Origin of the sequence: Paenibacillus apis, from assembly GCF_018333295.1 — a bacterium.
GTDB lineage: Bacteria > Bacillota > Bacilli > Paenibacillales > Paenibacillaceae > Fontibacillus > Fontibacillus antibioticophila.
Genome location: NZ_BORS01000025.1, coordinates 1 through 57,427, shown reverse-complemented (window position 1 = coordinate 57,427; position 57,427 = coordinate 1). Strand labels below are relative to the sequence as shown.

Annotated in this window: 46 protein-coding genes, 11 tRNA genes, 1 rRNA gene and 2 pseudogenes; 49 read left to right on the top strand and 11 right to left on the bottom strand. The window is 51.2% G+C overall.

Features of this window, described 5'->3' with window-relative positions; all coding sequences use genetic code 11:
* The first annotated feature begins 9 nt into the window (after positions 1 to 9).
* The 20 genes and pseudogenes from rrf to KI362_RS25595 form a co-directional block, all read left to right on the top strand.
* Positions 10 to 126: ribosomal RNA gene (gene rrf / locus KI362_RS23745) — 5S ribosomal RNA — on the top strand.
* A gap of 7 nt (positions 127 to 133) precedes the next feature.
* Positions 134 to 209 (top strand) — tRNA-Asn (locus KI362_RS23740).
* 3 nt (positions 210 to 212) lie between these two features.
* Positions 213 to 285, top strand: a tRNA-Thr gene (locus KI362_RS23735).
* Between the two features lie 5 nt (positions 286 to 290).
* A tRNA-Glu gene (locus KI362_RS23730) sits at positions 291 to 365 on the top strand.
* 48 nt (positions 366 to 413) lie between these two features.
* Positions 414 to 489 (top strand) — tRNA-Val (locus KI362_RS23725).
* Positions 490 to 499: 10 nt separating this feature from the next.
* Positions 500 to 574, top strand: a tRNA-Gln gene (locus tag KI362_RS23720).
* 9 nt (positions 575 to 583) lie between these two features.
* A tRNA-Lys gene (locus KI362_RS23715) sits at positions 584 to 656 on the top strand.
* Positions 657 to 667: 11 nt separating this feature from the next.
* Positions 668 to 751 (top strand) — tRNA-Leu (locus KI362_RS23710).
* 3 nt (positions 752 to 754) lie between these two features.
* Positions 755 to 829 (top strand) — tRNA-Gly (locus tag KI362_RS23705).
* 6 nt (positions 830 to 835) lie between these two features.
* Positions 836 to 912, top strand: a tRNA-Arg gene (locus KI362_RS23700).
* Between the two features lie 34 nt (positions 913 to 946).
* Positions 947 to 1,023: transfer RNA gene (locus KI362_RS23695), tRNA-Pro, on the top strand.
* Positions 1,024 to 1,032: 9 nt separating this feature from the next.
* Positions 1,033 to 1,106, top strand: a tRNA-Gly gene (locus KI362_RS23690).
* Positions 1,107 to 1,311: 205 nt separating this feature from the next.
* Entirely contained in the window at positions 1,312 to 4,110 is a 2,799-nt protein-coding gene (ppc, locus tag KI362_RS23685; RefSeq protein WP_301630774.1) for a phosphoenolpyruvate carboxylase, read from the top strand.
* Between the two features lie 245 nt (positions 4,111 to 4,355).
* Positions 4,356 to 4,943, top strand: a complete 588-nt coding sequence (sigW, locus tag KI362_RS23680) for an RNA polymerase sigma factor SigW (RefSeq protein ID WP_301630772.1) — start codon at positions 4,356 to 4,358, stop codon at positions 4,941 to 4,943.
* A 99-nt stretch (positions 4,944 to 5,042) separates the two neighbouring features.
* The gene (locus KI362_RS23675; protein WP_301630771.1) at positions 5,043 to 5,666 is read left to right on the top strand and encodes a zf-HC2 domain-containing protein; all 624 of its coding nucleotides are present in this window, start codon (positions 5,043 to 5,045) and stop codon (positions 5,664 to 5,666) included.
* Positions 5,667 to 5,907: 241 nt separating this feature from the next.
* Positions 5,908 to 6,729, top strand: coding sequence for a diadenylate cyclase CdaA (cdaA, locus tag KI362_RS23670; RefSeq protein WP_044482451.1), 822 nt, complete (start codon positions 5,908 to 5,910; stop codon positions 6,727 to 6,729).
* Positions 6,729 to 8,126, top strand: coding sequence for a CdaR family protein (locus tag KI362_RS23665; protein WP_301630770.1), 1,398 nt, complete (start codon positions 6,729 to 6,731; stop codon positions 8,124 to 8,126). Before cdaA ends, KI362_RS23665 begins: the two co-directional genes overlap by 1 nt.
* Before the next feature lie 24 nt (positions 8,127 to 8,150).
* Positions 8,151 to 9,491 (top strand): phosphoglucosamine mutase, encoded by a 1,341-nt coding sequence (gene glmM, locus KI362_RS23660; protein WP_301630769.1) that lies wholly within the window; start codon positions 8,151 to 8,153, stop codon positions 9,489 to 9,491.
* 842 nt (positions 9,492 to 10,333) lie between these two features.
* Positions 10,334 to 12,166 carry a glutamine--fructose-6-phosphate transaminase (isomerizing) gene (glmS, locus tag KI362_RS23655; RefSeq protein ID WP_212939997.1) on the top strand — a complete coding sequence of 611 codons (1,833 nt, stop codon included), beginning with the start codon at positions 10,334 to 10,336 and terminating at the stop codon, positions 12,164 to 12,166.
* A 75-nt stretch (positions 12,167 to 12,241) separates the two neighbouring features.
* Positions 12,242 to 12,469, top strand: a pseudogene (locus KI362_RS25595) (GNAT family N-acetyltransferase); the annotation flags it as partial.
* Positions 12,470 to 12,703: 234 nt separating this feature from the next.
* Here the strand turns inward: KI362_RS25595 and KI362_RS23650 are convergent.
* Entirely contained in the window at positions 12,704 to 13,213 is a 510-nt protein-coding gene (locus KI362_RS23650) for an SRPBCC family protein (RefSeq protein ID WP_044482446.1), read from the bottom strand.
* 28 nt (positions 13,214 to 13,241) lie between these two features.
* Positions 13,242 to 13,571, bottom strand: a complete 330-nt coding sequence (locus KI362_RS23645) for an ArsR/SmtB family transcription factor (RefSeq protein ID WP_044482444.1) — start codon at positions 13,569 to 13,571, stop codon at positions 13,242 to 13,244.
* Between the two features lie 474 nt (positions 13,572 to 14,045).
* On the opposite strand from KI362_RS23645, the gene KI362_RS23640 reads away from it, so the two are divergent.
* The 8 genes from KI362_RS23640 to sstT all read left to right on the top strand — a co-directional run bounded on the left by KI362_RS23640 (position 14,046) and on the right by sstT (position 19,909).
* Positions 14,046 to 14,435, top strand: coding sequence for a VOC family protein (locus tag KI362_RS23640; RefSeq protein WP_044482443.1), 390 nt, complete (start codon positions 14,046 to 14,048; stop codon positions 14,433 to 14,435).
* A 139-nt stretch (positions 14,436 to 14,574) separates the two neighbouring features.
* On the top strand, positions 14,575 to 15,054 hold the full coding sequence (locus tag KI362_RS23635) for an SRPBCC family protein (protein WP_212939996.1): 480 nt from the start codon (positions 14,575 to 14,577) through the stop codon (positions 15,052 to 15,054).
* Between the two features lie 162 nt (positions 15,055 to 15,216).
* Positions 15,217 to 15,618, top strand: a complete 402-nt coding sequence (gene arr / locus KI362_RS23630) for an NAD(+)--rifampin ADP-ribosyltransferase (RefSeq protein WP_212939995.1) — start codon at positions 15,217 to 15,219, stop codon at positions 15,616 to 15,618.
* 285 nt (positions 15,619 to 15,903) lie between these two features.
* The gene (locus KI362_RS23625) at positions 15,904 to 16,386 is read left to right on the top strand and encodes an SRPBCC family protein (RefSeq protein ID WP_044482439.1); all 483 of its coding nucleotides are present in this window, start codon (positions 15,904 to 15,906) and stop codon (positions 16,384 to 16,386) included.
* Between the two features lie 72 nt (positions 16,387 to 16,458).
* On the top strand, positions 16,459 to 17,139 hold the full coding sequence (locus tag KI362_RS23620) for a hypothetical protein (RefSeq protein ID WP_212939994.1): 681 nt from the start codon (positions 16,459 to 16,461) through the stop codon (positions 17,137 to 17,139).
* A gap of 112 nt (positions 17,140 to 17,251) precedes the next feature.
* The gene (locus KI362_RS23615; RefSeq protein WP_301630768.1) at positions 17,252 to 18,175 is read left to right on the top strand and encodes a ketopantoate reductase family protein; all 924 of its coding nucleotides are present in this window, start codon (positions 17,252 to 17,254) and stop codon (positions 18,173 to 18,175) included.
* 264 nt (positions 18,176 to 18,439) lie between these two features.
* The gene (locus KI362_RS23610) at positions 18,440 to 18,565 is read left to right on the top strand and encodes a hypothetical protein (RefSeq protein WP_301630767.1); all 126 of its coding nucleotides are present in this window, start codon (positions 18,440 to 18,442) and stop codon (positions 18,563 to 18,565) included.
* 102 nt (positions 18,566 to 18,667) lie between these two features.
* A complete protein-coding gene (gene sstT, locus KI362_RS23605) occupies positions 18,668 to 19,909 on the top strand; it encodes a serine/threonine transporter SstT (protein WP_301630766.1) in 1,242 nt (413 codons plus the stop codon).
* Between the two features lie 72 nt (positions 19,910 to 19,981).
* Here sstT and KI362_RS23600 read toward each other — a convergent pair whose 3' ends face one another.
* Positions 19,982 to 20,707 carry a type II toxin-antitoxin system prevent-host-death family antitoxin gene (locus tag KI362_RS23600; protein WP_044482425.1) on the bottom strand — a complete coding sequence of 242 codons (726 nt, stop codon included), beginning with the start codon at positions 20,705 to 20,707 and terminating at the stop codon, positions 19,982 to 19,984.
* Between the two features lie 319 nt (positions 20,708 to 21,026).
* Between KI362_RS23600 and KI362_RS23595 the strand changes: the two genes are divergently transcribed.
* From KI362_RS23595 to KI362_RS23535, 13 genes are all read left to right on the top strand, one after another.
* Positions 21,027 to 21,584 (top strand): RNA polymerase sigma factor, encoded by a 558-nt coding sequence (locus KI362_RS23595; RefSeq protein ID WP_306432858.1) that lies wholly within the window; start codon positions 21,027 to 21,029, stop codon positions 21,582 to 21,584.
* A complete protein-coding gene (locus tag KI362_RS23590) occupies positions 21,577 to 22,896 on the top strand; it encodes a hypothetical protein (RefSeq protein WP_301630764.1) in 1,320 nt (439 codons plus the stop codon). Before KI362_RS23595 ends, KI362_RS23590 begins: the two co-directional genes overlap by 8 nt.
* Positions 22,897 to 23,396: 500 nt before the next feature.
* Positions 23,397 to 24,365, top strand: a complete 969-nt coding sequence (locus KI362_RS23585; protein WP_301630763.1) for a LacI family DNA-binding transcriptional regulator — start codon at positions 23,397 to 23,399, stop codon at positions 24,363 to 24,365.
* A 156-nt stretch (positions 24,366 to 24,521) separates the two neighbouring features.
* A complete protein-coding gene (locus tag KI362_RS23580) occupies positions 24,522 to 25,475 on the top strand; it encodes an ABC transporter permease (RefSeq protein ID WP_374705710.1) in 954 nt (317 codons plus the stop codon).
* 12 nt (positions 25,476 to 25,487) lie between these two features.
* Entirely contained in the window at positions 25,488 to 26,384 is an 897-nt protein-coding gene (locus tag KI362_RS23575; RefSeq protein WP_301630762.1) for a carbohydrate ABC transporter permease, read from the top strand.
* 132 nt (positions 26,385 to 26,516) lie between these two features.
* The gene (locus KI362_RS23570; RefSeq protein ID WP_301630761.1) at positions 26,517 to 28,139 is read left to right on the top strand and encodes an ABC transporter substrate-binding protein; all 1,623 of its coding nucleotides are present in this window, start codon (positions 26,517 to 26,519) and stop codon (positions 28,137 to 28,139) included.
* Between the two features lie 27 nt (positions 28,140 to 28,166).
* Positions 28,167 to 30,632: a PfkB family carbohydrate kinase gene (locus tag KI362_RS23565; protein WP_301630760.1), complete on the top strand. Its 2,466-nt coding sequence runs from the start codon at positions 28,167 to 28,169 to the stop codon at positions 30,630 to 30,632.
* A complete protein-coding gene (locus KI362_RS23560) occupies positions 30,629 to 32,923 on the top strand; it encodes a GH32 C-terminal domain-containing protein (RefSeq protein WP_301630759.1) in 2,295 nt (764 codons plus the stop codon). The genes KI362_RS23565 and KI362_RS23560 overlap by 4 nt, the downstream gene beginning before the upstream one ends.
* 1 nt (position 32,924) lies before the next feature.
* Entirely contained in the window at positions 32,925 to 34,589 is a 1,665-nt protein-coding gene (locus KI362_RS23555; protein ID WP_301630758.1) for a glycoside hydrolase family 172 protein, read from the top strand.
* The gene (locus KI362_RS23550; protein ID WP_301630757.1) at positions 34,586 to 36,016 is read left to right on the top strand and encodes a glycoside hydrolase family 32 protein; all 1,431 of its coding nucleotides are present in this window, start codon (positions 34,586 to 34,588) and stop codon (positions 36,014 to 36,016) included. Before KI362_RS23555 ends, KI362_RS23550 begins: the two co-directional genes overlap by 4 nt.
* Positions 36,017 to 36,190: 174 nt before the next feature.
* Positions 36,191 to 36,757, top strand: coding sequence for a TetR/AcrR family transcriptional regulator (locus KI362_RS23545; RefSeq protein ID WP_301630756.1), 567 nt, complete (start codon positions 36,191 to 36,193; stop codon positions 36,755 to 36,757).
* Between the two features lie 179 nt (positions 36,758 to 36,936).
* Positions 36,937 to 37,263 (top strand): Asp23/Gls24 family envelope stress response protein, encoded by a 327-nt coding sequence (locus KI362_RS23540; protein ID WP_301630755.1) that lies wholly within the window; start codon positions 36,937 to 36,939, stop codon positions 37,261 to 37,263.
* Positions 37,260 to 37,880: a GNAT family N-acetyltransferase gene (locus tag KI362_RS23535; protein WP_301630754.1), complete on the top strand. Its 621-nt coding sequence runs from the start codon at positions 37,260 to 37,262 to the stop codon at positions 37,878 to 37,880. The genes KI362_RS23540 and KI362_RS23535 overlap by 4 nt, the downstream gene beginning before the upstream one ends.
* 118 nt (positions 37,881 to 37,998) lie before the next feature.
* On the opposite strand, the gene KI362_RS23530 is transcribed toward KI362_RS23535, so the two are convergent.
* The 6 genes from KI362_RS23530 to KI362_RS23505 form a co-directional block, all read right to left on the bottom strand.
* Positions 37,999 to 38,997, bottom strand: a complete 999-nt coding sequence (locus tag KI362_RS23530) for a LacI family DNA-binding transcriptional regulator (RefSeq protein ID WP_301630753.1) — start codon at positions 38,995 to 38,997, stop codon at positions 37,999 to 38,001.
* A gap of 44 nt (positions 38,998 to 39,041) precedes the next feature.
* Entirely contained in the window at positions 39,042 to 40,130 is a 1,089-nt protein-coding gene (locus tag KI362_RS23525) for a glycoside hydrolase family 172 protein (protein WP_301630752.1), read from the bottom strand.
* A gap of 21 nt (positions 40,131 to 40,151) precedes the next feature.
* Positions 40,152 to 40,985, bottom strand: a complete 834-nt coding sequence (locus KI362_RS23520; RefSeq protein ID WP_044482410.1) for a carbohydrate ABC transporter permease — start codon at positions 40,983 to 40,985, stop codon at positions 40,152 to 40,154.
* 1 nt (position 40,986) lies between these two features.
* Positions 40,987 to 41,862 carry a carbohydrate ABC transporter permease gene (locus tag KI362_RS23515; RefSeq protein ID WP_301630751.1) on the bottom strand — a complete coding sequence of 292 codons (876 nt, stop codon included), beginning with the start codon at positions 41,860 to 41,862 and terminating at the stop codon, positions 40,987 to 40,989.
* Between the two features lie 107 nt (positions 41,863 to 41,969).
* Positions 41,970 to 43,319 carry an ABC transporter substrate-binding protein gene (locus KI362_RS23510; protein WP_301630750.1) on the bottom strand — a complete coding sequence of 450 codons (1,350 nt, stop codon included), beginning with the start codon at positions 43,317 to 43,319 and terminating at the stop codon, positions 41,970 to 41,972.
* A 66-nt stretch (positions 43,320 to 43,385) separates the two neighbouring features.
* Positions 43,386 to 44,849, bottom strand: a complete 1,464-nt coding sequence (locus KI362_RS23505; RefSeq protein ID WP_301630749.1) for a glycoside hydrolase family 32 protein — start codon at positions 44,847 to 44,849, stop codon at positions 43,386 to 43,388.
* 258 nt (positions 44,850 to 45,107) lie between these two features.
* On the opposite strand from KI362_RS23505, the gene KI362_RS23500 reads away from it, so the two are divergent.
* The 7 genes from KI362_RS23500 to KI362_RS23470 all read left to right on the top strand — a co-directional run bounded on the left by KI362_RS23500 (position 45,108) and on the right by KI362_RS23470 (position 54,084).
* Positions 45,108 to 45,980, top strand: coding sequence for an ROK family protein (locus KI362_RS23500; RefSeq protein WP_301630748.1), 873 nt, complete (start codon positions 45,108 to 45,110; stop codon positions 45,978 to 45,980).
* Between the two features lie 68 nt (positions 45,981 to 46,048).
* Positions 46,049 to 47,656 (top strand): response regulator transcription factor, encoded by a 1,608-nt coding sequence (locus tag KI362_RS23495; protein WP_301630747.1) that lies wholly within the window; start codon positions 46,049 to 46,051, stop codon positions 47,654 to 47,656.
* Positions 47,657 to 47,665: 9 nt separating this feature from the next.
* On the top strand, positions 47,666 to 49,447 hold the full coding sequence (locus KI362_RS23490; protein ID WP_301630746.1) for a sensor histidine kinase: 1,782 nt from the start codon (positions 47,666 to 47,668) through the stop codon (positions 49,445 to 49,447).
* Positions 49,448 to 49,636: 189 nt separating this feature from the next.
* On the top strand, positions 49,637 to 51,043 hold the full coding sequence (locus tag KI362_RS23485) for an ABC transporter substrate-binding protein (protein WP_301630745.1): 1,407 nt from the start codon (positions 49,637 to 49,639) through the stop codon (positions 51,041 to 51,043).
* Positions 51,044 to 51,217: 174 nt separating this feature from the next.
* Complete coding sequence (locus KI362_RS23480) at positions 51,218 to 52,066, top strand: carbohydrate ABC transporter permease (protein ID WP_044482479.1); 849 nt, start codon at positions 51,218 to 51,220, stop codon at positions 52,064 to 52,066.
* Positions 52,063 to 52,896: a carbohydrate ABC transporter permease gene (locus KI362_RS23475; protein ID WP_301630744.1), complete on the top strand. Its 834-nt coding sequence runs from the start codon at positions 52,063 to 52,065 to the stop codon at positions 52,894 to 52,896. The genes KI362_RS23480 and KI362_RS23475 overlap by 4 nt, the downstream gene beginning before the upstream one ends.
* Before the next feature lie 30 nt (positions 52,897 to 52,926).
* Entirely contained in the window at positions 52,927 to 54,084 is a 1,158-nt protein-coding gene (locus KI362_RS23470; protein WP_301630743.1) for a glycoside hydrolase family 172 protein, read from the top strand.
* 160 nt (positions 54,085 to 54,244) lie between these two features.
* Here KI362_RS23470 and KI362_RS23465 read toward each other — a convergent pair whose 3' ends face one another.
* Together KI362_RS23465 and KI362_RS23460 are read right to left on the bottom strand one after the other, a co-directional pair.
* The gene (locus KI362_RS23465; RefSeq protein WP_301630742.1) at positions 54,245 to 56,545 is read right to left on the bottom strand and encodes a hypothetical protein; all 2,301 of its coding nucleotides are present in this window, start codon (positions 56,543 to 56,545) and stop codon (positions 54,245 to 54,247) included.
* Positions 56,546 to 56,672: 127 nt separating this feature from the next.
* Positions 56,673 to 56,798 (bottom strand): helix-turn-helix domain-containing protein, encoded by a 126-nt coding sequence (locus tag KI362_RS23460; protein WP_233500850.1) that lies wholly within the window; start codon positions 56,796 to 56,798, stop codon positions 56,673 to 56,675.
* 140 nt (positions 56,799 to 56,938) lie between these two features.
* Between KI362_RS23460 and KI362_RS23455 the strand changes: the two are divergent.
* Positions 56,939 to 57,082, top strand: a pseudogene (locus KI362_RS23455) (TetR-like C-terminal domain-containing protein); the annotation flags it as partial.
* Between the last annotated feature and the right edge of the window lie 345 nt (positions 57,083 to 57,427).

The window sequence follows — 57,427 nt, the reverse complement described above, 5'->3', positions numbered from 1 at the left end:
AAAATCCTGTTTGGTGGCGATGGCGGAGGGGTTCCACGCGTACCCATCCCGAACACGACCGTTAAGCCCTCCAGCGCCGATGGTACTTGGACCGAAGGGTCCTGGGAGAGTAGGACGCCGCCAAGCGTAATGTTCCCTGATAGCTCAGTTGGTAGAGCACTCGACTGTTAATCGAGTTGTCACAGGTTCGAGTCCTGTTCGGGGAGCCATTTGCTTCCATAGCTCAGTAGGTAGAGTGCATCCATGGTAAGGATGAGGTCACCGGTTCGATCCCGGTTGGAAGCTTTTGAGGCCCGTTGGTCAAGGGGTTAAGACACCTCCCTTTCACGGAGGTAACAGGGGTTCGAATCCCCTACGGGTCACCATGTATATTTTTGCAGGGATGAGAAGCCCTTTAGTAAGCTGGTACATATGGAGGCTTAGCTCAGCTGGGAGAGCATCTGCCTTACAAGCAGAGGGTCGGGGGTTCGATCCCCTCAGCCTCCACCATTTTAATTATTGGGGATTAGCCAAGCGGTAAGGCAACGGACTTTGACTCCGTCATCCATAGGTTCGAATCCTATATCCCCAGCCATTTAGCTATGAGCCATTAGCTCAGTTGGTAGAGCACCTGACTTTTAATCAGGGTGTCGAAGGTTCGAGTCCTTCATGGCTCACTTTTCAAAGTGCGCGTGTGGCGGAATTGGCAGACGCACTAGACTTAGGATCTAGCGTCTTTGACGTGGGGGTTCAAGTCCCTCCACGCGCACCATTTGCGGACGTGGCTCAGCGGTAGAGCATCGCCTTGCCAAGGCGAGGGTCGCGGGTTCGATTCCCGTCGTCCGCTCCATAGTACGCGCCCTTAGCTCAGCTGGATAGAGCGTTTGACTACGAATCAAAAGGTCAGGAGTTCGAATCTCTTAGGGCGCGCCACTTTTAATTTTATAAGTGCTGTATACTTTAATGTCGGGACGTAGCTCAGCTTGGTAGAGCACCTGGTTTGGGACCAGGGGGTCGCATGTTCAAATCGTGTCGTCCCGACCATTATATGCTGCGGGTGTAGTTCAATGGTAGAACTCCAGCCTTCCAAGCTGGTAGCGTGGGTTCGATTCCCATCACCCGCTCCATTAATTCATGCAACATCATCATAAAGATGGTGTTTTTTGTTATAACCAAGCTTTTTTTTATCCTTGCATTTTATTGCTTCACCGTGTTAGGGTGAATAAAGGTGCATAGAAAACTTACAAATAAAGTGAAGATTTTCGGGGAAGTTTATTGTATTATGTTAGGAAGGCATCTTGAGATGGAATAGGGACGAAATGGGGGAGAGCTATGACGGAAGTAGCAGTAGCAGCCGGTAAAACGAACTCAAATAACCTTTTACGACGCGATATACGTTTTTTGGGCAATATTCTGGGAGAGGTCCTTGTTCACCAGGGCGGTAATGAGCTCTTAGATATTGTCGAGAAGATTCGTGAAGCGAGTAAGTCCTTAAGAGCAATGTTTATGCCGGAATTGCATGACGAGTTCAAAAGCATGATCAATTCGCTAGAACCGGATATCCGGCATCAGGTCATCCGTGCATTTGCCATCTATTTTCAACTGGTAAATATTGCTGAGCAAAATCACCGGATTCGCCGTAAAAGAGATTACGAGCGCTCTGCAGGAGACGCTGTACAGTTTGGGTCTATCGAGGCAGCGGTAAGAGATTTGAAGGAGCATGGCTTTAACTTCAGTGAAGCCCAGGAGGTTCTGGAGGGGATGTCACTGGAGCTGGTTATGACAGCCCACCCAACGGAGGCGATGCGCCGCGCCATTCTCGACATCCATAAACGGATTGCCGATGATGTGATGCAGCTGGATAACCCGACACTGACTTACCGCGAGCGGGAGCAGTTGCGGGAGAAGCTGCTGAATGAGGTTATCACGCTTTGGCAGACAGACGAGCTGCGTGACCGCAAGCCTACGGTACTGGATGAAGTCAGAAACGGAATGTACTATTTTCACGAAACCTTATTCCATGTCTTGCCTGAGGTATATCAAGAGCTTGAACGATGTCTGAGCAAATACTATCCGGAGCATTTATGGCATGTTCCTGCTTATCTGCGGTTTGGCTCCTGGATTGGAGGCGACCGGGACGGGAATCCGTCCGTAACCGCTGATGTAACCTGGCAGACGCTGAAGATGCAGCGCAAGCTGGTCATCCGCGAGTATCAGAATCTGTTGTCGGAGCTGTTCAAGTATTTGAGCTTCAGCACCAGCATTGTGGATGTATCGGATGAGCTGATGGCTTCGATTCAGCGCGATCGCCTGCAAGTGAAGCTGCTGAAGACACCGGTATGGAACAATGATAAAGAGCCTTACCGTGTTAAGCTTACGTATATGACGGAGAAGCTGCATATGGTGCTTGATTCCGGGAAAAAGGATAGCCGGGAGAGCTTTTACGATGTGAATGGCTTGATTGAGGACCTTAAGGTCATTGACCGCAGTCTCCGGCATCACTACGCGGATTATGTAGCGGACACTCATCTGAACAAGATTATTCGGCAAGTGGAGCTGTTTGGCTTCCATACGGCGACCCTGGATATCCGGCAGCATAGTAAAGAGCATGAGAACGCCATGACTGAAGTGTTGGCCAATATGAATATTGTCAGCAACTACGCAGAGCTCGAAGAGGAAGCCAAGCTGGAGCTGCTGGAGCGGCTGCTGAATGATCCTAGACCGCTAACCTCTTCTTATCAGGAATACAGTGACAGCACGAAGGAATGTCTGAACGTATACCGTACTATTTTCAATGCGCAGAAGGAATTCGGCACTCAGTGTATCACAAGCTATTTGATCAGTATGACGGAAGCGGCAAGCGATATTCTGGAGGTTATGGTATTTGCCAAAGAGGTTGGACTGTTCAGAAAAGAAGCCGATGGCAAAGTCATTTGTACGCTTCAATCGGTTCCGCTCTTCGAGACGATCGACGATCTGCATGCAGCCCCTGATATTATGCGCAGACTGTTCAGTATGCCGGTCTATCGCCAATCTGTAGCAGCCATGAAGGACCTGCAGGAGATTATGCTGGGGTATTCCGACAGCAACAAGGATGGCGGCGTAGTAACGGCAAACTGGGAGCTTCGTGTGGCGTTGAAGCAGATTACGGCAGCTGGGAAGGAGTTTGGCGTGAAGCTGAAGTTCTTCCATGGCCGTGGAGGAGCGCTCGGGCGCGGTGGAATGCCGCTTAACCGCAGTATTCTTGTTCAGCCGCCGGAGACTATCGGCGGAGGGATCAAAATTACGGAGCAAGGGGAAGTCATCTCCTCCCGCTACTCGCTGCGGGGAATCGCTTATCGTAGCCTGGAGACAGCAACCTCTGCTCTGATTACAGCTGCGATTCAAGCCAAGGTTCATGAGGAGAATGGCACCGAAAAAGAGGATCAATGGGATGAGATCATCGCAGGAATCTCGGAGACTTCCCTGGAGAAGTATCAGGATTTGGTCTTCCGGGAACCGGACTTCCTGAAGTTCTTCAGAGAATCCACTCCATTGATCGAGGTTGGGGAATTGAATATCGGATCGCGTCCATCCAAACGTAAGAATAGTGACCGATTTGAAGACCTGCGGGCAATTCCATGGGTATTCGCCTGGACGCAGAGCCGTTATCTGTTCCCTGCTTGGTACGCGGCAGGTACAGGACTTAATACGTACTATCAAGGGAAGGAAGAGAATCTTAAGGTCCTCCAAGATATGTACAAGAACTCGGTCTTCTTCAAATCCTTGATCGATACCTTGCAATTTGCGGTCATTAAGGCGGACCTTGTCATTGCAGAGGAATATGCTCAGATGTGCGGAGAAGAGGACTATAAGGAACGAATCTTCCGGCAAATCGAGGAGGAGTTCCATCTTACGAAGGATATGATCTTGAAGATTACCGGATTGTCGGATATTCTGGAGAATGCTCCTGACCTTCAGGAGTCGATTCGTCAGCGTAATCCTTATGTAGATCCGCTCAGCTATATGCAGGTGAAGCTGTTAAGCGAGCTGCGCGCAGCTCGGGAGTTGGGTCGCAATGATTCGGTCCTGTTGAGAGAGGTTCTGCTGACCATTAACGGAATTGCAGCCGGCCTTCGCAATACAGGCTGATACCCGAGACAAATCAAAAAGCAATAGCGCATGAAACAAGCATAGCTGAAGCCCGGGCCCGTTCAGGAATGAGCGGGTCTGTTTTTTTTGCGGGACTCCAGAGGGAATGTATGTGAAGGTTATTGCAATTTCGTGACAGTTGAATTAACATTTGAATGAAGTGCCGCAGGCGCAAGGTGCCGCGCAAGGGCTAGGGAAGCGGAGCGCAAGGCAGGTAGGAATCCCGAAAAAGCCCATCCATGGATATGGGGGAAATGATCGTGGTGGAACATTTTGAGGCGAGATTGGTGAAGCTGGCCCGTAAGGGTGAACAGACAGCCTTTGCCGAGCTCGTTGAGTTGTACAAGGACAAGATATTTCACTTGGCCTATCGGATGCTGTCGAATCGACATGAGGCTGAAGATATTGTCCAGGAGACTTTTTTGCGCGTATATAAAAATTTTGACCGATATGATGATAAGCAGAAGTTCTCGACCTGGATCTACCGGATTGCGACAAATCTGTGTATAGACCGGCTGCGAAAGCGCAAGCCCAATTACTATCTTGATGCGGGAATGAATGATCAGGATGGGGTAGACGGATATGCGCTCATTCCTGGAGATGACCGGACGCCGGAGACGGAATACTTGCTCTCGGAGACCCAGCAGACGATTCACAAGGCCATCGAAGGCTTGCCGGCCAAGTATAAATCGGTAATCATCCTGAGGTATTTGCAGGAGCTGTCGCTGCAAGAGATCAGTGATGTGCTGGAGATGCCGGTTACTACGGTGAAGACTAGGGTCCATCGTGGACGGGAATTTTTGCGGAAGAAGCTGGAGCATAAATTTTTATGAAACGCTTAATTTTGTGTTACGTAATGTTAGGTAGGACGACTATGCCAATGGACAGAACGTTGGCTGCCATAGATTGATACTGAGAAAGGATTGGCTAATATGGATTGCAAACAAGCCTCCTCATTGATGCATGATTTTCTGGATGATGATTTGCCGCATGAGCAGGCCTTGGAGCTTAAGCAGCATTTGCAGGCCTGCCCCTCATGCAACGCCCTGTATCGGGAGTTGGAACAGACAGAGATGCTCATGTTCGCCACAATCAAGCACACGGCGGTCAAGACGGATGATGAGCTTGTCGACCGGATTATGGATCAGATTCCAAGGCAGTATGACCGGCAGCCTTTTCCCAAATGGGTGAGACGTCATCCTGCGCTTACAGCGGCCGCGCTATTTCTGGTGGTTATGCTGTTCAGTGCAGTATCCATGTGGGATAGAGCGGAGGATCTGGTGGTCAAGACCGCGGAATCCAATCAGAATCAGCTTATTATTGAGGGGAAGACGGTTACCGTCCCTGAAGGAGCAAGCATTGCCGGGAATCTTACTATAGAGAATGGCGATGTACAGATTTTGGGAGAGGTACAGGGAAATTTGACCGTCATTGATGGTTCCTACTATCAGGCATCCACGGCGCATATCGCCGGAGAGATCAAGAGCATTGATCAGGCGTTGGACTGGATCTGGTACCGGATATCCAACGTGTTTACGGAAGTGGCCTACAGGTAGCACATATGGAGAACATGGCGCCTTCCTCTCAGGAGGAACACGGGCGCCTTTTCTTTGCGTTCTCAGGAAAAAAATACCTCTGATTCCTAAACCTAGAGAGAGAATGGACGCTTGCATCTGCTGCCATTACGTTATAACCTAGAGGTTAGGGAAGACTACACAGAAAGAGACAAGCTAATGAGCTTTACATAAATGTTTCTGGATATGGCGGCTGCCACAGAGACACGTGGGGGTTTCATCTATGAATTATTTTGCGAATTCGACTTGGCAGGACTATCTCAAGGATATTATTGATATTCTTATTGTTACATATATTATCTATCACCTGATTTTGTTGGTCCGGGGTACTCGGGCCATTCAATTGTTAAAAGGGCTCCTGGTGTTGGTGTTAATCTGGGCGGCGAGTACGTGGTTTGATCTGTACACCTTAAAATGGCTCATGAATCAGATGTTTACGTTCGGAGTACTGGCCGTATTTATTATCTTTCAGCCGGAGCTTCGACGGGGATTGGAGCAGTTAGGCCGGGGCAAGCTGTTCGGACGGAATGCTGATGATGAAGAGCTGAGCAAAGAGATCGGAGCTGTTATTAAGGCTGTTAATTATTTATCACGTAGAAAAATCGGCGCCTTGCTCGTCTTTGAACGCAATACGGGGCTGAACGAGTATACTGAATCAGGCATTCCGATGCAGTCGGTGATCTCTTCGGAGCTGCTGATCAATATCTTTATCCCGAATACCCCGCTTCATGATGGCGCGGTCATTGTGCAGAATCGCCGAATTGCGGCGGCTGGCTGTTATTTGCCTTTGTCCGAGAACCCGTTTATCAGTAAAGAGCTTGGGACAAGACACCGCGCAGCCATTGGAATCAGCGAGGTGGGGGATGCGGTCTCGATTGTAGTATCCGAGGAAACGGGACAAATCTCGCTTGCGATCGAGGGTCAGGTCGTCCGGGATATTAATGAAGAGTCTTTGATCTCCAAGCTGTATGAGGAGCTCGGTCCGAAATTCAATCAGATCGAGAAACGGAAGCCTTTCTGGAAACGGATAGGGGGGCGGAAGTAATGGACAAGTGGCTAAGCCAGAACAATGTAGCCAAGATTATCGCCTTGATCATCAGCATCGTCCTTTGGGCTATGGTTCATATTGACAGCGGTACTCCGGTCTCACCGACGACCGTGATGAATTCGAAGGTGATTAACAATATCAAGATTGAGGTTACGGGATTTGATAGTGAAAAGTATGTCCTTTATGACCTAGAGCCGGATAATGTAACCATGGAAGTAAAGGGGAAGCGCACAGATCTGACGATGAGCTTTTCCGATTATCGGGTGAAGCTGGATCTGAAAAATATAGGACCGGGAACAACGACATTGCCGCTTTCGCCGGAGGTTCCTCCCGGAGTCACACTAATCTCCATGTCGCCTTCTTACATCAAGGTAACTATCGAGGCGAAGGAAACGATTGAAATGCCGGTTACCATCGTGACGAAAGGCACGCCTGCAGAGGGCATGCAATTGGGCAGTCCTGTACTGACGGGAGCAGATCATGTGAACGTGACCCTTCCGCAGAGCGAGCTGCAGGAGATCCAGAAGGTGCAAGGAACGGTTGATGTAACGGATCTGACGGAGTCTGTAAAAGGCAAGACGGTAAAGCTAACCGCATATGATAAGCATGGGCAGGAAATGAAGAATGCGGAGATCGAGCCGGTTTCTGTAGAGGTCGATGTTCCGATCAATAAGCTGTATAAAAGCGTACCGCTAGAAGTGAATCATACGGGAAGTCTGCCAACGGGCTATGTTCTCTCAGGGATCAGTACCGATGTGGAAGGGGTGGCTCTATACGGCCCCAAACAAAGCCTGGATGCCATTACCTCTCTTCCGGTGACGGTGGATCTGGGACAGTTCGTCGGGACCAGTGAGACGAACTATACGGTGAATCTCGCGCCTCCCGAGGGGATTGATGCAATTGAGCCCACCACGGCGCAAGTAACGGTGAAGATCGAGCCGGCAGCCAGCAGAACGATTGACAATATTTCGGTGAATCTGCTAAATTTGAGCGAAAGCCTGGAGGCGAAATTCCTCAATGCTGCAGATCAGCACATTTCGTTAACCGTGCTTGGCTCACAGGATCAACTGGGAAGGCTTGGGACAGAGGACATTCTCGCAACTGCTGATCTATCCGGTTTGGTTGCAGGCACACATACTGTCCCCATAGCGATCAAGCTTCCGGATTATATCGATTTGGCTGAGCCGGGCTACAACCATTCTATTCAAATTGAATTGACCGAGATTGCAGATCCGGCCGCGACGGTTCCGGATGACCCGAATGCGGAGACAGGAAATGGCGGTGCCGACAATTCTGTTCCTCCAACGGAGCCTGCGGATAATACTGAGACAGATACTCAGGATGACGGGGGAACTGCGGGAACAAACGGAACGCAATCGGAAAGCAAGCTATAGGAACAACACTGAAGGAGTGTAATTATGGGGAAATATTTTGGAACAGATGGAGTCAGAGGGATTGCAAATCAAGAGCTAACACCAGAAATGGCTTATCAAATTGGCCGCTGCGGAGGGTATGTGCTGGCTGGCCAGGTTCCGAAGCCTAAGGTCGTGATTGGGATGGATACCCGGATCTCCGGCGTTATGCTGGAATCTGCCCTTGTGGCAGGCATGCTCTCGATTGGAGCGGATGTCATCCGGATCGGGGTTGTCTCTACTCCGGCAGTGGCTTATTTGACGCGCTTGCTGAATGCATCGGCGGGAGTCATGATCTCGGCCTCGCATAATCCGGTGGAGGATAACGGAATCAAGTTCTTCGGAAACGACGGCTTCAAGCTGTCGGATGAGACCGAGCTCTTGATCGAAGAGCTGATGGACAAGGAGACAGACGAGCTGCCGCGGCCAATTGGCGCTGATCTGGGCTCAGTTACGGTAGATATCGAATCCAAATTCAGATACCTTGATCATTTGAAGACAACAATCTCCCATTCCTTTGAAGGGCTAAAGATTGTCCTGGACTGCGCGAACGGTGCAGCCTATGAGTTGGCTCCGCAATTATTCAAGGAGCTGGGCGCCGAGGTGTACAGCATTGGCTCTGAGCCGAATGGGCTGAATATTAATGATCAGTGCGGCTCGACCCATCCGGAGAAGCTCAAGGAAGAGGTCAGACGACTTGGTGCCGATATTGGACTGGCATTTGACGGAGATGCGGATCGTCTGATTGCGGTTGATGAGAATGGCGAGGAAGTTGATGGCGACTATATCCTCTGCATTTGCGGCGATGCGATGAACCGCGCAGGCAAGCTGAAGGACAGCACGATCGTCTCGACGGTGATGAGTAATTTCGGCTTCTATAAGGCGACCAAGAAGTTGTCGCTTAACACGCAGCAGACAGCGGTTGGAGACCGTTATGTCATGGCTGAGATGATTCGCGGCGGCTACAATCTGGGCGGAGAGCAGTCGGGCCATGTGATTTTCCTGGATTATAATACGACTGGGGACGGCATTCTGACGGCGATTCAGCTGGTTGATACGATGAAGGCGGCCGGCAAGCCGCTGAGCGAGTTAAAGAAGGTCATGAAGCAATATCCGCAGGTGCTGGTGAATGTGCGGGTTCAGGATAAGAGCAAGTATGTAGGCAATACAGCGATTGAGGAAGCGATTGTGTCCGTGGAGCGTCAGCTTGGCGATAACGGGCGGGTGCTGGTTCGTCCTTCCGGGACAGAATCCCTGATTCGCGTGATGGCTGAAGGACCGGAGCTGGCGGAGCTTGAGCAACTGGTAGCCAGCATCGTTTCGGTTGTAGAGAAGGAACTAGTTTAAGTTGAACTAGTGATTGCGTATGCAGTGGGCAACGTGTAAAGTGTGCCTTCGATCACTGTTGTTCACGGATTTCTTGATTGAATGAAAGTATACACTTATGCCCTATTCTACGCAGCTTCTTTAATTCAACTTATCTAGTTTAATGTTGTATTTGAAAAATTGTGAGCTGCCGTTCTCTGAGGAGAAGTGGCAGTTCTTTTTTTGTGTAAGGTGGAGGCGGGGAAGAAAGGTTGAAGAAGGACGTGCTTTTTAGCTTGGTTTAGGGTAAAATCAGTGAGTATGCATGAAGATGAGAAGAGACGAATTGCCAAACCTTCCTCAAGTGCATATAATAGACATTATTCAAGAAGCGAAAGTGAGGATCGTGAGGTAACTGCAAGGTAAGCGCCAGAGCTTGATTTCGCGCGTGAAGCTGATTCGGAATGCTGTCATAGGCAAATTGTGCGCAACCTCAGGGTTGACGTAAGGTCCGAACGGAGTGAGCGGCAAAGGCAAGCTGACGAGGTGGAGGTGTTCGAATTGTTCGGCGGGGGCCTCCCGGTGATTCATCACATCGTAACTGTAAGGACAAAAGGAATGGGCGACCGTTCTGCCAAACCTTTCAGGCTGATGACCTTATTAAGACGTAATTATTTCATGAGTGTGGACAGGAGTGCGGGAGAACCGCGGTGTACGGAGAAGATGGACATTCATGAGCGATATTTTAGGATTGAGCTATGTTATTTGTGATGAATTCATAACTGAATAGACCTGTCTCTGTGGACCGTGCGAGCGTCTTCCGCTTCTTTCCTCCTGTCCTGAACTTTTAAAATTCGGAGAGAATGAAACGGAGGATATAAATTATGTGCGGTATTGTGGGATATATTGGGGACAGAGATACACAGACGGTATTGCTGGATGGACTTAAAAAGCTGGAGTATCGGGGATATGATTCGGCGGGAATCGCGGTATATACCTCGAAGGGGCTGCAGGTAGCCAAGTCGATCGGACGTTTGGCCAACCTGGAATCCAAGCTGGACGGTGCCCCGTTGGAGGGAACGGCCGGAATCGGTCATACCCGCTGGGCAACCCATGGCAAGCCGTCGGATGTGAACTCCCATCCTCATACGGACCACACCCAGAAATTCTCGGTGGTGCATAACGGTATCATTGAGAATTACCTGGAATTGAAGGAAGAACTGATCGAGCAGGGATATGTATTTGTATCCGAGACAGACACAGAAGTTATTTCCCATTTGGTTGCACGCGAATATAAGGGAGATATTGTTAAGGCTGTCCAAAGGGCGATCAGCTTCATGCGCGGCGCATTTGCGCTTGGCGTATTAACGGAGTATGAACCGGACCGGTTGGTGGCTGTGCGTCAAGCCAGCCCTCTGATCATCGGGATTGGTGAAGGCGAGAACTTCATCGGCTCCGACATTCCGGCGATTTTGAAATATACGCGTAGAGTTTACATTTTGAATGACGGGGAAATGGCGCTTCTGACTAAAGACGCTGTCGAATTGATGACCATCGAAGGGAATTTTATTTCTCGGGAAATGATTTCTGTCGAGTGGGATGAAGTGACTGCGGAAAAAGGCGGATTTGACCATTTCATGCTCAAGGAAATCCATGAGCAGCCGAAGGCATACCGGGATACGATGCTTGGCCGGATTGATGAGAAGACGCATAAGGTGGTCTTCCCGAATCTGAATATGACGCCGGAGTATATCCGCTCGATCCGTCAGATTCACATCGTAGCTTGCGGTACGGCATATCATGCTGGGCTCGTAGGCGGCTCGGTCATTGAGCAATTGATCCGTGTGCCGGTGTCGTTCGAGGTTGCTTCGGAGTATCGTTATCGCAATCCGATTATTACCCCGGATACGCTCGTTATCGTAGTGAGCCAATCCGGTGAAACAGCGGATACCTTGGCAGGACTTCGTGAAGCACAAGCCAACGGTGCGCATGTTCTGGCTATCACCAATGTGGTGGGCAGCTCGATCGCACGCGATGCGAACGATGTTATCGCTACGCTGGCGGGTCCAGAAATTGCTGTAGCATCGACCAAGGCATACACTTCGCAGATTATTGCATTCAATCTGCTTGGCCTGTATATGGCGGATATCCGCGGAACGATGGAAGCCTCGGAAATTGCACATGTCATTGCTGCCATGCAGTCGCTGCCTGAACAAGTGGAAAGCCTGCTTGCCCAAAGCGAATCGATCAAGGCATATGCCGAGCATATTTCCAAGCATGAGCATCTGTTCTTCATCGGCCGCGGTCTGGACTATGCGGTAGCGATGGAAGGCTCGCTCAAGCTGAAGGAAATCTCTTATATCCATTCCGAGGCTTATGCTGCGGGTGAATTGAAGCACGGAACCCTGGCCCTGATCGAGGAAGGCATTCCAGTCATCGCCCTGGCCACCCAGGATGCCTTGCTGGAGAAGACCGTCAGCAACATCAAGGAAGTGAAGGCACGCGGCGCCGAAGTGATGGCCATCACCTATGAAGAGCATGTGGCAGACCTGATGCGTTCAGTCGACCAAGTCTTCGCGATTCCGAAGACCCTGCCGCTCTTGATGCCAGCCTTGTCCGTTGTACCTCTGCAGCTTCTGGCTTACTACGCATCTCTGGCTCTAGGTCATGATGTCGATAAGCCGCGGAATTTGGCGAAGAGTGTGACGGTGGAGTAGGGGAGAGAGCCTGGTTGGGTTGTTGCTGAAAAAATTTCAAATCAATTAGGTGAATATTTTTAGGTTGCCGAACAGAAAGGTAGAATTATTGGATATACGCACGGAGTTATTCAAACTTCCCAGTATCCTATATTTCCTTTAAACTCTCAGTTTCTGGAGATTTATGAAGTTTATATTCATCCTGATTATAGGGTGGATGGTATTGGGCTTCAATTGGTCGATTGCATTATTGCTGAGGCTGAATCAAACGGTGTTTATGAGCGGCACGGGTTCAAAATGTGGTATGTACAAATGTATCGTTAGACTTGCATTTGAATTTTGCATAATAAATAAGTCGTTACGCTAATGGGAGACGTTAGTTCAACTAGTACAGGGAGCAGGTCGCCGCGGCGCTGCTCCCTGTTCCATTGAAGAAACGGGCTGATTAGTTCAAGTGTAACTATCCATAATGAAAACCGGTATGGCGCAAAACGTGACAAACCGCCCTTCTGCATTGCCGAGAGGGCGGTTTGTCGTGGTTTGCGGTTATTATTTCACTTATTGAGCGCTCTGCAGGTGCACTTCCAGACGATCCCAAGTTTCCGTGATGCCTTGCTCCATGCCCATGTCAAGCACCTGTTGCAGTGCTTCAACGGATGCGTAAGTCGCTTGGTTGATTAGCTTTGTTTTGCCTTCGAATTCCACGAACTGAAGGATGACATCCGTTGAAGGCATATCTGCCGAAACATTGCCTTCGCTATCGGAGAAGTAGTCGGTGTATTCGATCTGCTCGTTCGTTGCGATTGCCTTATAGATGGCTTTACCCCAAGACTCCATGCCGTAGAAATCGCCTTGCGCCTTGTCTTCGCACTTCATGCAGTAATGCCAGATGCCGCCCGGGCGGAAGTCGACGTTGCATACTGGAATGGACCAGCCGCTTGGCCCCCACCATTGCTTCAGATGCTCCGCTTCGGAGAATGCTTGGAATACAAGCTCGCGGGGAGCGTTAAAAACGCGTTCCAGAGTCAATACGTTTCCTTCTACTTTGCTCAACATTTTGTTTGTCATTGTTTGTTCCTCCTCGAATTTTGGGTCCTTATTCTTTCGGGTTCACTTGCAGTTGCTGCAAATATCGCTCTAAGTTGTCGTAACGCTCGTTCCAGATCCGACGGTAACGCTCCAACCATTCATCAAGTTCTTTCAAAGGCTCAATTCGAAGCTTGTAGTTCCGCCGATTCGCTTCCGCTTCGACTTCCACCAGGCCGGCTTCCAATAGGACGCGCAAATGTTTGGACGCTTGGGGCTGCCTTAGTTGCAGACTTTCCGCGATCTCGCCCACGGATAGAGGGCCGCCCGCGAGTAAATCTACGATGCGTAATCGATTCGGCTCTGCCAGAGCGCTAAACGTCGATGTGCTATCCGTCATTCGGTCTATCACCTCGTTTTAGCAGTGCCTCTTGCTTACATTTACAATATACCTGAATCGGAATATTCCTGTCAAGGAATATTCAAAACTTATTAAATGTACCAAAGTAAGCCACACAAGATTGAACTAACGGGTACGTTAGTTGAATGACAACAGCGGCAGTCTAATACTTTATTGTCATCGAACAGTTGTGAGAAGCAAATAAACTCGTATCAGTGATCCCAAACTCGTATCAAAGCTGAGCATATCCAGGATTATTTTCTGACATTTGCTCGGCTTTTCAATTGTTTCAGGGGAAAGGGATTAGGGGATAAGGAAGGGAAATGCAGGTTCTTTCTCGAATCTTAATTCAGAGTCTTTACTCAGGATTCCTGTTTCCTAAGGTGCGGGAGCGTTCTTTTTAGATAGAAGGTATAATTTAATCATGAAAGCTTGATTTCGAAATATCCAAGAAAGAAGGAAGGAACTGAGGAGATGATTCTTAAAGCGGCCCAACTTACGATTCTAGTGAAAGATCAGGAGGAAGCCAAACAATTTTATACGGAAAGGCTTGGGTTTGTTGTAATCTCGGATATGGAATTTGGTCCGGGATCGCGATATCTAGCGGTCGCTCCGAGAGAGAGTAATGAAACGTTATTTGAACTTGTAAAGGCGGATACACCAGACCAAAGAGCTTTGATAGGCAAACAGAGCGCTAATCAAGTCCTGATCATGTTTGAAACAGATGATATCGAAGGCGACTATTTTGAAATGAAAGAACGTGGTGTCGTGCTCCACGGAGAACCAACCCTAGTTCCGGGAGGAAAAGGAGTCGGTTTTGAGGATTTGTACGGTAATCAATTTGACTTGTTTCAAGCGGAGTAATCGATACAATTACACGAATTGCGAAACATAAGTCGTGAGACAGTCTGAACAGTTTCTATGTCAGCGTTTCTATGATGTCGGCGTAATGGTCTATTATTTGAAGGCTATTATGAATACGCAACTTTGGAGGGTTGAAGTTATGACAAATGAGTCGAGTAAGAAGAGAGTTGACACTGCTTCGAGAATCATCAAGGCAGCAACCCAAACTATCTATAAGGCATTCGTGGATCCTGGGGCTTTGGTTTTGTGGCTGCCACCGAAGGGTATGAAGGGCCATATCTTTGAGTTCGACGCTCGAGTCGGTGGAGCCTATCGAATATCTCTATCTTATATCGGAACGGACCATTCAATTGAAGGCAAGACCTCGGAAAATACTGACGTTTCCAAAGGGAGATTCTTAGAGCTCATCCCGGGAGAGCGAATTGTATGGTCGGTAGAATTTGAGTCTGAGGACCCCGTCTACGCCGGAGAGATGATGATGACATGGACCTTAACAGCTGTTCCGGAAGGCACCAATGTTACTATCGTTTGTGAGAACGTACCCGAAGGAATTCAGAAGGAAGATCACGACGTTGGTTTGAGGTCCACTCTGGAGAATCTTGCCGAATACACCGAATAATAGGTCGAGAAATTTATAGTATCCACATACTAACGGAGGCGTAGTTCAATAAATTGGCTTTTATCACTTTTGAGCAACGTTATTGATGCGGATTCTTACGCTAATGTGCAGATTTCATGGTAAAATCAGATTTATCCTACTGAATTTGGGGGTGGTGGCGAGATGGCTGAAATTCTTGACAACGGTCCGTTTTATCATGGGACACGAGCAGATTTGCAGATTGGAGACTTCCTCACAGCTGGCTTTCGCTCAAATTACAATCCTGATGTTGTGATGAATCACATTTATTTTACAGCTTTGCGTGATGGGGCTGGGTTAGCTGCTGAGTTGGCAAAAGGCGATGGTGCACCCCGCGTGTATCTCGTTGAGCCGACAGGTGAATGGGAAAATGATCCAAATGTGACGGACAAGAAATTTCCAGGTAATCCGACGCGATCATATCGCAGCAAGGCCCCATTAAAAATTGTTGGCGAAGTGAAGGATTGGGTGCGACAAACGCCTGAACAGCTAGCAGTTTGGCGAGAACGTTTGGCGAAAACAGATAAAGGCGAGATTCTAAATTAGACTAACTGTTAAATGAACAGTAGACGTCTATCAAATACTTTATTTTCACCGAACAGTTGCTGCTTATAAGAAAATTAAAGTTGATTCAAAACAACAAAGTCGGTTGGTAATGCTAGTGTATTACGATTAATATGTTAGAGAAAAAGTGCCAGAGCGCTAGTTCACAAGTGAACTGGCGCTCTGTATTTTATAGGACCCATCACTGATCGCCTATAATAAGGTTTAGTAATTAAGGGAATCTGGGCGATAATACACTAAGGGAATTATTGAAGGAGGAGTAACTATATGCTGGCAGTAGTAGAGAAATTTAAAGGCGGCTTTATAGCCGCCTATAACCGGTCACTGCATTATTCAGTTGAAAAGGTGTGGTCCGCATTAACCGAGAATGACAAACTTGAAAAATGGATGCCTAACCTCCAAGTTGTAGACCTTCGACAAGGCGGGAAGATAAAGTTCAATATGAACGATGGAACGGGGAAATCCTTTGACATCTCGATTGAGGACTACAAAGAACGGTTCTATTTGCAATACGAATGGGGGCAAGGGTGGGTTCGCTTCGAGTTATTTCCCAATGACGATGGTTGCCTATTAGTCTTAAAGGAGTTTATTCCTGTCTTAAGTGACCATACCTCTATAGATCTAGCCGGATGGCATGTATGTCTCGATATGCTTAGTAGTTTACTTGATGGTCAATTTATGGATTTTCCAAAAGGCGAATGGGAAGAATGGCATCAGAGGTATGTAAGTGTAATCAATCAGTTAAAGTGAATTCAATATTCATTTCGGGTAATGAAGAGTATCGTAGTCGGAACTAAATTGCATCAAGAACGGAGGCTCGTCATGATGAAGAAAGTTTATTTTGCGATGCTCATTCTACTTGTGCTCGTTTTATCTGCTTGCCAAGGAACGGATCAGACTCCATCGAACAACTCTGCGCACCCTGGACAAACGAACAGTTCGAATACAGGAGATTTAAATTCAGATAATCGAAGTAACGACTCAGGTAACGAATCAACCAATGAATCTAATAATGGGAATGCAGCAAGTCCTGATAACACGAGTGATTCTCGCCATGAAGAAGAAGGGCTGGTAAAGGAGACTCAGTATTCAAGCAAAGAAGAAGCTGTTAATGCCATAGAGAATTATTATGAAATTGAACAAACGAATGTGGATCTGGGACATGGGATTAAAGGACATGCTGAAGGTGCGGCAGGACATCAATATATTTCTTGGAATGAAGGAAAATGGTTGATCGAAGTTAACTTTCCCAACGACCCCGAGTATGCTGTAGACGATTATGATAATGGGGAAGCTATGGCTAAAACCATTGTAAGTTATTTAGAGGATCATTTTCTGCCTCCGCCGGATGAGCGCGGCAAGATACAAGTCAATGGCTTCCGTGAGCATCCCGAGACAATAATCCAATGGCAAAAAGGGAACAAGGTTTACGTAATTGACCAAAAAACAGCAGATCCGCTTGATACATTGCAAATAGCGGTTGAACAGGCGGATAAGAAGTAGTCTGCACCCAAGCCGATAATAAATATATGGTAAACTAACTATAGTGAGTACGAGGGCCTAACGTGCATTCTTTGGTCAGTTGATAGGGACAATCTGGGATGGAGGCAGGAAAATGCGTATATTGGTGCTTGGAGCAGGCGGAGTAGGCGGTTATTTTGGCGGACGGCTTGTAGAAAAAGGGGCGGATGTTACTTTTCTGGTTCGAAGTCAGCGTAAGAAGCAGCTTGAGGAGGAAGGCTTGGTTATCTCCAGTATTAACGGCGATTTTAAGTTTCGTCCTGTGCTGATCACGACCGGGGATTCCGATACAGCGGGAACTTATGACTTGGTGTTGTTCTCAACCAAAGCGTACCATTTGCAAGCAGCGATTCAGGATCTAAAGCCATTTATTGGCGAGCAGACCATCATTCTGCCGTTGTTGAACGGGGTAGCGCATTATCCGGTACTGCAACGCGAGTTCGGGGAGGACAAGGTCATCGGAGGGCTTTGCTTCATTGAGACAACCTTGAACCGTGAAGGTCATATTGTGCAGACAAGCAAGGCTGATATTGTAAGGTATGGCGAGTTCGAGAATAAGCAGACCGACCGAATCCAGCGGATTGAGCAGGTGTTAAGCGGGGCATTGCCTTCCTTCATTCGTAGTGAATTTATTGAACAAGATATTTGGCATAAATATTTGTATATAGCCACGATTGCTGGCGTGACGACCTTGATGCGATCCGCACTCGGTCCGATCCGTGAGAGTACAGGCGGGCGGAATTTTATTCAGCATTTATTTCAGGAAATTGAGGGAATTATGCTTGAGCATGGGGCTCCGTTAGATCATGATATCGTGGCCAAGCATATGCAGACGATGGACAAGTCCTCGGATGAAATGAAATCCTCGATGCTTCGGGATATGGAGAAGGGCCTGGATATTGAAGCAGCGCATCTGCATGGATATTTGCTAAAGCTGGCCGGGGACTATAGCATCGAGGCTCCCTTTCTTCAGGCAGTCAATCAGAACCTGCTCGTGTATGAAGGAGCAAGAGTATAACGCACTTTTCTAATAATCTGATTCAAGGCGGGTACCTGTGGGTATTCGCTTTTTTGTTTAAGCCTCCCTTTAGTCAAACTGGGGGTTCAGGAAAGCTTATAGCTAAAAGTGAGAATTTCTATATTAACATTTTATACAATGAAGCGTTGTATCGTGAGCGGCGCCGGTATTTTAGGCGCATCAACGGCTTACTAACTGGCCAAGGAGGGGGTCGCGATTCTACGGAGCCTTGATCAAAGAGCTGGAGCAGGAGGTGGAGCAGAGGTGGAGCGCGAAACCGGTGGAGCCCCGTTGGCTCAATTGATGTTAGGACGGACGGAAGACGGAGGTGCGTTTGGAGGATTACGGCTTGGAGAAAGCTTTAACCCCATCATCCGGGGACATTTGTGAAAAGTAATGCACAAATGTTTCCACCTGGAGGACAGATGTCCGTGAAGCGTGGTATACTATCGCTATGTTTTTAGGTGACATCTAAACAATCGGGGGAGAAACATGAAGGCAATCCTACTCAAATGGAATCAAATCAGTCTAGTTAAACGAATTTTTGCAGGTTTGGCGGCCGGCATTCTCTTGGCGCTAATCGTCCCGAAAGCCAGCGGGATCGCATTGCTCGGTACGTTGTTCGTATCCGCCTTGAAGGCCGTAGCGCCGGTCCTCGTGCTGCTCCTGGTCATGTCCGCCATTGCCAACCATCAAAAAGGGCGCCGGACCAACATGAAATCCATTCTTGGCCTTTACGGCACGAGCACGTTTCTGGCCGGTTTGAGCGCCGTGGCGGTCAGCTTTCTGTTTCCGGTCAGCTTGTCTCTGGCAGGGGCCACGACGGAGATGACCCCGCCCGGGGGCATCGTCGAAGTGCTGAAGGGGCTGCTGTTCAAAGTGGTGGATAACCCTGTCAACGCCCTGATGGAGGCCAATTACATCGGGATCCTGGCTTGGGCGCTCTTGCTCGGGGTTGCGTTGAAAGGCGCGGGCGATCACACGAAAAGCATGCTGACGAATGGGTCCGACGCCGTTTCGCAAATCGTCAAATGGGTGATCCAACTGGCGCCGTTCGGTATTATGGGACTGGTGTTCGAAGCGATTACCGTTAGCGGACTTGCCTCCCTGCTGGGCTATGGAAAGCTGCTTCTCGTTCTGGTCGGATGCATGCTGTTTATCGCGCTGGTCGTGAATCCGCTCATCGTCTACGTCCACCTTCGCCGCAACCCTTATCCGCTCGTGTTTAGCTGTTTGAAGGAAAGCGGGCTTACGGCGTTCTTCACGCGAAGCTCGGCAGCTAACATTCCGGTCAATATGCGTTTGTGCGAAAAATTGGGGTTGGACAAGGACACGTATTCGGTATCCATCCCTTTGGGCGCGACGATCAATATGGCGGGGGCGGCGGTGACGATTTCCGTCCTGACGCTGGCGGCCGTGCATACGCTGGGGATCCATGTCGACTTCGGTACGGCGCTGATACTGAGCGTACTGTCGGCGATATCTGCAGCCGGGGCATCCGGCGTGGCCGGCGGTTCGCTGCTCCTCATCCCTCTGGCATGCAGCCTGTTCGGCATATCCAACGATATCGCCATGCAGGTCGTCGGGGTCGGCTTCATCATCGGCGTGATCCAGGATTCGTGCGAAACGGCGCTGAATTCGTCGTCCGACGTGCTGTTCACGGCAACTGCGGATTATGCGAAGAAACGCAGGGAAGAGGTGCTTCCGATCTTAGATACGGTAAGCCTGGATTGAACTATAGGGGCTGGCGAGTAATCGCCAGCCTTATTCATTTAAAAGCCGTTTCTCCAATTCATCCCAACTGAATCAAGCAATTAAATCCTGGATCGATACTTGCAAACCCGGGTAAAGCTGAGAGGTCACATGCGCATCCCCGGTGTTCGAGAATACGGTCATGTCCGCAATATTGCCGTCTTCCAGCGTGTATACGATCACGAGTGCTTTCATTGGATCGATGATCCAATATTCCTTTACACCGCATACGCTGTACAAATCCAGCTTCTTGATCATGTCCTTGCTCCGCGTGGAGGGGGACAAGACTTCAACGACCAATTGGGGAGTTCCCTTGTATTTGCCGTTGGCGTCGATTCGATCCTTGTCGCAAATCACCACGAGATCTGGCTGTACGACGCAAGTGTTATTGTCTTCCTTCTCCAGAGTAATATCAAGCGGGGAAGTCAGAGGTGTACATGGCTTTCCTTTAAACCAATTGTAAAAAGTGCCATGGAGTTCATTTATGGCCAGTTGGTGCTTGAAGGAAGGAGAAGCGAGATTATACACGATGCCATCGATCAACTCGTAACGTTGCTCCGACGTCTCCGTCAGCTCGAGGAATTCCTGATAGGATACCCATTCGCCCCCGCCATGATAGCTCGCTGCCTTCTCCCTTAGCATGGATAAACCGGCTCCGGCAATCGCGTTTAATGTGGCTACGTCCTTACCGTTTCGCGTAACGATAATTTCCTCGCCAGCTTCCGCAAACTTTAAATATTTTCCGAAATTATTCTGTATGTCAGTTGAAGTCACTCGCATGATTCTCACCTCAAATTAGCTAACTTATGATTTTATATTAGCTAAATAAATTGCGAGAGTCAATAGAGGATTAGCTATTATGTGCAGTTTCCCGCTGCCAAAAACAAACAACCCTGCAATCTTCACTGGAAGATTACGGGGTTGTTCCTGATCGGGAGAGAGATGAGGGAAGCAGCGCCCATCCTAGATGAATATACGATAGTTTTGTAGGATGATTGAGGCGGGGCCGAAATCCCTGCATTATTTTTGGTGAATAGGGAACTTTCGTTGCATTTGAAGAGTCTGTTTAGGTGAAGGGGAGGAGAAACACTTGAGGGAAATGCAGTTGCAGCCTCCGGCGGAGCCGAGCATTTTGGATATTCGGGGGCTTATGGAGTCGTACGGGGAGGATGTTTGGAATTATGCTTACGTGATCACCCGGAATACGTATACGGCGGATGATGTCGCGCAGGATGTATTTATTAAAGCCTACCGGAGTCAGACTTCCTTTCGAGGGGAGGCCTCCGTCAAAACCTGGCTGTTGAGAATCACGCGGAATACCGCCCTTTCTTACCAAAAACGGGCCTTCGTGCGCAAAGTGGTGCTGTTCGGCGATCGTTCACCAGGCGGCGAGCCGGACGGGACGGCTTTCCCGCCGCCTTCGCCGTCTGCCGAATCGGAATTCTTGGACCGGGAAGTCGCGGACGAATTGTGGCGGCAGGTGTTAAAGCTGCCAAGCCAATTTCGCGATCCGTTGGTCTTAAGCGTGCATTATCAACTGTCCATGGAGGAAATAGCCGCGGTAACCGGCCTCTCGCCAGGCACAGTAAAATCAAGGATTCACAGAGCCAAAAAGAAGGTTGCCGCCAAATGGAAGGGAGCGGATGAACATGAATGAATGGAGACCGGATTGGAATCGCCGATTGGCCAGACCGCCATTCAAGCAGCGGCGTTTTCGAAACGATCTGATGGAGCGTGTCGAGAACAAGTTGCGGGTGGCGGAAGAGAAGCGCGATCGGAAAGCATGGATTACCGCGGCATTGACGGTCACTCCCATCCTACTCCTGGCGGCGGGAGGCGGGATCTGGTTTGCACAAGTTGAGCCGTCTTTGCCTGTTCCGGTCCAAGGCGTTCAAGATGCAGGCGGTGAAAGTGGAGAAGCGTTTCGCTCAAGTTTCAAGCGTAGGGCCGGGGGGGATTTCGAATGGTGGAATTCCGCGGAAAACGCAGCGAAACAGGATAGCGACCGCACGATCGTGACATTTGTTAAAGCGCTGATGCAGCGGGAGCTGGGCGTTTTGGGCGGCCCGACGCCGGACATCTGGAACAACCCCGAGGTCAAGCAGCCGCTGGAGCGCTACGATGTGTCCAGTCCGTGGGTGTATGAAGTGTACGTCGATACGACCATACCCGTTGAGGAAAAAAATAAGGAAACAACCATTTATCGGCTTCGTCTGCTGCTGCGGGATTCGGTCCCCCTAACGTATCAGGAAATGATTGATGTGCACGTTCGCAGCGATAACCACAAAATTGGGCACATCGAACAAGTGGAAACGGACGAAGCCGGAATGTCGCTTGAAGCCTATGCCAGAGAAAATCAGGGAAAGGAAGTCCTTTTGAAGGAGGAGCCGGCACTAGATCTTAAGATCACGGGTTCGCTGAGACCGAATGCAAGCATGATTTATCCGATCCGCGTCCGTTATGGCGGTGCGGAAAGAACATTCGACGATTGGGACAACGTCGACAATGAATCCTATTATCCGCAAGTTTCCATGCTGCAAACGGGCGACGGGGAGGAGGAGGTGTTGGCCGTCATCTTGACCCGCGGATACGGTACCGGGGTTTATGAATCGACAGTGAAGCTGCTAAGACGCGATTTAACCGTAGTGTCCGCGGCGGACCCGGTGCTGGTAGCGAGCTCCAAGCTTACCTCAACCGTGACGGCGGAGGAAGGCAAGCGAACATTCCAATATACGCTGGGCGGCGAAACGCGCACGTTCGAATACAACGAGGATGACGCCGGCTTATGGCTGGACCAACCGGGTCTCGGCAGCATCATTCGCTATTTTTTTGAAGGGAATACCTTGTATGCGTCGGTGCCGGTCCAGGTATCGCCGGCCGAATTCCCGGTTACAATCCGTCTGAAATACAAATATGACGGAGCGGTCTTTGTAGTGGAGGATGCAACATTTGAGGATGACCTCCATTAACTTGCGAAAGGACCTCAAATTCCCAGGTGTGGCGGGAATTTGAGGCCCTGCCGGGTATCTTCCGATTCAACCCGAGTCTGAAGGACGTGAGTTGATTCCCATTCGCTTCAAGCAAATGTCGATTTCCGCCGGCAGCCGGGTGTATCCGTAAATTCAGCCTGCCGGCCGATGCCGCCGCGCGGCAAGTGTTTGCGGAGTGGGGCTGTCCAGCGGAGTACAAATTCTTCGTTTTAAAACGTTTCCAAAAAAATATTGAAACGTTTCCAATCCGGTGCTATGATAATAACCATAAAAGTGCGAGTTCAAAAAGTCGGGTTTTCAGGACCAAGAAGGTTGGATGAAGCTAGGGGCTGAGTAGCGGAGCGTAGACAGATCTACGTGAGCAACGGAAGGCCCGGCTGAATTCAAGATTCGACGTCGAATCCTCTCCCTGAACTGCTTCGTCATGGGAAGACGACTTTTTGAACAACCTCTAAAAGAAAGCATAAGTGGGGGGTTAGATGCCAAGCATTAAAGATGTGGCTAACTTAGCCGGTGTAGCCGTGGGAACCGTATCCCGCGTCATTAACAATTCGGGCGCCGTCAAACCCGCGACGCGCAGAAAAGTAGAGGAAGCGATCCAGGAGCTGAATTATATTCCGAATGAGATCGCCCGGAATTTCAAAATGCGGAGATCCAAGATGGTCGCCCTGCTGCTTCCGAGCATCTGGCATCCTTTTTTTTCCGAGCTGGCTTATTACATCGAAGACGAGTTGGATCGCGAAGGGTTTAAGCTCATGTTGTGCAACAGCGGAGGCAAACCCGAGAAGGAACTGTATTATCTGGATATGCTGCAGCAAAATAAAGTGGCGGGTATTGTCGGCATTACGTACAACGATATCGAAGATGACGTGAGCAACGATATTCCGATTGTCAGTATCGACAGACACTTTAGCAAGAAGATCACTTGCGTCACTTCCGATAATTATGAAGGGGGACGCCTGGCGTTACGGGAGCTGGTCAAAGCGGGTGCCCGAAAGCCGGCTTTTCTCGGCAGCGTCACTTCCGTGTTCAGCGAAACGATGAACCGGAGAGAGGGTTTCATCCGTGAGGCGAAAGCGATGGGCGTCGATTACGTTGTGTATGAGAAGCCGGATCCCGTTATCGACGACGATGCCTATTTTGGAGAGTTTCTGGATCAGCATCGCGAAGTGGACGGCATTTTTGCCATTACCGATATGTTTGCCGCCAAATATATCGAAAGAGCAGGCAGGCGGGGGATTCGCGTTCCGGAGGATGTGAAGGTCATCGGATATGACGGGATTCAGGATCATCCTTATTTTCACCCTCTATTGTCAACAATCAGACAGCCCGTAGAGGAGATGGCGCGAACGTCGATCAGGCTGCTGTATCAAAAGATGGAGGGCCAAACGTTGGAGCGGGAAGTGTACCGTCTTCCGGTTATGTTTAGACAAGGCGAAACGACCTGATTGCGGTACGAGATCACAGGAAAAACATCATATGCACGGTGCTTACGCTTTCCGGGTTCGGCGGATGATGTTTTTCTCATGATAAATTGGAAACGTTTCAATTGTAATTGGAAACGTTTCAACTACACATGACTTTTGCGTAGAAGGGGTGCATCAATGGTGAATTCAAGTGATTCCGGGGCAGATCAACCCATGGTCAAGGTGAAACACAAGACTTGGACTCAGATCAAACGCAATTACCAGTTGTATCTGTTTTTGCTGCCGATTATTCTGGTCTATCTCGTATTCAAGTACTATCCCATGTACGGCGTACAAGTTGCGTTTAAGGATTTTTCGCCGAGCCAGGGGGTTTGGGGCAGCGAGTGGGTAGGGTTTAAACATTTTATTGACTTTTTTGATTCCTATAATTTCTGGACGATCATCACAAATACCCTATCGCTCAGTTTCTTGTCGCTGTTATTTGGTTTCCCGGCGCCGATTATCATCGCGATCATGCTGAATCAGATGCTGGGCAAACGATATAAGAAGTTTATTCAAACCGTGATTTATGCGCCGCACTTCATTTCTACCGTTGTGCTCGTCGGTATGCTCAGTGTCTTCTTATCGCCGAACAGCGGGATCGTCAACCACATCATTGCCTTGTTCGGAGGCGACCCGATTCTGTTTATGGCGGACGAAGGCTGGTTCCGTCCGTTGTACATCTTGTCGGGAATATGGCAGGAAACCGGTTTTTCCACGATTATTTACCTGGCCGCGCTCGCGGGGGTCAATCCCGAGCTGCATGAAGCCGCGATCATGGACGGGGCAAGCAAATGGAAGCGGGTATGGTATGTGGATATTCCTGGCATTCTGCCGACGATCGTCATTTTGCTGATTCTTGCACTGGGGAACATCATGAGCATCGGGTTCGAGAAAGCGTTTTTGATGCAAAACGATTTGAACTATGCCGCTTCCAATATTATTCCGACCTATGTTTACGAGTTGGGGATTCAGAAGGCACAGTACAGCTTTTCGACGGCGGTCGGACTGTTTAATTCCGTGATCAACATCATCTTAATTGTCACTGTCAATCGGATCGCAAGGAAACTGACCGAGACCAGTCTGTGGTAAGGGGGGATCACTTTGAACCAATTATTGAAGAGAAAGAGCAGAGGGGACGCCTGGTTTGACATCATTAATATTGTCTTGCTGACTGTCATCATGCTGCTTGTTTTATTTCCGCTGTATTTTGTGCTGATTGCTTCATTCAGCGATCCGAATCTGATTTATTCGGGAGAAGTCTGGTTCTATCCAAAGGGGTTTACGCTGGATGGCTACGAACGGATATTCAATGATTCCTCCATCTGGATCGGGTATGCCAATTCTATATTTTACGCAGGGTTAGGCACCTTGATCGGAGTCGCCGTTACCGTGTTTGCGGCTTACCCGCTTGCCCGCAAGGATTTGGTCGGGAGATCGGCGATCATGTGGTTTCTGATGGTCACGATGTTTTTTAGCGGCGGGTTAATTCCCACCTATTTATTGATCAAGGACCTGCACATGTTGAATACCGTCTGGGCGTTGGTCATTCCCGGTGCCGGCGGGGTATTCAATGTCATTATCGTAAGAACGTTTTTTCAGTCGTCTATCCCGGATGAAATGTGGGAAGCCGCTTCGATCGACGGTTGCTCGAACAGCCGGTTCTTCTGGAGCATTGTGCTGCCTCTGTCCAAATCCATCATTGCCGTTATGGTGTTGTACCATGTGGTCGGTTTCTGGAACGGTTTTTTCGATGCCTTGATTTATTTGAACGACGAGGCCAAGTACCCGCTTCAGCTGGTGCTGCGCAATATTCTTGTCCAGAACCAGGTGAACTCCGGCATGATGATCGATGTGGAATCCTATGCGGCCAAAATGCGCGTTACGGAGCTGATCAAATACGGCGTGATTATCGTATCCAGCCTGCCGCTTTTGATGCTATACCCGTTCCTGCAGAAGTATTTTGTCAAAGGCGTGATGATCGGCTCGATCAAGGGGTGAGGTTGGCCTCGACGATTGAAAGGGGGGATGTGCAGCGACAATATCGGCGCAGGGTATCCAGATCTGCTTCAGAAGCAACTTTTCTAGCAAGGATTCCAATGAGTGATAGTTCAAAAGGGAGGTTATGTAAACATGAAGTCTTTATTTAAAAGCGCAGGTATTCTTATTTTGGCGGGAGCATTTGTATTAAGCGGATGTTCGGGCGGCGGCGGGTCGAAAAACGCAGCGGAGAATCCGGATCAGGAGGCAAATTTCAATCCAACCGGCCTGCCGATCGTGAACGAGCCGGTAATCTTAAAGATGGTGTCCCCCAAAGCCGCATTGGCGCCGGAATATTCCGAAATGGAAATCTTCAAGCGTCTCGAAAAGGATACTAACGTGAAAATTCAGTGGGAGAACATCCCGGATACCGACTATGCCGAGAAGAAAAATTTGCTGGTGGCCAGCGGAAATTTGCCGGATGCTTTTTATGCCGCCGGACTCTCAGATTATGAACTCGTCAATTACGGAAAAGATGGAACGATCATTCCGCTGGAGGATTTGATCGATCAATACGCCCCCAACTTGAAAGCGCTTTTCGAACGCAGACCCGACATCAAATCGGCAATCACGGCGCCGGATGGTCACATCTATGGACTGCCGTCCTGGGAGGAGAATAATCTCGGGACCAACCCCTTCTTCCACGTGATCAACAAAGCATGGCTGGATAAGCTGGGGCTGAAAATGCCGGAAACCCTCGATGAGTACACGGAAGCGTTGGTTGCCTTTAAAACGCAGGATCCTAACGGCAACGGCAAGGCCGATGAAATCCCGTTAAGCTTCATGCACATGCAGTGGTGTATGGATATCGGCGGCCTATTCGGAGCTTTCGGACTTCCGGATAACATGGAGCATCGGATCGTCCGCGACGGAAAGGTGATCTTTACCGCTACGCAACCCGAATATAAAGAAGCTTTGAAATATTTTCATGAAAAGTGGTATAAGCAAGGCCTGATCGACCCCGAGTCCTTTACTCAAGATGCCGCGCAATATCTGGCTAAAGGCAAAACAACGGACGAAACGCTTGGCTCCTATATTTGGTGGGAAGTCGAGGAGGTTGTCGGGACAGACAGAAGCAAGGATTATGCTTTGCTGTCTCCGCTCAAAGGGCCTAACGGCGATCAATTGATCGGCCGCGGCAATGGAGGCGGTCCGGCACGCGGCGCTTTCGCGATCACTAAAGTCAACCGTTATCCCGAAATCACCATGAGATGGATCGACCAGCAGTATGAACCTTATATGGCGGCTCAAATTCACTGGGGCCCGCTGGATGTCGTTTTCGAGAAAGACGCTAACGGGAAATTGGTAAACCTGCCGCTTCCGGAGGGAACCTCCGCCGGTGAATTCCGGCAAAAAGTGGCTCCAGGTGCAGGCGGTCCCGGTGTCATTGCGATCGAAGATTTGGGGAAAGTCGTGGATTTGGAGCCTCGCGCTCAGCAGCGCGTGAAGGATTTGGAAAAGTACTACGATCCGTATATGGAAAAGGAGAACTATCCGAGCATCTTCTTCAACCCGGAGGAGTTGGACAAAATCAACAAGATCGAGCCTGAATTGCTCAAGTATGCGAACACTCAAAGAGGCAAGTTTATCGTGGATGGCGGCGTCGATGAGCACTGGGACAGCTATGTGAAGACGCTGGAGAAGATGGGCTTGAATGAGTTGATGGAGATTTATCAAGCGGGATTGGACCGCTATAACGAAAATTTAAAAAAATAAGCGATTAATGGATAGGTGGGAGAAGCTGTGCTTGATGTTATGACCATTGGGGAAGTGTTGATCGACTTTACTCCGGCAGGCCGGACGGCGGAAGGCAATGAGCAGTTTACATGCAACCCCGGAGGCGCTCCGGCGAACGTTGCGGCTGCACTGGCCCGTTTAGGAGCGAGCGCGGGGATGATTACCAAGGTTGGGAAGGATCATTTCGGAGCGCTGCTTCACGAGACTTTACTGAACAGCGGGGTTGACGTATCCGCGCTTTCGTTAACGGACGAAGCGAGTACAACGCTGGCCTTCGTCCACTTGGATGACGACGGAGACCGGTCGTTCAGCTTCCATCGGAAGCCGGGGGCGGATACTTTCCTGCGGCCGGGTGATGTCCCGTTCGATGAGATTGAAAAGTGCCGAATCCTGCATTTCGGTTCACTGTCGATGACCCATGAGCCGGCCCGCACGGCAACGCGAGAAGCGGTTGCTAAAGCGAAGGAAGCGGGAGTCCTGGTGTCATTCGACCCGAACCTCCGACTTGCGTTGTGGGACAGTAAAGAGGAAGCAAAGCAACACATTCTCTGGGGCTTGAACTATGCCGACATCCTGAAAATATCGGAGGAAGAGCTCAGCTTTATAACGGGGTCAACCGATGTGGAGAAAGGTTCGCTGATGCTGCGGCAGCAATTCGGCATTAACCTCATCGTTGTGACACTGGCGGAAAAAGGCTGCTATTACCGGCTGGCGGACGCTGACGGATATGTGCCTGGTTTTCGGGTGAAATCCATCGATACGACGGGAGCTGGCGACGCATTCTTGGGCTGCTTGCTGTATCGGATTCTGGACAGCGGAGTCCCATTGCATCTGCTGGAAGAGCAGCAAATCATCGGTATGCTGACCTTTGCCAATGCCGGCGGTTCGATCGTTACAACACGGAAGGGGGCTCTTCAGTCTATGCCAACCACAGAGGAAATTCATAAGCAGCTCGAGACAAAGACACGGAACGAGGATAAGTACAAACCGGGGTTTCACTTTTCACCCCCGTCGCATTGGATGAATGACCCGAACGGTTTAGTTTATTACGAAGGCGAATATCACCTGTTTTATCAGTATCATCCCTTCGGCAACAAATGGGGGCCGATGCACTGGGGACACGCGGTAAGTCCGGATTTGATCCATTGGGAGCATAGGCCGATCGCTTTGTTCCCGGATGAGCATGGGGCCATTTTCTCCGGGTGCTGCGTGGTGGACTGGAATAACAGCAGCGGACTATTCGAAGGTTCGCATGGTCTGGTCGCGATCTTCACCCATGCGGACACCTGCCCGAAGACAGGGCAGCCTCGCCAGCGGCAAAGCTTGGCTTACAGCCGCGACAAAGGGAGAACCTGGCACAAATACGAGGGGAACCCGGTTCTCGCCGAGGAGGACCTGATCGACTTTCGGGATCCGAAAGTGTTCTGGCATCCGCAAAGCGAGCGGTGGGTGATGGTGCTTGTGGCGGGAGACCATGCCCGTTTTTATGGATCGAAAGACTTAATTGAATGGACGCTGACCGGCGAATTCGGCAAAGGGGAGGGATCGCATGACGGCGTGTGGGAATGCCCGGATCTCTTTGCATTGCCGGTGGGTGACAGCGGACGCTCCAAATGGGTGTTGATCATCAGCATTGGGGATAACCCGTCCATTCCGGAGGGATCACGCACGCAATATTTTATCGGCGAGTTCGACGGAAATACGTTCATCAATGACAATCCGGCCGAGCGGATCCTGTGGCTGGATTACGGACGAGACAACTATGCGGGCGTGACCTGGTCGGATATGCCCGAGCAAGACGGGCGCCGTGTGATGATCGGATGGATGAGCAATTGGAAATATGCCAATGAGACGCCAACCGGAGCCTGGAGAGGCGCAATGACGCTGCCTCGGGTCTTGTCGTTGACGAGCCGCGGTGAGGGTGTGGTGCTGACGCAAATGCCGGTGCGGGAAGTCGAGCAACTGCGTAAGGCTTCGGAGAGCCGTGAGAATGTCACGGTGATGGCGGAAACGCCGTTTACGCTGCAGACGAGCGGCGATCTCCTGGAAATTGAAGCGGAGATCGATCTCCGGTCCGGGAACGGAGTTCAGATCCGATTGAAATCCTCCGGAGAGAGTGAGACGAGGATCGGTTATGATGCTGAGCGCGAGTGGCTATTCGTGGACCGCTCGAACTCGGGCTTGACCGATTTCCATCCGTCGTTCGCTTGTGAGCATGGGGCCAGACTGGCACCAGTCAATGGAAAAATTAAGCTTCATATCTGGCTGGATCGCAATGCGGTTGAGGTCTATGCGAATGAAGGACTCGTTGTGTTGACGGATCAGATTTTCCCCGATGCTCCGATCGAGCGTGTTTCGGTAAGCACAGGCTCAGGGCAGGTTATGTTGAACTCATTCCATATTCATGAGCTTAAGTCCGTTCCTTTTCCTAACGGTGCCGAAGAAAAGCCTTCAAGGGGGAATGACGCGTGAGCCAATGTATCGACAATCGGGGGCTAATGATGTATTGGGCTTTCGACGAAGGAAGAGGGGACAGCGCTCTGGAGAGCCTGTCCCAATCCCGGGATAATATTCAATACGTATTGAAGCAAGCGGCGTTTGCCGAACCGCGCGATCCGCAATGGAGACAGGGCGTAATGGGCAGCGGGCTCCTGTTCGACGGTTACTCGACTTATGTTGCCCATTCCTTAAAGGAGGACGATTCCGACGAGGAGACGGCATACCTTTCAGCGCTGAGCATTGGAGTATGGGTTGCGCCCCGTTCGTATGAATGGGGGGAGGGAGGCAAGCTGGCCGCGATCGTCAACCGTTACAACAGGGAGAGCAAGCAGGGATATCTGCTTGGCATGTTCCGTCACGGCACTTGGTCCTTTCAACTTGGGCTCGAGAGCGGCGAATGGAAAGAACTTTGGTCCCCCGACGGCTATGAACTGCCCAAAAATGAATGGTCTTACGTAAGTGCGGTGTTTGATGGGAACCAGGGCGAAATGAAGCTGTATCTGAACGGCAGCGAAATCGCTTCGGCTTCCTTGCCGCAAGGTTCCCGTCTGGCCGAGGCGTTGGGCACGGAGCTGCTCATCGGCAAAAACAATCACAGCAGCCGGTTGGCGAGAGCCTTCAACCTGCACATGTTCAGCGGAATGATCGATGAGCTTAAGATCTACCATCGGGCCCTCAGCGCGGAGGAGGTGGCCGCCGCTTATCGGGAAGTGTTGGATTCGATCCATGGAGGCGCCCATCCGTCCATAGAATACGATGAGATCAAGCTGGACAGAACACCCCTGCTGTCGGATCGGCACCGGCCGCAATACCATGTCAGCCCGCCGGCCCATTGGATGAACGAACCCCATGCGCCCATCTATTTTGAGGGGAAATATCATTTGTTCTATCAGCATAACCCGCTGGGCCCCTTCTTTCATCATATCCATTGGGGACATTGGGTCAGCGAGGATCTGGTGCATTGGCGCGACCTTCCCGTAGCGCTTGCGCCGGAGAAGGATGGACTTGCGCCGGACGGGATCTGGTCGGGCAGTGCGACCTATGATGCGGACGGCCTGCCGGTCCTGTTCTTTACGGCGGGAAATGACAGCGCTTCGCCAAACCAAAGCGTGGCGCTTGCCCGCAGCACTTATACTCAGGATGGAGATTCGGATCTGGTTCATTGGGTGAAGCATCCGGAGCCTTTGATTGTGCAGAAGAAGGGCATGGGCGCCTTCGGCGATTTCCGGGATCCCTTTGTTTGGAAGGACGATGACGGCTGGTATGCCCTGGTCGGATCGGGAATCGAAGGCGGCGGCGGGGCCGCCCTGGCGTTCGCCTCACAAGATATGCTGAATTGGACGTACAAAGGCCCGTTTTATCAAGCGGATCTGCAGAAGTTTCCTTATCTTGGCCCGATCTGGGAGCTTCCCGTCTTTCTTCCTCTTGGTGCCGACAAGCAAGGGGTGGACAAACATCTTCTGTTGGTCAGCCCGGTGGGAAAGGGGGCGGATGTGGAGGTGTTCTATTGGATCGGGCAGCTCGACAAGGAAAATCTGACCTTCGTTCCCGATCAGGAGGAGCCGCAATTGATCGACGTCGGCGATTTCCACTTTACCGGCCCGAGCGGAATGGCGGATCCGAAAACCGGCAGAAACATCATCTTTACGATCGCCCAAGGCGACCGGACGCCCGAGCTGGAGTATCAATCGGGTTGGGCCCATAACGGCGGCTTGCCGCTCTGCGTCTATTTGCGGGAGGACGGACGGCTGGGAATCGAGCCGATCCAGGAATTGCAATCGCTGCGCGGGGAGAAGCGGCTGTCACTTCGGGACAAGTCGCTCGCCGAGGCGAATGCACGGCTCCGGGAGATTCAGGGCGACATGCTCGAGATTCAATTGGAAATCGAGCCTGACAGCGCCCGGCAATTCGGAATCAAGCTCCGGCGCACTCCGGATGGAGAAGAAGAAACGCTGCTGTATTATGATGCGAAGCAATCGATGCTCCTGGTCGACCGGACGAAAACGACGCTGCATCCGGGGGAAAGATGCGGAGGGATCCAGGGCGGCAAGCTGGAGCTGGCGGCCGAGAATTTGAAGCTTCACCTTTATCTGGACCGTTCCATGGTTGAAGCTTATGCCAACGGATTGAAAAGTTTGACAACCCGCGTATATCCGAGCCGCAAGGATGCTATGGGGCTGGAGATCTGGGGAGACGGCGATCTGATGGTAAGGTCGCTGGAAGTATGGGATATGCAGCCGATTTGGCAAGAAGGGAGAGCCTGACATGAATTCAGCAGAACCACAATCTTATTCCTATCAAGACCTTGTTCGCCGATTATATGATCTCGAAGCCCTGGCGATACCGCCGCAGGCCGGGGAGAAATCGGGGTGTTTCTCAAGCTATGACCGAAGCTCTGCCTATAATGCCGAGACGGGTCTGTACGAGAACTGGGGAGCCAATGATGACGGGGGAGGTTACCTTCGCAAAGAGGGAGACAGCATTGTCGCCATGGAGCTTGACGGACCCGGCGTGATCTGGCGAGTGTGGTCCGCGCTTCCCGAAGAGGGGCATATTCGGATTTTTGTGGATCATGCCGATACCCCCGTGATGGATCAGCCTTTCCGGGATTATTTCGAGAAATTCAATCAAGAAGGACCGCCGGCCAATTTTCCGAATCTGTCGCCTACGTTATCCCGCGGCAGAAACTGCTTTATTCCGATCCCTTTTCAACAACATTGCAAGGTGCTGCTGGATGAAGGCTGGGGTGCTTACTACCACATCACGTATACCGTCTTTCCTGTCGGGGTCAGGCTGCCTTCCTTTGACGGCAGCTTCGACAAGGAGTCGGCCATTGCGTTGGCCGAAGCTGACCGGATTTTACAGCAAAGGGGAGCCCGTTCTTTTGTGAAAGAGGAGGGGCTATCCGACGAAACCATTACGGTAACCGTACCGGCAGGCGGTAAAGCCGTGCTATTTGATAAACAAGAGGCCGGCGCGATCTCCATGATCCGGATCAGAACGGACCTTGGACGAAAGAGCGAGGAACAGCAGCGGATGTTGGCCAGACAATTAACCCTATCGATGAAATGGGACAATGAGACAACCCCTTCGGTATGGGCCCCATTGGGCGATTTTTTTGGCAGCGCACCCGGGATCAAGCCGTACCGTTCTCTGCCCCTGGGGATGAATGAGCATGAAATGTACAGTTATTGGTACATGCCGTTCTCGGAAGGTGCGAGGATTGAAATTGAAAACGAGGGAACGGAAGCATGCGAGCTTCAGGCGGATATCCGGTATTCACCGCTGCCAAAATCTCACGCGGAAAACCTTCTGCGTTTTCATGCCAAATGGCACCGGGATCAATATTTGGATCTGGATGCGGAGCGATTCCAGGAAGAAGGGGATCGCTGGCCGGATTGGCCTTTGCTGCTGACGAAAGGCCGGGGAAGATTCTGCGGTGTCCACCTGCATGTAAACAATACCTGGGAGAGACCGGCTGAGGAGGCCGAAACCTGGTGGTACGGGAAATGGGACCGAAAAACAATCGACTGGTGGTGGGGAGAAGGAGACGAAAAGTTTTTTGTGGATGGCGAGTCCTTTCCGTCCACATTCGGAACGGGCAGCGAGGACTATATCGGTTATGCCTGGGCGGCCGAACCGCCGTTCCCGATGTTCGACAGCGCTTACGCCTGTCAGCCGTTTATCGAAACGGATGCGAACGGACATACCTCGGTCAGCCGGTTCCACATTGGTGACAATATCCCTTTCATGAACTCTTTTGAAGGATATATCGAGAAATATAAAGGGAATCATTGGGGGGTCAACAACCGCTGTTTGTATGCCGCTACCGTTTACTGGTACCAGGAGCGGGGGACAAGCGATGCGTATAGGCCTGTTTCGTTGAATGACCGCATGGACCACTTGAAACTTGGGGAGGAAGGAAGATGAGAGAATTTTTCTATCGGCCGGACAACGCTTGGGTCGGAGACGTAATTCCCTATTATGAGGACGGGGAATTCAAGCTGTTCTACTTGCACGGCTGGCGGGAGAATTACCAGGAAGGTCTTGACCATGGCTGGTATCTGGTCGGAACGAAGGATTTTGTGAATTATCGGGCGGACGGAGCCTGTAAAATCCAGGGCGGCACCGGCCATGTTCTGAAGGTGGGTGGGACCTATCATATGTTCTACTGCATCTTTCCTCCGGGCAAACAGCTGGTCTGCCATGCGGTCAGCAGCGACTTGAAGACTTGGGAGCCGATTCCGGAGCATACCTTTGCCGCAGATGACCACATCTATGAATTGTCGGATTGGCGCGATCCGTTTGTGTTCTGGAATGAGGAGGAAGGGCAGTACTGGATGCTGCTTGCGGCGATGGCGAAAGGCCCTACGAATCGAAAAGGGTGTACTGCGCTGTTATCATCCAAGGACCTGAATACCTGGGAGTACCGCGAACCCCTCTATGCGCCGAATTTGCACGTAGGGGCTCATGAATGTCCTGACTTATTCCGGATCGGAGATTGGTGGTACTTGATCTATTCATCTTATACGGGACGGTTTGCAACCTTCTACCGGATGAGCCGTTCCCTGGAGGGACCGTGGCTGGCCCCCGGGGAGGATACCTTCGACGGCCGGGCTTTCTATGCGGCGAAATCGGTGTCCGACGGGAAGAAACGTTATTTGTTCGGATGGAATCCCACGAAAGACGACGATTTGTTCGGGTGGAATCCTCCGAAATCTCGGGGGCAGGACTACCACACCTGGGATTGGGGCGGGAACCTGATCGTCCATGAAATCGTTCAGCGCCCGGACGGCACGCTTGGCGTGAAAGTGCCGGATACGGTGGATGCGGCATTTTCGCAGCCGCTGCCCGTACAATATCAAGGGATCACAGGAGAGTGGACCATTGCGGATCAGTCGCTTTCGTGCGACTCGCCATATGGCTTTGCCGGCTGCGCGAGCCGGGAAGAGCTGCCAGAGCAATGCAAGATTTCAGCTCGCATCTCCTTCTCCAGGGAGACTCAAGGGGTTGGATTGATGCTCCGAACCGAAGACACGTTGGATGAGGCCTATTACGTTACCCTGGAGCCGCAGCGGAATCGCCTTACGTTCCGCGGGAAGATCATGCAATCGGAAGAAGGCGGAAAGACGTTCCCGTATGAGGTTGAGCTGGAGCGTCCGATCGAGCTGGTTCCAGGTCGTCATTACGAGATCAAAGTGTTTATCGACGGAACGATCTGCGAAATTTACGTGGATGAGAGCATAGCGATGAGTGCGAGAATGTATGACATCCCTCGGGGTAAGCTTGGCTTGTTTGTCAGTCAGGGACATGCCGAATTTAGCGAAGTGCGGATTGATGCCAGATTGGTGGGGTAAAAACAGCCCGGGTCGGTAAATAGCGATCCGGGCTGTTTTGCGTCAAGAAGCTTGGCTAATGGGAGCATAGTATGTATTTTCTGATGGTTAGTACATCCAGTCGATATGGTATACTATCAAGTGATCAATCTCCAAATCAGATCCATACATTGCTCATTAAGAGGTGTAACAGGTATGAAAAAAGAACTGACGTCAATCAAGCAGACGCGGCTGAACACTATTTTGGATGAAGCGACCAAGCTCCTAATCAAGAAGCCGAATGCTTCCATGCACGAAATTGCCGAATCCGCCGGAATCGGTATCGCAACGCTGCACCGGTATGTTGAGAGCCGGGAGCAATTGATGATTTTCTTGGGGCTTCGTGCGATCGAGGTCGTCAGCGAGACGATGAAAGAGATTCGGCTGGATGAAGAGAACTGTGAAACCTTCATTCCGGAGCTGATTGAAGCCTTGATACCACTCGGAGACAAAATTTATTTTCTGGCCCATGACGCTACTGTCAATTATAATCGGGAGATTGAGGAAGAGGATCAGAAATTACGGGAGCCTGTGCTGCGTGCGGTCGGTTTGCTGCAGCAGAAGGGGTATTTTCGCCAGAATGTAGACAAAAACTGGATTGTCAATGTCCTGTATTCACTTCTGTTCCTGACTTGGCAGCAGGTCGTAGACGGGGATATCGCCAAAAATTCCGCAGCTGCCTTGGTTGTGGATACGTTTTATCACGGATTTAAGAGGCATTAAATGACAATTTTTCTGCGTATTGCTGGCGGGTCTCCGTTGGGAGAAAGTTGACTGACGCTCTGTAATGATATAATTTAGTATCAAAAGATTTGTTTTACTATCACATAATCGTGAAAAACTATCTGTTTGTTTTAATTAAATCTTGAAAAGTGGGGATGTGCATGTTCATTCAAAATGCAATGGGAAAAGTCAATATTTCAAAACAAATAATCGCCAAGATCATTGGCATAGCTGTAAATGCGACTAACGGTATCATATGCACGTCAACCGGAGTTGTCGGGAAAATCACGAATTGGTTAGGCGGGAACCGTATACAAAATGGAATCGAGTTAAAGGAAACCGACAGGGGATTGGATATTCACTTATGCGTAACTGTTCAACACCGGTTGAAAATGCCGGAAGTCTGCAAGGTACTGCAATCTAATGTTCGGGAGGCCGTTGAGAAATTTACCGGATTAAGCATCGGCTCCATCAATGTAACTATTGTGGGGGTATCCGTCAAATGATCTCGGTAGAAAATGCAACCACCATCCTAAAGGCCGATGCGCGGTCGGTGATCGGCGCCAGGCTTAATCAAATGGCTTTGGAATATATGGCGTACACATTAGCCGGGTCCGAGAAGAAGAGCGTCGTTTCCGGTACTTTCCGCAAGCTGTGGAAGGGGAGTGAGAATCGCTTCAGTCATCAATATGCCTTTGAGGCAAGGGTCAACGGACAGACATTAGGAATAATCACATGTTATCCGGTCCGGGTGTTGAGACGCCTGGCATGGCCCACCTTTGAACAGTTGCTTGCTTATCGAAAATGGGGACTTATTGGTTATAGTCTTCGGCACGTTACATCGCTATATTCAATGATCACCCTGAAAGAAGGTGAAGATGACGAATTCCACATTGGTACAATCGCTTCTTTACCGAAAAGCAGAGGTTTGGGTATAGGTTCGCGGCTGCTTGCGTTTGCGGAGAAACAGGCCATTTTACAAGGATTTATCAAATGTTCCCTGACTGTAAAGAAGGAAAACGAACTTGCGTTTAAATTATATAACCGTATCGGCTACCAAATTGCGGGGGAAATCAACAAGCCTGCTTTTTCGTTGTACCGGATGGTTAAAGTGCTTGTGTGACAGCATGGAGGGGGCTAAACACACCTTAGCTATACACCAGATGACAAAGCAACGAGCAAGGGTTCTTATACCCCCTGCTCGATCTTGTTGTATAGTCTTCCTTAAGCACATTCGCAAATCAGCTAGTTCGCCGCACCATCAGTTCCGTAGGGAACACTTCTTCGACGGGATCGAGGCGCTGGCCGTCGGTTTCAATCGACTCTATCATCAGCTTGGAAGCGGCTGCGGCCAATTCGTTGATCGGGTGGCGAATGGTCGATAAGCTCAGCAGTTCGGAAACGGTCGGCATATCGTCGATGCCTAACACGGCGAGTTGTTCCGGGACGGCCAGCTCCAAATCCTTGCAGGCCTTTAAAGCCCCGATGGCGGAAATATCGTTCAAACAAAACAACGCCTGAGGCAGTTGGCTGCTTTGAGCCAGGTTGACCACGGTATCGTATCCGAATTTCTCCGTCATATCGCCCGTCAACACGGTCGTCAGCCTGCCATGCTGCTGCAGGGCCTCGCTCGCTCCGTTCAGCCGGTCGTCGAATCCGGGAACCTGCCCGTGCGGATACGTCAAAATGATCAAATTATCATAGCCGCGGGACAACAAGTGGTTCACCCCGGTTTGGCCGCTTTGGAAGTCGTTGACGCGCAGCACGTGCGCTCCATAGGACAAATTGTGGCGTCCTACCGTAATGACTGGCACGCGCAGATCCATCAATTTAGGCATGAATTTTTCCGTTTCCAATGTGGCCTTGACGATAATTCCATCGACCATCTGGACGTTCATAAAGATTTCTTCAAAGTCCAGCAGGATGATTTTATACCCCAAGGCCTTTAGCTGCTGCTTGATGACTTTGGCGAAGTGGAGAAAGTATAAGTCTTCAAAATAACCGTCCCCGTCATAGATACTATCGGACAAAACAAGCCCGATCGTATGCATTCTGCCGGTAATCAGGCTTTTGGCCACAGGGTTGACTTGATACCCCAGCTTTTTGATCGAGAGACGGATTTTCTCCCTTGTCCCCGCACCCATTTTCTGAAAGTTGCCGTTTAGAAAATGGGAGACCGTCGCGGGCGATACGCCCGCGTCTTTGGCGACTTGAACCAAGGTAACCCTTTTATTCGTCATGTTTCAAACCTCTGTTTCTTTATGTTTTACGAAGTTTCTCTGAGTTAACGCGGGCGTCTGTCCAGCACGCCGGGCAGCTCGGGAAACGCTTGATGCGGCTCGGTCTGATACCAATAGGATACGGAGCTCACGTCATCGCTTCTTTCGAACAAAGCTTTCCCGTCATGTCCGATCTGTTGAACCGTGACTCGCAAATCCTCCTCAAACAAAATGGGGTCAAGTATATGCCAACGATAGAAGCCGCGCATCGGACAAGCCGCTCCATCGTAAATATGCGCTCTTGTCGTATCTGTTACCGCAAAATACGGAAAACCCATAAATGGGGTGGAGTACGTCTGCTCATGAACCGGGTTGCCGTTGTCGGGTTTTACAAATCCCCAGGCGCCGCCGAAGTAATCCTCTGCTCCCGTTCCGCAAATCGTCGGCCAATCCCGGTCGCCGTCGAGGTAAAATTTCACTTCCCCTTCGCCGTACCAGTACCGGGACAGGGAGGTCCAGGCAATATAGGTGCCGATATATTTCCCTCTTCCTTTAATTCCATCTATAATCGTATAATCCTGCTTAAGCTTGGTCGGATTTTCCCGGCGGAATTGAGCGTGGAAATATTCTGTATCCTCCGGAAGCTCATCGACCAGCATGTAATCGAATTGATAAAAGAAGGCTTCAATTTCCTGAGGATGTTCATTCGTAATGGTTACTTTGGCCGCTTTTCCGAAAGGCATCGCAAAGTAACTGTTCATGCCGCCGACCGGATTGACCACAATCGGCATGGAGTTGACGACCGCTCTGGCGCCAAAGCCGTTGCAGAAGAAATCGCCTAATGGAACTTCCACGGACGGAGCTTCCTCGCCATCCCAATACATCCGCAGCACCAGGTCGCGCAATACGAACCAGCCGGATTCGGTCTGATCGGTTACGGTCATCCAGATATGCTGGATGATGCCGGGACCCTCGATATCGACGAGCGTCGCGGTCTCGCCCTCAGCGAGCGAGATGAAGGCCTTGCCTTTCCGGGCCACTCCTAACGGGCCGGCCGCTTGTCCGCCTTCGCCCTTCAAGCCGTGCGGATTTTCCGCGGTAATCGCTCGGCTTCTTCCTTTCATTCTGCCAAAAAGCTGATTCATCGATTGCATGGGTATCTCTCTCCTTGTCTCTTATCCTTTGACTGCACCGTCGGACACACCGGCCATCACGTACTTGTTCAGGAACAGATAAGTGATGATAATCGGAACAATGCTGATACAGATGGCCGCAAACGTCTGGCCCCAATCCGTCGCGCCGAACGCCCCGATAAAATCCTGGAGCCCGACGGCGATCGTTTTGTATTGCTTGTCATTCGTAAAGGTGTTGGAAAAAATAAAATCGTTCCAGATGAAGATGAAATTGATTGAGGCGACCGTGACCGTCGTGTTGATGGTCAGCGGCGAAATGATTTTATAAAACACCTGATAGATATTACATCCGTCGATAGTGGCGGCCTCAATCAATTCATTCGGTACGTAGCTGTAAAAGCTGGTGAAGATCAAAATCGACAACGGCAGGGCAAAGCCGACTTGCGGCAGAATCAATGCCAGGTAGGAGTTCAGCATCCCGTAGTCTTTGTACATGATAAACAGCGGGATTAAAGTCACCTGAATCGGGATCATGATGCCGATCGTAAAGAACAAAAGCAGCTTTGAATTCAGTTTGAAATTCATTTTGACGAGCGCAAAACCCGCTGTTGCGCTGAGGAAGACAATCAGTGCCAGACAGCTGAAGGTCACGATAGCGGTATTTTTGATATACAGCAGCAGGCTGCTTTCACTGAACACGTCGGCGTAGTTGGCGAAAGACCATACGGTGGGTAGCGAAAACGGCTTGGTCGTCAACTCGATGCTCGACTTGAAGCTGGACAACAGCAGCCAGATCACCGGATAAATTTGCACGATCAAAATCGCGATAACGATAAAATACAGCAGGAAGGATAAGGCCGTTTTTTTGGATCGCATATTATGCGCCTCCTTTCCTGGAATTAAAGATACTCCGGATGATCAGGACGGCAAGCAGGCTTTCGAGAACGATAAAGACAGCGATCGCGCTCCCGTAACCGTATTGGATCGTGGAGAATGCTTTTTTGTACATATAGGTCGTGACCAGCTCGGTCGACGAACCCGGCACGCCGATGATATAAGGGATATCGAAGCCGCGCAGCGCGCCGGTGGTGCACATGATCAGCGCCAGACTCAGCACGTGCTTGATGCTCGGCAGCTTGATATAACGGATTAACTGCCACCCGTTAACGCCGTCGATGGTGGCGGCCTCCTCGATTTCTTTCGGGATGGCGATCAGCGCCGCGTAAAAGATCACCATGTACATCCCGGTAAAACGCCAGCCTTCGGGAATAGAGACGGCGATCAATGCGGTGTGCGGGTCGGATAACCAGGCGTTTTGCAGATGACCAAGCCCGATCCACTCCAGAAACATGTTGAGCAGGCCTAGCGGCTGCAAGGAATAGAAGTTACGGAACATCTGGGCGATGGCGACGGTGACCACGACAGCCGGCAAGTAATATAACGTTCTGAAAACGCCGGCCCCTTTTTTGACGTATGAGATCAACAGCGCGAAAAACAAACCGATGAACACTTGCATCAACACGACGATGACAACGTAGATCAGATTGTTTTGCACGGAGTTCCAGAAGTAAGGGTCTTGAAACATTTTGATATAATTGCCCAGCCCGATGTATTTGGCGTCCTTAATGCCGTTCCAATCTTGAAAGCCGTAGTTCAGCGACTGGATGATAGGAACAAACACAGTCCCCAAATAAAAGAGCAGGGCGGGAGTGACAAAGACCAACCATGCCTTCTTATCTTTGAGTACATTCATGTGGAATCTCTCCATTGATTCAGATTGACAAACTTAGGTGGAAAAGTCCCCGCCCGGACCATGGGCGGACCGGGCAGGGGGACAATTTGTATCAGCGCGTAACTGATTTAGTTGCCCGCGTTTTGGGCGATAGTGTCGTCGACTTGTTTGGCGAACTCTTCCGGAGTCATGCCCCCCATGGCCAATTTCATGATCAAATCGCTCATGACGGAGTTCGTATTGGCATCCAGCAACGTATCCCAAGGCTTGGCAAATTCCGAACCGTAGTTGTCCATATCCTGTTTGATCCGCAGGAACAGCTCGGAGAATTGGGACTCGTCTTCAATCGTGAATTTCAGCGGGGACATCTGCTGTTTAGCCACGTAGACGTCGCTGTAATTGTTCAGGACGAAGCTGAGGAAGTCCTTGGCGGTTCCTTCAAATTTGTCGGCGGTCGCCGCCAGGCCGATCCCGCTGTTGCCGAAAAATTCGTTATCCGGCGTTTTGGCGCCTGTCATCGTCGGCAGGTAGAAGTAGTCGACGTTCCCCTTCATGTTATCCGGCAGATTTTCGTCCACGAAGGACGGAATTTCCCAGGTGCCCATGCGGTACATGGCAGCTTCGCCGTTAAGGAACATGTTGAGTGCAGTCGTGTAATCCGTCGTGGCGAATCCTTGCTGGAAGTACTGGCCGATATCGGAGACGAAGTTCGCCGCTTGCATGCCGGTTTCGTCGGCCATTTTAGCCTCGCCCTGGCTCAGATTGCGGGCAAATTCGTTCCCGGTGGCGCGGAACGGAATCATCGCCGCATAGCGCAACACGGGCCAGACATCCACGCCGTCAACGGCGATCGGAGTGATGCCCTTCTCTTTAAGTGACTTGCTGACGGCAAGCATATCGTCAATCGTTTTCGGAACAGATAGATTATTGTCCGCGAAGATTTGCTTATTATACCAAGTCATCTCCAAATGATATTCCAAAGGGAGAAGATACAGGCTGCCATCGGGCAGCTCCTGGTATTTCAGCGCAGGTTCATAGAACTGATCATACAGGCCCTGCTCGTCCAGGAATTGCTTCATATCAACCAGCATGCCGGCTTCCGCCAGTTCCTGGGCGTAGGGATCGGCGTCCGTATCGATAAATTCCGGAACCTCGCCGGAAGCGACGAGCGTTCTCAGCTTGGTCAAATACGAAGGTCTGTCGGCTGTCACCTGGATATCCAGCTTGAAGCCGGGATGTTCCTCGGCATAACGGTCCGCCAGCTCCCGAACGGTTTGCACGATCGCCCCGTTCTCTGGCCGGGCTGTCAGCCAGGTAATCGTTTTACCCGTGCTGACTGCGGATGAATTCCCCTGATCCTTGGCGTCGTTTCCGGTGTTCTTGTTTGCTGAGCCTCCGCAGCCTGCGAGAGCGGTTGCAAGCAAAGCGGAAATAACGATAAGAGAGAAGAGCTTAAACTTTCGGTTGTTTTTTGCCATTTCATAACCCCCATTATGGATTTATCTTTAAAAATCTCATGGAGAGACTTTTAAATTCGCAATAGATTAACGTATTTCCGCCGTCTTGATCTTGATGTTTTGAACTTTAACGGTACCTTCATTGGCATAAAAACCAAGGTAGCCGGTTTGGAAGTTATAGATCCGCGTGGTCATCGCGACCATATCGTTAACGTAAAGGCATAAAATATCGTCCTCTAAAATCAGCTTGACGTGGATTTGTTCATGCTCCGCAAAGCGGAACGGACGCTCCAATTCGATCATTTGCGGTCTGTCGCCGGCGATTTGCCATTGGAAGAAGCCGGGCTCGGTTCTGGGCCACATATCGAAAGCAATCCGGTTGTGGAACGGATCGAATTTGATGAAATAGCCGGTGTCGAGCGCCTTGTCAGTGCGCAGCGCGATGCCGAAATCCTTGACCTCACTCCAGTCCGTAAACGCGGCTTCGATCAGAACCTGGGCAGGAAGATCATTCAAGACCCGGTAAGCCAGTCCATCGGGAGAAGCCAGTTCGAAGCGGCGGCCGTCCTGGCGGCAGTTGCTTTCCGCTTGAGGAAGGAGGTCGGTCTCGGTATTAAAATGCTCATAGATGGCTTGGGGCATCCTGACAAGCAGATCTCCGCCATCATTTTGGTAAATTTCATGCACGACCAGGGTTCCGGCCCATTCCCAATCGCCGTAGTCACTTGACCCTTGCTTGGAAGGGACCCAGCCGAACGCGTACCTTTGCCGCCCGTCCGAAGCCGTTTTCGCCGCGTAAAATCCTCTGCCGTCAAAGGTGTCCGGAATCGGGGAAGTGTACTGACCCTTGCTGCTCTTGCTCTTCTTATAATGCGTGACGAACTTCTCGCTGAACGTCGAGTAGACCAGGTAATGCCAGTCTCCCATTTGAAAATAATCCGGACATTCCATCGTGATATACTTGTCCGGATCGTAGAACGGTTCGCGATAACTCCAGTTCACGAGATCATCCGAAGCGAGGAGGGCGATGCAACCGCCTCTCTTCTCGGAGGAGTTCATTAACCTGGAGGTCACGAGCATCCAGTACTCTTGCCGTTCGTCGTTGAAAAACACGAACGGATCGCGCCAATCGAACTGCTCGTAGATCACCCCGTCGCCATACAGCTTGAAATCGGCATCCTTCGTCCAATGAATTCCGTCGGTGCCGGCGGCCTTCAATACAACCTGCAAGGGCTTGCCGTCTACGCTGAACTCGGCGTTGGGATTGTGCCCGGTATAAAAAAGGTGGTACAAGCCGTCTTGGTCCTTGATCACGGAACCGGTATAAGCGTTGCGGTCCGGCTCGGTTTCGCCGCCGTTTGGCAGCGCGACCCCGTAATTTTCAAAATCCAGGCCGTTTTTGGTGGTGATCAGGTTCCACGTCGTATGATTTCCGTAATCGCCTCCTGCTCTTTGATCATGGAGATAGTAGAGCTTATACTCTCCACGGTCATAGAACGGAATGACGTCTCCAACCCATCCGTCTTTCGGTTTGTAAAATACTTTTTTCATCTTGTCATCTCCATTTAGTAAAACGTTTTACAAACACATAATAGCATAATTTATTTTATTGTCAACGGTTACATTTCAAGTATCAATGAGTTACATTGTTAGAATTCATTATATGCAAAAGTTATTATGGTAAAACGTTTTTCAACATAGTAAAATAATGTGGAAGCACTTTCAGTTAAAGCGTATGCTTCCGAAGCGAGTTTTGTCGAAGATCATTCAGGAAGTAACGCTCAGAAAACTTTGAGGAGGAATTAATTTATGCGAATCGGTGCGATTGAAGCAGGAGGCACGAAATTTATATGCGGGGTCGGAAATGAACAGGGGGAAATTCTCGAACGGATCAGCTTTCCGACGGAAGCGCCGGAGACCACGTTGGAGCAAGCGGTTACGTTTTTTCGGGACAAGGGCGTTGAGGCGATCGGTATCGGGTCCTTTGGCCCGATCGATCTGGATCGTTCCAGTCCCGCCTACGGGCGGGTGACCACGACGCCGAAGCCGGGATGGGCAGGGTTTGACTTCGTCGGGTATATGAAGCGCTTCTTTCCGGTGCCGGTCGGTTTCGATACCGACGTGAACGCGGCGGTTTTCGGCGAGGCGAAGTGGGGCGCGGCCCAGGGACTGGATAGCTGCGTTTACTATACGATCGGGACGGGTGTCGGCGTTGGGGTGTATGCGGAAGGTAAATTGGTGCACGGTCTGGTCCATCCGGAAGGGGGGCATGTCTTGACTCGTCGGCACCCGGAGGACCCTTTCAAAGGGGTTTGTCCTTTTCATGGGGACTGCCTGGAGGGGATGGCCAGCGGACCCGCAATCGAAAAGCGCTGGGGAGTAAAAGGGAGCGAATTGCCGGATGATCATCAAGCATGGGAGATGGAAGCTTTCTATCTGGCTCAAGCCCTTTCGGGAGTCATCCTGCTGCTGTCGCCGAAAAAAGTGATTCTCGGCGGCGGGGTCATGCATCAGAAGCAGTTGTTCCCGTTAGTCCGCAAGCTAGTGGCCCGGAACTTAAACGGCTATGTGGTGGCTCCGGACATTCTTGACGAAATGGACAATTACATCGTACCCCCGGGCCTGGGCGATAACGCCGGATTATGCGGTGCCCTTGCGCTCGGAATCGAGGCTGCTAAATAACGTTTCTAACACCGTTGTTTTTTCTTCATGCCGAGTTTCTATCTTGACTGCGAAAGGGGAGGGATATGATGTATCACGTGCTGGTAGCGGACGATGAGCCGCGCCACCGCCGCGGCATCGCGGAGATGATCAAGACCTATCGGCCGGATTATCGGTTGTTTATGGCCAGGGACGGAGGGGAAGCCTTGCGCATTGCCCTGGATAACCGGATTGATATTCTTTTTACGGATATTCGCATGCCCCATATGGACGGCCTTGCGTTGATAGAGCACTTACGAGCGCGCGGCGAATCGATGAAAATCGTCATCCTCAGCGTGTACGGGCACTTCGATTACGCCAGGCAGGCGCTTAAGCTCGGCGCGTTCGATTACTTGCTCAAACCGCTGGAATCCAAAGATATCGCGGAAATGCTGGACAAGCTAGACGCTGCGATCGAAAAAGAACAGCTAAGCGTTCAAGACCGGGTGCAGCTCAAGGAGAAGCTCAGTTCGGCCATCCCCGTCTATGAGCAGCATCTGTTTAGCCTTTGGCTGCGTTCGGCCGCGAATGAAGACCAGCTTCGGGAAATCGAACGGCGGGTGCCGCAGGGACAGGCCGGGTTCGTCCTCGTTGCCAAGTTTTCCAGACCCGAGATCGATGAGAAGTATCGGGGCGAGGAATTCGCGGAAGTGAAGACCAGCCTCAAGGGTTGGATGAGCCAAGTGACCGAACCGATCGGTCCGGCTCTATCCTTTTACCTTGACGGTGACGAGCCTATGCTTGTCTCCGTCATTGCACCCGCGCATTCCCTGGAATGGCTGATGAAGAGAGAGGCCGAGCAGTTAACCCGATTCATCGAACAGATTCGCCAGGAATTCGGGCTTACTCTATCCATCGGCGTGGGTGACGGCGTCGCTGATCTATATCGCGAAGCGCCCCGTTCCTTCAAGCAAGCTTTGCATGCGCTGGACTACGCGTTTTACTGCGGCGGCGGGAAACTGATCGTCAATTACGAAATCGCTTACAATCCGTCCAAGCCGTCGCTGGAGTTGATTCCCGCCGATACCGGAATCGCGGCCGCCGTGGCGAACCGGGACCGGGAGATGGCGCTGGAGGCCTTGAACTTGTTGATCCGGCAGCTGTTGGATGGCGACTACCCTTCTCCCGCTCACTTGAAGCACAGTATTCTGTACGTGCTGGTGAACCTGGTCAAAGCCAGCGAAGCGTCCATACGGAGCGAGGAAGCCGGCAATTTCATTTCCGAGATGGAATTTCAGATTCCCGCTTGCCGGGCGCTTGAGGAAGTCAAGGAGAAAGCCGGCTATTATTTGCATCGGATCATCGATAGCATCGAGAGCCGGAAAAACAACAAAAATGAGCGGATCATTGCGATGTGCAAAGCATATCTCGCGGAGCATTACATGGAAGACCTGTCGCTGGAGCATGTCGCCAAACGGTTCTTTTTCAGCGCCGCCTACTTCAGCAGCTTTTTCAGGGCGCATACTTCGATGACGTTTACCGAATATTTGCTGCGGCTCCGAATGGATAAAGCCAAGGAAATGCTGAAGGACGGGACCCGAAAAATTTCCGAGGTTGCCCTAAGCGTGGGCTTCAGGGACGCGGGGTATTTCACCCGGATCTTCAAGCGGGAAACCGGCCTGTCACCGGAGGAATTCCGTAAGAAGGACCTGTTGTAGGTGACGCCCATGAGACTGAAAAATAAGCTGGTTTTATCCTACATCGTTTTGATAACGCTTCCCCTCGCGACCTTAGGGACAGGTGCTTTCTATGCCAGCAAAAATATCATGCTTAGGCTGGCCCGGGACAACGTGACGGAAATCGTGCACAAAAACAATCAAATTATCGACGAGCGGTTGAAAATCATTCAGGACGACAGCCTTTCCCTGATGGTCGAATGCGACCTGTTCCAAATTTTTAGCGGCCCCGCGCCTGCCCAAAGCGAACTGCTCACGACAAATAAGCGGGTTACGGAGATCTTGAACCGTTATTTCTCGCAATCCCGGGATTTGTATTCGGTGGAGCTTGTAACCCGCGCCTTCGTATACGGAAGCAAAGCGCGCAATACGTATCCGCCGGACCATTTTTACGAGTCCGGGCTATATCGGCAAGCCGCCGAACAGAAGGGGCGTTTGGCCTGGGTGCCGACGTATAATTACAGCTTGATGCATCAATTGCCGGATTTGGCCGGCGCCGATATCGAATACCGGTATTTATTTTCCGCCGTGCGGCAAATGAATCCTTCCTGCGTGCGGGGCGACACCATCGTGCGGGCCGGGGAAGGGACGGAGAAGCCGATTCTGGTGATGAATTTCCGGGATCATGTCTATGCCGATATTTTCCGGAACAGCGTTCAAATCGAGGGTGCGGTTTTTTTGGTGACCGGCACGGACGGCACGATTATTTCCCATGTGAACGCGGAACTCGTCGGAGATCAACCAAGCTTGCCTTGGCTGGGCGAAGTGCAAAATCGCGGCAGCGGATCTTCTTACGTGACGGTGGACGGAAAACGGATGCTCGCATGCTACGCGACATCCGCCATCACGGGCTGGACGTCGGTTGTACTCATTCCCCCCGGCGCGTTAACCCAAGATATCGCGCAGACGATCACCTTCTTTATCCTGACTCTTGGCGCATCGCTGCTGCTGCTTTCGCTGCTGTTCGCCTACCTGATTTCCATGCGGATTACCTCGCCGGTCCGCAAGCTGCTGCTCGCCATCAAACGGGTCGGCGGCGGGGACTTCAACGCTAAGATCAAGGTGGAGGGAAAGGACGAGCTGGGGCATGTGCTGATGAAGTTCAACAGCATGAACGAGAAAGTGAAGCAGTTGATCGACGAGAACTATGTGGCCAAACTCCGGGAGCGCGAAACGGAAATTCTGGCGCTGAACATCCAGCTTAACCCCCATTTTTTGTACAACACGCTGAATATCATCAATTGGATGGCCGTTTACGGCGAGAAGGAGCAGGTCAGCCGAATGTTGGTCAGCTTGTCCCGCATGCTGCATTATACGACGGACAACCGCAAGGATTCGATGCCGCTGTCCGAGGATATCGGGTGGCTGAAGGATTATATCGTCATCATGTCCAACCGGTTCGAGCATCGCTTTCGGGTTGATTTCAACATCGAGCCGGAACTGATGGAAGCCAGCGTACCGAAGCTGTTCCTGCAACCGCTGGTGGAGAATGCGATCATTCATGGCTTCCGGGATATGGAAAGCGGCGGCCTTATTACGATCTACGGACGCAGGCTGGGTGACGATATCGAGTTCTGCGTGGAGGACAACGGAGGCGGGATCGAGCCGGAACGCTTGAAGGAGGCGCTGGCCGAGAACTCCTCCCACATCGGGATCCATAACGTCGACAAACGGATCAAGCTGCTTTACGGCGAACGATACGGCATCGACATTGAGTCCGTTCCGGAGCTCGGCACGCGGGTCAAGCTGGTGATCCCATATGGAAAGCCTTAAAGAGGATGTCCAAAAAGTCGTCTTCCCATGACGAAGCAGTTTCAGGGAGCGGAATCGACGTCGAATCTTGAATTGAGCGAAAAATCGTACAGGAAACGAAAAAACGTCCCATAGGCTTTCACGGGCGGCGCTTTTACAATGAGAGCAAGCGGCTGCAGCGCTTACACTGAAAATCGGGGGGAGCATTCCATGACAAACAGAACGGGAAAACGGAAGGTAACGTTTATTCTCCTAATGATCCTGGCGTTATTTGTAACCGCTTGCGGAACGGGAGGCGGAAGCTCGCAATCGAACGCTGACCAGAACGGAGGAGATAACGCGGGGGCGAATCGCGAAGAAAAGGTAACGTTAAAATTTACTTTCTGGGGCAGCCCGGAGGAAAAGAAAGCGGTCGAATCGGCCATCCAAGCCTTTGAGCAGAAGAACCCGAACATCACCATCAACCCCATGCACATTCCGGGCACGGATTTTCTGCAGAAGCTCAATGCCATGATCGCCGGCAACGAGGCGCCGGACATCAGCTATTCGGCCGCCTGGAAATTGAAAATGGGCGAGGAAGGACTGATCCACAACTTCTTCGATTTAATGAAAGAGGACCCGAGCATCAAGAAAGAGGATTACCTGGAGTATGCCTGGTGGAACTGGGACAAGGACCAAAGCGCCGGACCGTATCAGGCGTCCGTCGTCCCTTCCCTGATGTACAACGCGGATATGTTCAAGGAAGCGGGAGTGGAGCTGCCGCCTACCAAGGCGGAAGAGGCGTGGACCTGGGAGGAGTTCGTGGACGCAGCCAAACAGCTGACACTCGACCGGAACGGCAAGCATCCGGACGATCCGGGCTTCGATCCGAAGAACATCAAGCAATACGGCGTTAAATTTAGCCTCGGCTGGTCGTCTTATATGCCGATGGTTCTCTCCAATGGCGGGGATTACTTGACGGAGAACGGCCAGGAATTCGGGTTGTCCAAACCGGAAGCGACCGAAGCGCTGCAAAGAATAGCCGATTTGATTAACGTGCACCACGTCGCACCATCGCCGGTTCAGGCCAGCAGCATTCCCGCTCCGGCGACCGCCTTGCAGTCCAAAAAAGTGGCGATGATCATCGACGGCAGCTGGAATCACCTCGATTTGAGCAAAACCAACATCAACTGGGGCGTAGGCGTGCTGCCGGTAATCAAGGACTACAAAACGTTCTTCCTTGGCGGTTCCCTGATTATTTTCAAAAGCTCGAAGCACCCGAAGGAAGCTTGGGAATTCTCCAAATTCCTCACCGATCCGCAAAACGTGCTCGATTTGCACCAAGGTTTGTGGATGCCGCAGCTCAATAAATGGTACGAGGATCCGGAATTGATCGATGAGTGGGCGAATGAGGAGTTGCCCGGAAGACCGGCCGGCTTCCAGGATGCCGTGATGCGCTCCACCTATGAACATGCCGAGCCGTCACCGGAAAACAACGTCAAAAACTTCGTCGAAATTGATGCTGCGGTCGCCGCGGCTCTGGATCAGGTGTGGCTCGGCGAGAAAACGGCCGAGCAGGCCATGAAAGAAGTGGAGACGATAGTGAAGCCGCTGGTGCAGGGCACTTATTTGAAATAACGAAGCGCTGTGCGGAGCAGTCGCCGCCGCATACCCATTGCCAGCGGCGGCCTTCGCCAGGGCGTTTCGACGGAGGGGGACTTGCTTGTGGACACCATCTCTGCCCGGAGCGGGAATCGGTTGCGGAACAAGCGCCATACCAATCGAAGAGACTTTTACGGCTGGCTGTTTGCCATGCCTGCGATTCTGGGCTTGCTGATCTTTACGCTCGGCCCGATGATATACAGCCTGTACATGAGCTTTACCGATTACACCGGATCGAATTCGCCGACCTTTACCGGTCTCGACAATTACAGACGGATGTTCAGTGGCGAGGATCCGTATTTTTACAAGTCGCTGGCCGTTACGTTTTACTTCGTTATCCTTAGCGTGCCGACCGGCATCATTTACTCCTTTCTGCTGGCGATTCTCCTGAATCAGAACGTCAAAGGAAAGTCGATCTTCCGTACGATTTTTTATCTGCCTTCGATCGTGCCGATCATCGCCATTTCGTTCATTTGGCTGTGGCTGCTCAATCCCGATCTCGGCCTGGCCAACGAGCTGCTGCGCTCGCTGGGCCTGCCGGGCAGCCAATGGATTTTCGGCGAGAAATCGGTCGTTCCTTCTCTGGCATTAATGAATTTGTGGACGACGGGCGGAACGATGATTATTTTCCTGGCGGGCTTACAGGATATTCCCCGGTCGCTGTACGAAGCGATTGAAATGGACGGCGGGTCGAGGCTGGCCAAGCTGCGGCATATTACGATTCCGATGATGACGCCGACGATCTTCTTCAACCTGATTATGGGCATCATCAACGGCTTTCAGGTGTTCTCGCAGGCTTATGTCATGACGAACGGCGGCCCCAATAACGCCAGCTTGTTTTATGTGTTCTATTTGTACAGAGAAGCCTTCCAGTTCTCGCGGATGGGGAGCGCCAGCGCGATTGCCTGGGTGCTGTTCGTGATTATTATGGTGTTGACGTATGTCGTGTTCAGGACATCGAATAAATGGGTTTATTATGAGGGGGATGGCGCGCGATGAGAGCCAAGGCTTGGTTTGAAAAAGGGCTGATCTATCTGGTGCTGGCGGCCGGGGGGATCTTCAGCCTGCTGCCGCTGGTATGGCTCATACGCAGTTCCTTGATGAATATGGGCCAAATTTTCGAGCTGCCGCCCGTGTGGATTCCCAACCCCGTTCAATTTTCCAATTACAGCGAGGCGCTGACCATCCTGCCTTTTGGCCGGTATTTCGTGAACACGGTGATCATCGTCGTCTTTTCGGTGCTGGGGGTTATTGTGACCAGCTCGATCAGCGCTTACAGCTTTGCTCGAATGAGATGGCGGGGCCGGGAACTTGTATTCGGCCTGCTGCTGTCCAGCATGATGCTGCCGTACGCGGTTACGCTGATCCCGACGTTTATCGGTTGGAGCAAAGTGGGATTAACCAATTCCTTCATCCCGTTGATCGCTCCGGCTTGGTTTGGCGGCGGCGCGTTCAACATCTTTCTGCTGCGCCAGTTCTATCTCAGCATCCCCCGGGATCTGGATGAAGCGGCATACGTGGACGGAGCCGGTCATTTGCGGATATTCCGTTCGATCATCCTGCCGCTCACCAAACCCGCGCTGATCGTCGTCGGTTTGTTTTCCTTTTTGGCCGCGTGGAACGATTTTCTCGGTCCGCTCGTTTATTTGAACGACGAAACCAAATATACGCTTGCCCTTGGATTGCAGCAGTTCAAAGGCATGTACTCGGCCGAATGGCATCTGATGATGGCGGCGGCCACCGTGGTGCTGCTTCCGGCGATTATCGTCTTTTTCATCGGGCAGCGTTATTTCATCGAAGGCATTACGTTAACGGGGATTAAAGCTTGATTTGGAATGCGAGGGAGGAGAATATGAAGTATGAACGAGTTATATTTGCGTAAAGAAGGAACATCCCGCCGGCAATCGAGCTGGGATCAAACGGGCGGCAACCGGGACTTTATCGTGATTGGGGCCGGGCAAACGGCGGCGATTGCGGAAATCGCCGGTTCGGGCGTGATTCAGCATATTTGGATGACCCTCGCGGCGAAGAATAAATACGCGTTCCGCAAAGTATTGATCCGCATGTTTTGGGATGACGAACGGGAACCAAGCGTGGACTCGCCGGTCGGCGACTTCTTCGGCGTCGGGCACGGCGTGGCCAGCCACTATGTGTCTGCGCCGCTTAATATGATCACAACCCAGGGCGTGATTGAAGACAAAGCGGCGATGAACTGCTTTTTTGAAATGCCGTTCCGCAAGGGAGCCCGGATCGAAGTCGTCAATGAGTGCGAGGACGAAATGGTCTTGTACTTTTACGTGGATTATGTGGAAAAAGCGGTGCCGGACGACAGCTTCTACTTTCACGCATCCTGGCGCCGGGAGAATCCGACCAAGGGATTGGTGGACCTGTCCGCACTGAAAGCGGAGCACGATCAGCAGGACAAGGCTAATTATTCCGACCAGAAAGTATATGAGCTGAAAAATCTGACCGGAGACGACAATTACGTCCTGCTTGATGCGGTTGGGGAAGGCCACTACGTGGGCTGCAACCTGAGCATCGACCATCTGAACCCGATGCCGGGCTTCAGCTGGCCGGGGGAAGGGGACGACATGTTCTTCATCGACGGAGAACCGTGGCCGCCTCGCTTGCACGGGACGGGGACAGAGGATTATTTCTGCGCCGCCTGGGGCTATCCCGCCGGAAAATATGATGCTCCGTACCATGGCTTGTCGCTGTATGCGCCGATCCGGGAAAACGGCGATGCGTGGAAAGAGAGCAACACGATTTCGTTTAATGACTATTCCGGCAAAATGACGCAATACCGCTTCCATATCGTCGACCCGATCATTTTCCGCAAGTCGCTGCGCTTCAGCATCGAGCACGGGCATGGGAACGCCCAATCGAACGACTACTCGTCGGTCGCCTACTGGTATCAGCGCGAGCCGCACAAGGCGTTCCCGCAGATGCTGCCCGTCTCCCAGCGCCTGCCGATACCGGAGAAGGACAGCGCAAGATGTTTCTACCGGACGTTCTAGCGGAACGGCGGGGGCTAATAACGTCTGCTTCAAGCGTTAGAAGTCCGCGCATGGAGTAAAAAACAGAGGCACGCTCGGGAAATTCCGGCTTGCCTCTGTTTTTTGATTGCCGCCGGACCTCCGCAAAGAAAGGGTTTAGCTTCCGCCCCCCTCCTCGCCTCTATTCGCTGGGAGAGTAGAAAGTAACGATAAAGGATTTACATTCTCCGGGCAGCAGGGTTTCTTGAAAAATAACGGTGGTACAGCCGTTGTAATAACCGTTGTCCACGCGCCCGCCGGGGGACTTGCCGTTGACGAACGTACGGGCGCTGGCCGCTTGTTCGCAAGGAAGCTCCACCAGTACGGTCACCGCTTTGGCTCCGAAATTGGCCGCAACCGCTTCGGCGACGTTCCCTTCTTGGCGGAAAGAAAGGTTGAACACGCCGCTGCCAAGCCGGACATCTTCCCAGGCGAAGGAACCGGCGGCGCGCAATGGGCGGAAGGACAGCCGGCGTGCGGGAGCATCATAGGCGATTCCTAGGATCCGCGCGGCAAACAGGCCGGCAAAAACCCCTGACGCCCAGCCACATTTGCCGCAATTGTGGTGCCGGACTACATCGCCGTACCGCGCGGCGTTAAGGTAAGGCCACCACCAAAGCGAGCCGTCGGCGTCGGTCAGCTTACGGATTTCCGTCAAATAGCCATCCGTCCCGGACATGGAAGCGAAATCCGTCAGCATGCCCATGCCGCTCATATAGCCGGGGAACGTGCAGGCGGCATGGTCCCCCCATTGAATGCCTCTGGATTCCGGATTATAGGTCGGATTCGCGGGGCTAAGCGAGAACTGCATATAGTGCCGGTAAGCCGGATCGTCATAAGCGGTGTATCCATACAACGGCATGAGAATCGTATCGGATTCCTCTCCGTCATGGTGGAGTAAATCGACCGCGCCGTCTTTCGTCAGCCGGCCGATGAACTGCATGCCGAAATCGTCGTATGTCCCCTTGTACTTGCTTGCATCGTCCTTGAGCGAATCGCCACCGGCGCTTGTTCCTTCCGTATATTGGAGGCCGAACGGGCCCTCCACAATATTGTGCCGCTGCAAATCCTCCTTAATGCTTGCGGCGATGGTCCGATAACGTTCGGCGGTCTCCGTATCCCCGAACACCTCGCGGACGATGCGGGCGTAATGGTGGATAGCGGCCCATGCCACGACGTTGGAGCCCGTGTGGTAATCGCCGAGCGAATACGCGTCGGACAACCAATCCGAGGGGAAAATCCATGGCCTGTCAGGCCTCCGCGTCCGCAGCGTTTCCTCAAGCAGCTTGCGGATGCTTAGATCGATATCCGGCCGCTCAAGAAAAAACCGCTTATCCCCTGTGCTTCGGTAGTACAATCCGGCCATCACGACGGAAGACAGGGAGTTGCTGAGCGAATGGGAAATCCCGCCCGGGTAGCGATTGCCGGCCGGCCGCACCCCGTGCTCCAGAAACCATAACATGCCTTGCTTGAACAGCTCCGGTTCGGCTGTGTGGAAGGGGAGAAGGGAATAGTACATGTCTTTATTCCAGGTGAACTCCGTCGTCGGATACGTCCCCCAGTTCGACCCGACGACAGCGCCTTGGCGATCCATGGCGATGGAACCTAGGGACTGCAGCATCGCCCGTTCATAGAATTCCGCCGCGAACGGATCATTTTTCATTTCAAGCCTCCCGAGCAGGCTGCGGTAATAAGCCCATGTTTCGTTAAGCCAATAGAGCGTGCCCTTTTCATTGACGAGCCGAGGCGTCTCATCCCCAGGCGGACAGATGACTACCGGTATCCAGGCGTCTTGCCCCGGAGCCAGGCGGAAGGAAACCGCTCCGCTTGCTGCATACCAATCTTCTCTTTCCACGGGATAAATGCAGACGTCGGGCCCGGAGAATAATCGATCCGCCTCGGTATCCGGGCGCGGAAGCCGCACCTTGCCATGGATCTCTTGCCCGGACCGGTTCTCGAGATGCAGACCGTATACCGTTCCCCGCAGGCGCACCGCACCATCGGCGGAGACCGGAGCATAGACGAGCAACGTTGCTTGAACGTCCCCAAACTGGAACTCGGTCATAGGGAATAAATTATCCAGCAGGGAGGTAGTGTAGGGATGATCGTCCTGACCCAGGTCAATCCTCTGCTCGCCAAGCTTCAACCCAAAAGCGTACGGCCCCGTTTTGCGGAAGTCTTTGCACATCCAGACGCCGGGAATGTTGTCGCTGGCATATTGGCCGTTATAAACGGTAACATATTTGACCGATCCATTCATGTTCACGTTGACGAGTGTTTTGTTATTGGAGATGTCGAAGGTCAGTTCAGGGTCGGGCAGCTTGCGCCCGAAGAAACTCGCCTCGTCGTTAGCAGCATACCGTCCGTTCTCGTAGACGACGCCAAAGAAACGGCTTTTAGGCAACGCCAATGCCTCGCGGATGGTTTTGAAGGATAACGTCATTCAGTCATTCTCCTTTGCTGGTTAATTAAGCGGCCTGCGGCGCTTTCCTTCATTATTCGGGAAGCGGAGCGCCGAAAGATATAGGAGAGTTTTTGGAAAATGGGATTTTGTATAGCGCTTTCATAAATCAGTTCCTGTAAAAAGAAGGGGGAATCCCGTCCACCGTTTTGAACGCCCGGCTGAACGCGTGGATGTTTGGGTAGCCCATTTTCTCGGCGATGGCGTCAATGGAATCGTCCGTAAACTGGATCAAGTGCTTTGCGCGTTGAATCCGGATGAATTGGTGATATTGCGTGTGAGTATTCTGTTCATCGATGAGTCCATGATTCGGGATTATCAAGCGCTCTCCCGCACGTGGTTTGTGAAAGGAGAACAGAAGATCGTTCCTACCTGCTTCTGCATGGCTTTGCTTCTCTAGAGCATTGAGGTGGGTTTGGCCTTCCTGTAGATCGGGAGAAGAGCTTCAAGGAAATGCTGGATACTTTTCTCGCAGGAATACATGTCCGATTTCTCAATGATAAAATCATGGGCTTATAAACTCATTAGAAGTGAGGGTGTCCCAAAAGAAAACTTTGGAACACCCACAGCAACAAAATAGGTGAATTGATCCCAGTGCCGATCTGGACAGTATAGCCTGGCTTTAGTTGACCGTTTGGCATGTGGTCTTCTTTCATTCGCATAAAGGCAGCGTCATGATCCGTTTTGCTGTAGCTGTTTCTCTTCCCTAAAATCACTGGTCGGATATTTTAGACTCCCTAACGGACATTCTAGAGACTGTCTATTAACTGTTTACAACTCACTAACTTCAGCAATTCATATTCCGTTTTTTAGTACTAGAATGATTGGTTTTCTCCCGAATTCGTCCATTATCTACGTATTCCG

Bases quoted from the DNA above. Each gene is read 5' to 3' on its own strand.
- KI362_RS23645 (WP_044482444.1), bottom strand. From the start codon at position 13,571: ATGACGGATAGCACATCGACGTTTAGCGCTCTGGCAGAGCCGAATCGA.
- KI362_RS23665 (WP_301630770.1), top strand. From the start codon at position 6,729: ATGGACAAGTGGCTAAGCCAGAACAATGTAGCCAAGATTATCGCCTTG.
- KI362_RS23595 (WP_306432858.1), top strand. From the start codon at position 21,027: ATGCAGTTGCAGCCTCCGGCGGAGCCGAGCATTTTGGATATTCGGGGG.
- KI362_RS23485 (WP_301630745.1), top strand. From the start codon at position 49,637: ATGACAAACAGAACGGGAAAACGGAAGGTAACGTTTATTCTCCTAATG.
- KI362_RS23505 (WP_301630749.1), bottom strand. From the start codon at position 44,849: ATGAAAAAAGTATTTTACAAACCGAAAGACGGATGGGTTGGAGACGTC.
- KI362_RS23470 (WP_301630743.1), top strand. From the start codon at position 52,927: ATGAACGAGTTATATTTGCGTAAAGAAGGAACATCCCGCCGGCAATCG.
- KI362_RS23545 (WP_301630756.1), top strand. From the start codon at position 36,191: ATGAAAAAAGAACTGACGTCAATCAAGCAGACGCGGCTGAACACTATT.
- sstT (WP_301630766.1), top strand. From the start codon at position 18,668: ATGAAGGCAATCCTACTCAAATGGAATCAAATCAGTCTAGTTAAACGA.
- KI362_RS23535 (WP_301630754.1), top strand. From the start codon at position 37,260: ATGATCTCGGTAGAAAATGCAACCACCATCCTAAAGGCCGATGCGCGG.
- KI362_RS23635 (WP_212939996.1), top strand. From the start codon at position 14,575: ATGACAAATGAGTCGAGTAAGAAGAGAGTTGACACTGCTTCGAGAATC.
- KI362_RS23600 (WP_044482425.1), bottom strand. From the start codon at position 20,707: ATGCGAGTGACTTCAACTGACATACAGAATAATTTCGGAAAATATTTA.
- KI362_RS23585 (WP_301630763.1), top strand. From the start codon at position 23,397: ATGCCAAGCATTAAAGATGTGGCTAACTTAGCCGGTGTAGCCGTGGGA.
- KI362_RS23465 (WP_301630742.1), bottom strand. From the start codon at position 56,545: ATGACGTTATCCTTCAAAACCATCCGCGAGGCATTGGCGTTGCCTAAA.
- KI362_RS23550 (WP_301630757.1), top strand. From the start codon at position 34,586: ATGAGAGAATTTTTCTATCGGCCGGACAACGCTTGGGTCGGAGACGTA.
- KI362_RS23620 (WP_212939994.1), top strand. From the start codon at position 16,459: ATGATGAAGAAAGTTTATTTTGCGATGCTCATTCTACTTGTGCTCGTT.
- KI362_RS23580 (WP_374705710.1), top strand. From the start codon at position 24,522: ATGGTGAATTCAAGTGATTCCGGGGCAGATCAACCCATGGTCAAGGTG.
- KI362_RS23475 (WP_301630744.1), top strand. From the start codon at position 52,063: ATGAGAGCCAAGGCTTGGTTTGAAAAAGGGCTGATCTATCTGGTGCTG.
- KI362_RS23515 (WP_301630751.1), bottom strand. From the start codon at position 41,862: ATGAATGTACTCAAAGATAAGAAGGCATGGTTGGTCTTTGTCACTCCC.
- KI362_RS23615 (WP_301630768.1), top strand. From the start codon at position 17,252: ATGCGTATATTGGTGCTTGGAGCAGGCGGAGTAGGCGGTTATTTTGGC.
- KI362_RS23525 (WP_301630752.1), bottom strand. From the start codon at position 40,130: ATGCAATCGATGAATCAGCTTTTTGGCAGAATGAAAGGAAGAAGCCGA.
- KI362_RS23570 (WP_301630761.1), top strand. From the start codon at position 26,517: ATGAAGTCTTTATTTAAAAGCGCAGGTATTCTTATTTTGGCGGGAGCA.
- arr (WP_212939995.1), top strand. From the start codon at position 15,217: ATGGCTGAAATTCTTGACAACGGTCCGTTTTATCATGGGACACGAGCA.
- KI362_RS23650 (WP_044482446.1), bottom strand. From the start codon at position 13,213: ATGACAAACAAAATGTTGAGCAAAGTAGAAGGAAACGTATTGACTCTG.
- glmM (WP_301630769.1), top strand. From the start codon at position 8,151: ATGGGGAAATATTTTGGAACAGATGGAGTCAGAGGGATTGCAAATCAA.
- ppc (WP_301630774.1), top strand. From the start codon at position 1,312: ATGACGGAAGTAGCAGTAGCAGCCGGTAAAACGAACTCAAATAACCTT.
- KI362_RS23480 (WP_044482479.1), top strand. From the start codon at position 51,218: ATGCCTGCGATTCTGGGCTTGCTGATCTTTACGCTCGGCCCGATGATA.
- KI362_RS23530 (WP_301630753.1), bottom strand. From the start codon at position 38,997: ATGACGAATAAAAGGGTTACCTTGGTTCAAGTCGCCAAAGACGCGGGC.
- KI362_RS23640 (WP_044482443.1), top strand. From the start codon at position 14,046: ATGATTCTTAAAGCGGCCCAACTTACGATTCTAGTGAAAGATCAGGAG.
- KI362_RS23555 (WP_301630758.1), top strand. From the start codon at position 32,925: ATGAATTCAGCAGAACCACAATCTTATTCCTATCAAGACCTTGTTCGC.
- KI362_RS23490 (WP_301630746.1), top strand. From the start codon at position 47,666: ATGAGACTGAAAAATAAGCTGGTTTTATCCTACATCGTTTTGATAACG.
- KI362_RS23510 (WP_301630750.1), bottom strand. From the start codon at position 43,319: ATGGCAAAAAACAACCGAAAGTTTAAGCTCTTCTCTCTTATCGTTATT.
- KI362_RS23625 (WP_044482439.1), top strand. From the start codon at position 15,904: ATGCTGGCAGTAGTAGAGAAATTTAAAGGCGGCTTTATAGCCGCCTAT.
- KI362_RS23540 (WP_301630755.1), top strand. From the start codon at position 36,937: ATGGGAAAAGTCAATATTTCAAAACAAATAATCGCCAAGATCATTGGC.
- glmS (WP_212939997.1), top strand. From the start codon at position 10,334: ATGTGCGGTATTGTGGGATATATTGGGGACAGAGATACACAGACGGTA.
- sigW (WP_301630772.1), top strand. From the start codon at position 4,356: ATGGGGGAAATGATCGTGGTGGAACATTTTGAGGCGAGATTGGTGAAG.
- KI362_RS23520 (WP_044482410.1), bottom strand. From the start codon at position 40,985: ATGCGATCCAAAAAAACGGCCTTATCCTTCCTGCTGTATTTTATCGTT.
- KI362_RS23590 (WP_301630764.1), top strand. From the start codon at position 21,577: ATGAATGAATGGAGACCGGATTGGAATCGCCGATTGGCCAGACCGCCA.
- KI362_RS23500 (WP_301630748.1), top strand. From the start codon at position 45,108: ATGCGAATCGGTGCGATTGAAGCAGGAGGCACGAAATTTATATGCGGG.
- KI362_RS23675 (WP_301630771.1), top strand. From the start codon at position 5,043: ATGGATTGCAAACAAGCCTCCTCATTGATGCATGATTTTCTGGATGAT.
- cdaA (WP_044482451.1), top strand. From the start codon at position 5,908: ATGAATTATTTTGCGAATTCGACTTGGCAGGACTATCTCAAGGATATT.
- KI362_RS23495 (WP_301630747.1), top strand. From the start codon at position 46,049: ATGTATCACGTGCTGGTAGCGGACGATGAGCCGCGCCACCGCCGCGGC.